Origin of the sequence: Chryseobacterium sp. Leaf404 (genome assembly GCF_001424145.1) — a bacterium.
GTDB lineage: Bacteria > Bacteroidota > Bacteroidia > Flavobacteriales > Weeksellaceae > Chryseobacterium.
Genome location: NZ_LMQM01000001.1, coordinates 574633 through 632303, shown reverse-complemented (window position 1 = coordinate 632303; position 57671 = coordinate 574633). Strand labels below are relative to the sequence as shown.

Genomic DNA, 57671 nt, shown 5'->3' with positions numbered 1-57671 from the left:
TACAAAATCGGGCTGTGTTTTAAGGCGCAGAAACAGCTTTTTGTAGCACTTACGTATTTCCAGAAATCACTCAGAGAAGATCCTCAGTTTTATCTTTCGATGATGGAGCAGTCTTACCTTTACGAAGAAATGGGTGCCATGGCAGAATCACTTCATTTTGCTAAAGAGGCAACGCATTTGAATGACAGCAATCTTGATTATCAGAAAAGACTGGCTTTCCTCTTTATAGAATCAGGAAGATTTGAAGAAAGTTTGGAATGCCTGAAAAAACTTGTTGATACAGAACCCTCCCGTTTTTACAACTGGTACGCGTATGGCGAAGTTCTGATGCTTGTAGGTGAATATGAAGAAGCGGTGACCGTTTTGCAGAACGCTTTAAAATATCATGAACGAGCAGAATTATATTATCAGCTCAGCAACTGCTGGTTTAACCTCAGAAGTCAGGAAAAAGGTGCGGAATCTCTGCAGAAAGCTTTAGAATTAGACCCCAGTTTGGTTTCGGATATGCAGAAAAAATATCCATTCCTCAAAGACGAGGTTAAAAGTGCAAGGTCTAAAGTAAAAAAGAAAAATTAAACAATTTCAATACATTAAAACGGATTTATTTTGCACTAAATAAATCCGTTTTTTTTCAATCCATATACCATAATTCTGTGGCGGTTTAAAGTCTTTTCATATATTTGTTTCACTTATGTTTAATCAGGAACCCTTTACAGATAAAAACTTCAGCCAGGAATTAATCATACAGGCTCTGGCGTCTTCACCCGCTCCTACCGCTATTTATTCTGGTGAGGATATGGTGATTCGGTTTGCCAATTCCGGGATGCTGGAAGTTTGGGGCAAAGATTCTTCTGTAATTGGAAAAACCTTGATGGAAGCCATTCCCGAATTGGAAGGACAGCCTTTTTTGGATCTTTTGAGGGAAGTATGGCGTTCGGGAATATCTTACTCGGTACATGAAGCTCCGGCTAAACTGATTAAAAACGGAGTCGAAAAACTCGATTATTTCGATTACGAATATAAAGCACTTACAGATGACAGAAATAAAACTTGGTGCATCCTGAACACGGCACTGGAAGTTACTTCACGCCGCGAATTTCTTCAGCAGATCAAAGAAAAAGAAGAGAGAGAACATGCCCTGAACGAAGAAATGGCCGCAACGCTTGAAGAGCTTACCTCAACCAATGAAGAACTCAGCCATTCAATCAGTCAGCTGGCTGAAAGCAGAGAGTACATCCGTACGATTATTGAGCAGGCTCCCGTAGGAATTGCAATGCTGAAGGGACCTGACCACGTAATCGAAATCGCAAACCCGGCAATTCTTACTATTTGGGGACGTTCAGAAACGGAAGTGATTGGCCGCGCTCATTCAACGGCACGTCCGGAAATTCGTGACCAACTGGTAAATGAATGGCTCAGCGAAGTTTATTACAGCGGGAAACCCCGTATCAACACTGAGTTTGCCGTTAAATTATATCAAAAAAATGGTGATTTAAGAGACGCTATCGTTAATTCAGTTTATCAGCCCATTTTTTCTAATCGCGGTGAAGTTTCAGGAGTTTTGGTTATTCTTGAAGACATAACACGCCAGTTTCTGGAAAGACGGAAAAACGAAAACAATCAGCAAATGCTGGCTCTTGCGATAGATGCAGGAGAGCTTGCAACATTTTACTATCAGCCATCAACAAATCTTTTTTCAGGAAACAATTTGCTTAAGACCTGGTTTGGCTTAACTTCAGATGAAAATATAGATTTATCTTTAGCAATCGAAGTCATTGTTCCCGAAGACCGTGACAGAGTAACGCAGGCCATTGCAAAATCACTCAGTAAAGATTCAGACGGGTATTACTTCGCAGAATATAAAATTCAAAATAATACAGATAAAAAAATACGTCTTTTACAGGCAAACGGCAGAGTGTTTTTTGACAACTACGGTAATGCGTTAAGCTTAAACGGAACTTTACGGGACATCACTGAGCAGAAAAAGGAGGAACAGCGGAAGGATGATTTTATGGGTATGGTGAGCCACGAACTTAAAACTCCGCTCACATCACTCAAAGCCTATCTACAGATGATGCAGAGAAAAGAAACAGATTCTGAAAACTCCAGACAGCAGAATATGCTTGAGAAATCTCTGAAGCAGGTAGATTACATGAATGGGATGATTAATGGTTTTCTGAACGTTTCAAGGCTGGATTCCGGGCAGATGCATATTGAAAAATCGGTCTTTGATTTTCAATTATTATTTACAGAAATTGAAGATGAAGTACTCTCAACCACACAAAACAGAACTTTTATTTTTAAATCTGCCGGTAAAAAATCAATCTCTGCAGACCGCGGTAAAATATCGCAGGTGCTTCACAACCTTATCGGAAACGCAGTAAAATATTCTCCCACCCACTCTTCTATAACCGTAGAATATACTTTTACCATAGATAACGAGCTAAAAGTGAGCGTAACAGATCAGGGAACAGGAATTCCTCAAGAGGACCAGGAACGCATATTTGACCGTTATTACCGTGTGAAAGATGCCAACAGCAGATCTGTCGCAGGATTTGGTATTGGTCTTTATCTTTCTAAAGAAATTATTGAGCTTCATGATGGGAAGGTTCTAGTTCAAAGCGTTAAAGACAGCGGTACCACTTTCACCATTATTTTACCTGCTGGTGATCATTCCTGATTTGGGAACAGCTTTTTTTCTAATTTGAGGCAGCGATTTTCAACTACTTCATTGATTTAATTTTAAAATTTGACTTCTCTCATCAATCAGTTTTTGAATATATTTTGAAGCCCACTCCTTCCTTTCGTTCCAACTCCCGGAAATTTCTCTAAACTCAATTCCATTTTCTTTTAAAACTTTCCGGTGGCTATCATCCAACTGATTTCTTTCATCGATTTCAAGCCTCGTTCCATCCTGAATGTACTCTGCATCTTTGGTTAAATAAAGATATAAATCTGCTTTGTTTATATCTAAAATTTCGTCAGGAACAACGAGTTTTTTATTAAAAATAAATTCAGAATACGATTTTGTAATGTGGCAATCCGTATCAATCAAGGTTAAACAACTTTTTGAAATATCCACATTTTCAATCCGATTGGCATGTTCAGAAAGCACTTTTTCCAGATTTTCAAATTGAAATTGTTTGGAATTGTGAATTAAATCTCGCCCCGCTTCCGAAACTTTATTTGATTTAAAAATTTCGGATAATGCATTGGTCAAAAAAGTTTTTCCTGTAGATTCTGTTCCCAGAAACACAACTTTTAAAGCAAAATATTTCTGAACGGATAACGGCAGATAATTCCAGTTCGCATATAGATTTTCTCTTATTTTTGATGCTGAAATCTGAACAGTTTCCCGCTCTTCATCAAACATAAAATGATTGATGTCCATAATTTCAGAAAGCATTTCGCCGTATTCTTCAGACGTTACCAGAAAATTTTCATCCTTAAAATACTCATTAAAAACCTCACTCCATTTCTTTGAAATTTCCCAGTCTGAAACAGAAGAATTCGGAAAATCATTTTCATTATAACTGAAAACTTTTACTTTGAGATTTTTATTGTTTTTAAAAGTCTCTTTTATCCAGTTCTGACGGGTTTTTCCATCAATTTTCTCTTTGGTTTCTGCACACACCAACACCGTGACACTTCCTTTGGTCAGGGCAAATTCAATCATTTTCTGATGACCGAGATGAAACGGATAAAACTTTCCAAATACAAAACCTTTCATAGAATCACTTTAAACGTCAAAAGAAACCATAAAATCTATTAAAAATTGCAAGAGACTTAAAAATATAAAAGTCCCTTGTAAATCATTTCATTTTCATCATCGAAGCATACAAAATTTACCTTTTCAATAATTTCATTGTTGAAGTTTTGAACTTCCTGAATGGCAATTTTAGCAGCCAGTTCTTTTGGAAATCTGTAAACGCCCGTGCTGATATTTGGGAATGAAATCGTCTTTACACCTAAACTTTCAGCTAATTTTAAAGAACTTTTATAACAATCTGCCAAAAGCTGTGAACATTTTTCTTCATCTTTATTCCAAATCGGCCCGACAGTATGGATAACGTATTTTGCCGGAAGATTTCCGGCGGTTGTTACTACTGCCTGTCCCGTTCTACATTTTCCCTGCCTGTTTCTGATTTCAATACATTCCTCCAAAATCTGTTTTCCTCCTGCCCTGTGAATAGCTCCATCCACGCCACCGCCGCCCATTAATGATGAATTGGCTGCGTTGACAATTGCATCGGCTTTGATTTTTGTGATGTCAGCTTTGATTAATTCAATTTTTGGCTTCAAAATTTGTTTTTTTTAATTAAGTTTTCAATATCAGCATTTTTAGACTTTTTAAAATTCTCTCCGACAAAAATTATTAAAACTTCAATATTTCCTAAGATAGCATCATTGAAATTTTCTAAGTCTTCTGACGGAACCCACAATTCATTATGGTTTTTTGCGCCGACATTCTGTGTGGGATATTTGCTAACAAGCTCCTGTGATACTTCAAATTTTGTCACAAAACCCAAATAATTTCCAGCCTCATCTCTGGTATTCCATTTCTCTGCAATTTCAGAAGCATAATATTCATCTAAAACAGGATAAAAAATCGGTTGCCATTCTAATCTTGGCGGAAACTTTTTAAAATTGCTTTCGATAATTAAAATCATTTCTTTTTCTCCAACCGGTCGGTATAGTGTTTTTGTTTTCATCTTTCTAAATTCTCATTTTATCTAAGTTTAAACAATATTCTACAGTCTTTAAACTTCCACTTTTTCTATTTTCATTTGAATTGAAATCAATAGTTAAAAAATGAGTGCAATTTTGTATTGCATAAGTATCTCGCTCTAAATCAGACTTAAAATCTCCTATCACTCTCCATTTATCTGCATTAGTTTTAAACTTATTGACAAAATATCTTGGTCTGGCTCCAACATGAAGAATCGTCACGTTTTCAGATTTATCTTTTAAAAATTCCATCATTAATGTATCTGTTCCTGAAAAATCTCCAATAATGAATTCGTATTCTAAAAGATTTAATTTCTTTAATGGTTAAGTATAAAACTGATGAAAATTTTCCCAAAATAAATTTCCATTTCCTAATCTATATCTTTTTCATTTTATTTGTGTTGAGTTATTTCGTTTACCTTTTCAATTCATCCCTCATCAAAGCAATCCCAAAAGATTTTCGCCTTTCCGAAATAGTAGATTAGGAACACCGAAGTCTGATTCCAGCATTTCAACTCTGAAATTTTTCAATGGTATTTTGTAATGAATATTTCATAATTGCGTTATTATTACACAAATTTAAAAGAACAAAACAGATTGACAAAATTATTTTGCGTTAATTTTACACTATGTGTTTAAAACAATTATTTTCAATAACTAAATTTTAATTCAGCTTTATTCTAAAACTGATGACTCATGCTAACGTGGCGAAAAAGATCATTTAATCTCAAAATAAAAACCTTCCTCCTCGAGTTCTTTATACTTTTCCTGATTAAAAATAAACAGCTTCCCAGGTCTTCCACTTCCCTCTTTTTTAAAGTTATTGGTTTCATTAAGAAGACCGTAGCTCATGATTTTTTTCCTGAAATTCCGTCTGTCGATTTCTTTTCCGATGATGGTTGTGTATAGATTTTCAAGTTCAGAAAAAACAAATTCATCATTCAGAAGATTAAAACCAATGGGCTGATATTGAATTTTTGTGCGAAGTCTTTTTAAGGCGATATCAATAATGATCTGATGGTCGAAAGCCAGTTTCGGAAGCTGATTGACACTGAACCATTGTGCATCATCTGCATCAGAATCTGCAAACAACTCGTGATAAGAAGGATTGACCAAACCTAAATAAGCCACTGAGACCACGCGGTTTCTCGGATCGCGACCCACATTCCCAAAAGTGTAGAGTTGCTCCAGAAAATCCGGTTTAATGCCTGCTTCTTCCTGTAGTTCTCTTTTTACAGCATCATCAAGATTTTCATCATCCAACACCAAACCGCCAGGCAAAGCCCAGCCACCTTTGAAAGGTTCAATATTTCTTTTAATTAAGAGAATCTGTAAATCTTTTTTATCAAAATATCCGAAAATAACGGCATCGACGGCAACTTTTATATTTTGCATAACGGGTTTGCGTTTTGAATACACAAAATTATAAAGAATATTTATTAATTTAGAAAAAACATTTGAATGAATAAGTTTCTTTTTGTTTTAGCTCTAATGTTAATGAGTTGCAAAGAAGAAAAATCTTTTGCAGATGATATTGTTTTGAGTTTTCCGACGGATGAGGAATTAACAATTCAAAAATTTAATGAAGATGGAAATGAAGCTGGGACAAATCTGTTTTACAAAGGCTCCGATTCCGGAAAAGTTGAGATAAAGTACTTTAAAAATATTATACCCGAACCTCCGCCTCCGCCAGGTATTGATGAAAACGAAAATAAATTATCTGATAGAATAAATACTTTTAGAGATTCTTTAAAAAATGTTCAAAGCCTATATTTCAGAAATGAAGAAATTGAAATTTTCGAAACTAAAGAAGATTTATATGATTCTATAAACAATGAAACTGCTCAGATTATTGTCAAAGAAAAAGATACGATCCCGCTTTATAAAAGAGATTACGGAACCGACAAAATAAAAAAACATAAAGCCTTTCCTGTTTTCATTAAAAATATTTCGACTAAGACTCTAAGAATTCCGATTGATGGTCCTGCTGTAGCTTTGTATGTTTCTAATAATTCTCAGTTTCAATTTATCAGAAATAGCAATTACACAATAATGAATTGTTTAGAACTACCAGAGAATCCCTATTTTGAATTAAAACCTAATGAAATTTTGATTTATTCTTTTCCACATCTCAAAAAAGGAACTAAAAGAAAGTCCAAAATTGTATTTTTCAAAGCCTCATCTAAAGAATTTGATATTTCTATTGACGAACAAATAATCAAAAATCAAAGATCTATTCACCATCAACGATAAGAAAATCCGCAGAAAAAATCTGCGGATTTTACATTTATCTTTTGCCTTTTTACTTGGCTCTTCTCTTAATCATTCAGCTTCAAAACAGCCATAAACGCCGATTGCGGCACTTCTACCCTTCCGATCTGCTTCATCTTCTTCTTACCTTCCTTCTGCTTTTCAAGTAGCTTTCTCTTTCTCGAAATATCACCGCCATAACATTTTGCGGTAACGTCTTTTCTTAAAGCTTTAATCGTTTCTCTGGCAATAACTTTCGCTCCCAAAGCTGCCTGAACAGCGATATCAAACTGTTGTCTCGGGATTAGTTCGCGCAGTTTCTCACACATCTTTTTACCGATATAGTAAGCATTTGAATCGTGAATCAATGAAGATAGAGCATCTACCATATCTCCGTTGATCAGAATATCCATTTTTACCAGTTTTGAAGAACGCATTCCGATTGGCGAATAATCGAATGAAGCATATCCTTTGGAAATAGATTTCAAACGGTCATAAAAATCGAAAACCACTTCAGCCAAAGGCATATTGAAAGTCAGTTCCACTCGGTCTGCAGTCAGATAACTTTGGTTTACGATTTCACCTCTTTTCTCGATACAAAGCGTCATTACAGGACCTACAAAATCAGATTTTGTAATGATTGAAGCCTTGATATACGGCTCTTCCACTCTGTCCAAAAGATTGGGATCAATCATTTCAGACGGGTTGTTGATTAAAATGGTTGTTTCAGGATCTCTCTTGGAATATCCGTGGTAAGACACGTTGGGAACCGTCGTGATCACGTTCATATCAAACTCTCTCTCAAGTCTTTCCTGAACAATTTCCATGTGAAGCATTCCTAAGAATCCGCAACGAAATCCAAAACCAAGAGCCGCAGAACTTTCAGGTTCGAAAACCAGAGAAGCATCATTCAGTCTTAATTTTTCAAGTGAAAATCTCAATTCCTCAAAATCTTCGGACTCAATCGGGTAAATTCCGGCAAAAACCATTGGCTTTACTTCCTCAAAACCGTCAATCGGAGCATCTGCAGGATTCACAAAAGAAGTAATCGTATCACCCACTTTCACCTCACGGGCATCTTTGATTCCCGAAATAATGTAACCTACATCACCACATTCAATCGTTTTTTTCGGAACCTGTTTCAGTTTCAAAGTTCCAACCTCATCAGCACCATATTCCTTTCCTGTAGCGAAAAATTTGATCTTCTCGTTTTTGGAAATACTTCCGTTCACTACTTTAAAATACGCCTCAATTCCTCTGAACGGATTGTACACAGAGTCAAAAATCAAGGCCTGAAGCGGCGCTTTCGGATCTCCAACAGGAGCAGGAATTCTTGCAACAATCTGCTCCAACAGATCATGAACCCCTTCACCGGTTTTCCCCGAAACACGAAGAACATCTTCGTATTTACAGCCGATCAGACCCATAATCTCATCGGTAACTTCTTCGGGATTGGCTGATGGAAGGTCAATTTTATTCAGAATCGGAATAATTTCCAGATCATTTTCCAAAGCGAGATACAGGTTACTAATCGTCTGTGCCTGAATACTTTGCGCAGCATCCACAATCAGAAGTGCACCTTCGCAAGCAGCAATCGAACGGGAAACTTCGTAGGAAAAATCCACGTGTCCCGGAGTATCAATAAGGTTTAAAATATATTTTTCGCCATTAAGCTCATAATCCATCTGGATGGCGTGAGATTTTATCGTGATCCCACGTTCTTTCTCCAGATCCATATCATCCAGCGTCTGAGACTGCAATTCTCTCTGTGTCACCGTGTTGGTGTACTCCAAAAGACGGTCTGCTAGGGTAGATTTACCGTGGTCAATATGGGCAATTATGCAAAAATTTCGTATGTTTTTCATTTAAGAACTATGTAATTTGCAAAGATAACAAAATGCAGGATAATTCCTCAGTCTTAATGATGTAGAGCAGAAATTAATTTTGAAACAGAACAATTTTCAGGAGCTCGATCCCGCTGTCCACTGTATCTTTTTTGCGGCGGTCTCCACTTCGTTCCGTCCGCCACAAAAAAGGATGCCGTTTCCATCGGGGCTAGGGTATTGTTTTTTGTTTTCACTATTTTTTAAAAAAAGAAAAAAAGATATAGATCCGAAATTCTCCATATAAAATGTCTAATACTACAGTTAGATCCATACGGGATGACAAACAGAGTGCAGAATGCAAAAATCAAAAAATGTTTATAGGAGGAACATTGTTGAACGAAAAAACTAGTTTTAACCAAACAAAGTTTCAAAATATTCTTTGAATCATTTAACATAAAATCTTTACCTTTTCAATCCAAAAACCACACTTCAAGTTTAAACTTATTTTTAAATGAAAAAAGCGATCCTACTTCTTTTAATTATACCTTTTACACAAATCAAATCGCAGTGGATTGAGAAAGCTCCCGAAAATCCTGAAGAATTTGTCAATCCTCTTATAGGAACACTTTCCAAACCTTCCCTTTCAAACGGAAACACTTATCCTGCTGTCGCTGTACCGCACGGAATGAATCTCTGGACAGCCCAAACCGGAAAAAACGGAAACGGTTGGCAATACACTTACGATGCCGACAAAATCAGAGGAATCAAGCAGACTCACCAACCTTCCCCATGGATGAACGATTACGGAATGTTTTCAATCATGCCTGTGACAGGAAAGATGCGCTTCACTGAAGAAGAAAGAGCAAGTTGGTTCTCCCATAAATCTGAAGTTTCAAAACCGTATTATTACAGTGTTTATCTTGCCGATCACAACGTCACTGCCGAACTCACGCCAACAGAAAGAGCCGCCCAGATGCGCCTTACATACCCCGAATCAGGAGAATCATGGTTTGTTGTAGATGCTTTTGACAAAGGTTCAGGCATTACCATTATTCCCTCCGAAAATAAAATTGTTGGATATTCCACAAAATATTCACGTGGAAAACTGGTCGGTTTTAAAAATTATTTTGTCATTTATGCCGATAAACCTTTCACAAAATATTCAACATGGAAAGACAGAGATTTTGTAAAAGATGCGCTTGACATTACCGGAGATCACTGTGGTGCCGTCGTAGGTTTTGCCACAAAAAAGGGCGAGAAAGTGAATCTGAGAATTGCTTCATCTTTCATCAGTTTAGAGCAGGCAGAATTAAATTTGGAAAGAGAACTCAGTAAAGATTCATTTGATCAAACCTTAAACAAAGCCAAAACAGCCTGGAATCAGAAATTAAAAAGAGTGGAAGTTGCGGGCGGAACAGTCGATCAGATGCGGACTTTTTATTCTTGTCTGTACCGAATGCTTTGCTTTCCGCACAAAATGTATGAGGTAAATAAAGCTGGCGAAATTGTGCATTACAGTCCATATTCCGGAAAAACGGAAGCCGGATATCGCTTTGCAGGTACAGGTTTCTGGGACACTTTCAGAGCGCTCTACCCTTTTCTAAACTTGGTTTATCCCGACATCAATGTTGAAATGCAGAAAGGTTTAATCAACGATTACAAAGAAGGTGGCTGGCTTCCGGAATGGTCGAGTCCCTCCTATTCTGATATTATGATCGGGAATAATTCTGCATCCGTGGTGGCTGATGCTTACATCAAAGGTCTAAGGGGTTATGATATCGAAACACTGTATCAGGCTTTGCTTCACGGTGCAAATAATGAAGGACCACAAGCAACAGGAAGGCTTGGAATTGAATATTACAAAAAATTGGGTTATGTTCCCTATGATGTAAAAATCAACGAAAACGCTGCACGAACTTTAGAATACGCATACGATGATTTTGCCATCGCTCAACTCGGAAAAGCCTTGGGAAAACCGGAATCTGAATGGAAAGAATACTACAGACGTTCGCAGAATTTCCGGAAAGTAATCGATCCCGAAACAAAACTGGCGCGCGGTAGAAATCAGGACGGAAGTTTTCAGACACCTTTCAATCCTTTTAAATGGGGAGACGCTTTTACAGAAGGGAATTCCTGGCATTACACGTGGTCGGTATTTCAGGATATTTACGGGCTGGCAAAGCTGATGGGTGGAAGGAAAGAATTTTCGAAAAATTTAGATAAAATATTTGAGCTTCCTCCGGTTTTTGATAATACCTATTATGGCTCCACCATTCACGAGATTCAGGAAATGGTAAATGCCAATATGGGACAATACGCCCACGGAAATCAGCCTGCACAGCACATTATTTACTTGTACAACTATTCTGGTGAGCCATGGAAAACGCAATATTGGGTACGCGAAACGATGAACCGACTTTATCAGCCAACTCCGGACGGATATTGCGGTGATGAAGACAACGGACAGACCTCAGCTTGGTATATTTTCTCAGCACTGGGTTTTTATCCTGTAACTCCTGCGACAGATCAGTATGTTTTGGGAGCGCCACTTTTTAAAAATGCAAAAATTCATTTAGAAAACGGAAAAACCATTGAAATAAAAGCGGATAAGAACAGCGAAGAAAACCGCTATGTCAATTCATTAAAGTATAACGGAAAAAAATATTCAAAAAACTGGCTCAGCCATCAGGAACTTATGGAAGGTGCGACTTTGAAATTTGAAATGACTTCTCAACCGAATAAAGAACGAGGAACCGACGAAAAAGATTTTCCTTACTCCTATTATTCTAAAAAACAAAAACAATAAAACTAAAAATTGCCTCAGAAACGAGGCAATTATTTTATTCTGTGAAGACAAAATCTCCTGTGAGCGGATCGATGTATATTTTTGTTATCGTTCCGTTTTTAAAACCATATCCTTTATTCACTTTTCTGCCGGAGCCGGAATCGATTGCCACACCAATAGCTGCGCCAACCATACCTCCGGCCATTGCTCCTACCAACGCACCTGTCCCCATTTTTTCCGGAAACATCTGAGCTCTCGAAGCCATTATATAGCTTCCGGACTGATCCCTTTTTACTTCTTTAAAGCCCGCGGCCGTACCTATATACTGAATTCCGTTATCTACATAACAGAAAACTTCAGCCATAGAAATACTAAGATCCTGCCTGTTGTTTATCTTTTTTACTTCACCTTTTTTGTTTTTTACCAAACTATAATTCTGATCGGGGGTCTGTTCAAAAAAAGTTTTAAAATTAAAGTAAACTCCGTCCCTTAAAATATTTCCATTCAGTGCTTTATTATTTTTTGAGAGGTAGGCATTGTAATTCTCCAATTCATTTTCCGGAATATAGTAGCTCAAGATGGGACTTGCGTAGCAGTTTTTTATAAATTCTGTGATGATTTCAGAAGTAGTCTGAGCCAGATTTTTTGCCACTTTGGAATCTGAATTTAATTCTACAAAAACATTGTTAAAACGGTTTATGAAGTAATACTTATCATTCCTTTTCAGAAACCCTGAGATTTTTATCTTTGCTTTTGCATAATTCATATTATCATTGGGAGCCTGCTCATTGTAGATTTTTACATCCTCGAGAAGTATTACAATATCATTATTACCTTTGGTTTTATTATCTTCTGAAAATCTTTTCGAGAAAAAATCGGTTACATTCTCATCTGCGGGTTTTACATCAACAGTCCCCCGCTTATTGGTGATAGAGCCTACATTTTTGTCCTGACGGATATCTTTTACAGTGAGTGATTTTGTACGTGAGTTCTTATCTTTTAAACTCTGTTTAAAATCGATTTTAACTGTTTCCTGCGCAGATAAAAGTATCGTAGAAAAGAGGAATAAAAGTATTTTCTTCATCTTAAATGTGATTAAATTTCCAATAAAAATTGATCTATTTTTTCATAAACCCTTCAGGCAAAATATAATTTCCAGTCATAGGATCAAGAATTACTTCTGATCCAGCCAGGGCACTCCTTTTTTTTGCAGCTTTGGCATCAATTGCTGTAATGGCAACATTGGCAACTACACTACCGATGATACCCGCCACACCGCCACCAAGCATAATCATTGGAGAACTTGATTCGGGGTAAAGTTCCTCTTTTTTAGCTTCAATAAATAATCCCTGTTCATCTCTGAAAATCTCAACATAGCCTACGGGAATTACTTTAAACGGAACTCCATTATGAACAAATGCATAAAAATTTCTGATGGGCTCTTTCTTATCTCCGTTAACGGCTTTTGTAACCACGCCTTTTTTGTCGGTTTCGATTGTAAAACCCGGCTCCGGATTATGGGTAAAAAAGCTGTAATAATCTTTGTAAACACCTTCTTTAAGTTCGTCTGTCTTTAAAATTTCCAGTTTATTTTTCAAAACTGTGCTATAATCTGGAAGTTCATTTTCTGAGACTGCAAAATCCCATTGTTTAGCTTCGTATGATTTTTTCATCAGTTCTGTGAAAGTCAGCGTCAGTTTTTTAGAAAGACTTTGCGCCAGATAAGGCGTTGTACGCGATGAAACCGTGGTTACAGTATCTTTACGGTAAAGAAAATGATATCCATCTTCTTTTCTGATGAACGTACTCGCCCGGATTTCAAGTTTTCCGATGGAAAATTTTTCCTGTCTGTCATCAGTAAGTGCAATATTTTCTAGAAGCAGAACCAGCTCATCGTTTCCTCGCACAGGATTGTATTTATAAAACCAGTTCTTAAAATCTGTCTCAGCGTTATTTTCAAAAACCATATAGACCTGGTCTTTATGATACATCACCGAGCCGATCTCCGGATTTGATCTTTTGTCCAGTACCGTGAAGCTTTTATAATTTGCTTTGTTACCTTTAATTGATTTTGACAGATCGATGATTTCGGTTTTCTGTGAAAATGCCAGGAAAGGCAGTAGTAGAAAGATAAATTTTGTCATCTCTAAATTTTATCTCAAAAGTATGAATTTTAATCAAACGACCCTCACAAAATAAATTGCGAGGGTCGTTCAAACATTAAAAAAATAAACTATTATGGAGACTGCCTAGGATTTGAACCTTTGCTGCTGCCGTGAGGCTTTCTTTCATTCATCTTATCCCGCATCATGCCTTCACTCTGAAACAGCTTCAAAACCTTTTGGCAAGGTATTACTTTCTGCATTTTATCTGCATATTCTTTTCTGTTGTCTAATAATCTCTGGCCTACTTCAAAACTTTGCTGAAGCTTCACTTTTGCATCATCTTCAGAGAGAGTTTCCGGATTAAAATCTGAATTAAACTGTGATTTTATCGTTTTCTGTCTGTCCAGATATTCGTTATAAAGCTGAGTAAATTCTTCTTTATCCTCAGCATCAATATTTAGTTGATCTGTAATCATTTTGTTGCGGAATTCTGTAAGCAGAGCTTTTCTTTCTTCCGGCGACATTTTATTGATAATTTCTTTGCGCTGCTTAGGATCCATCTTCTTCCAGTCATATTCCTTCTGGGCAAAAAGTCCCAAACTGCAGAATGCAAATACTATTAAAAAAAGTTTCTTCATCGTTTGTTTAGTTATAAAGATCCAGATAAACATCCTGGTTAGAATTGCTTGCCAGATCAGCTATTTCTGAGCTTGAAAAGGCGTCCAGATATTCGTTCATCTGTTTTTCTGTTTGTTTTGCAGAGGCGGTTACTGTTTTCACTTTTTTCTCTGTCTGCACATTCTGTACCGCATTGCGCACCACTGGTTCTGTATTTTGGTTCTCAGGTATTTGATTGCTGCTTTCTACCGAAGTTAAATCTGCCTGCAAAGTTTCATAAGCAATCTGGCTTTCCTTTTTAGGCGTTTCAGCGGCTAAAGCGTTTGTTGTGGTTTTTGGTGAGTCTTCAGAATAGCTGTTGTATAAAAAAGTTCCGCCAAAAAACAATACTACGGAAGCAGCAGCAGCGTAAGCCCAGTTTAATCTGATAACCGGAGTTTTCTGATCTGCCTGCACCTCTGCCAGTACTCTGATCTGAACCGTTTCGAATACATTTTCAGAAACAGAATAAATATTTTTTCTGTCAAGTTTTTCAATATCAAAACCTTCCACCTTCGCCATCACAGAATTCTGGATATTTTCAAATAAATTTTCCGGTACTGCGTAGATGTTTGTGCGCTCTAATTCTTCAAGATCGAAATCTTTCACTTCGCCCAACACTCTGTTTTGGATATTCTGAAACAGGTTATCCTCCATTTTAAAAATGTTTTTGCGCTCTAATTTGTCTAGATCGAAATCTTTCATTTTGTTTTTCTCAAAAATTATTTTCGTAATTCTCTTTGATGTACTCTTCTATTTTCTGCTTGGCATAATGATAATTTGTTTTTAAAGTACCTACAGACATATCTACAATTTTAGATATTTCTTCATAAGGCAAATCATCATAATACCGCATGGTAAAAACCAGTTTCTGCTTTTCGGGCAGGCTCTGTATTGCTTTCTGCAGAAGAATCTGTATTTCTTCCGCATCTCCTCCCGCGTTATCTGCAACCAAATTCTGCATGTGATACTCAGGGTCTTCGTCTGTCTTCTGCATTCTTTTCAGTTTATTAATCTGCTGCAGGGCTTCATTGGTTGCAATTCTGTAAAGCCAGGTGTATAGCTGACTGTCGTTTTTGAACTGATGAAAATTCTGATAAGCTTTAATAAACGTTTCCTGCAAAGTATCCTGAGCCAAATCTCCGTCTACAATAATCCTTCTGATATGCCAGTATAACCTACTTTGATAAGCATCCATCATAGCACGGACTCCCTTGTTCTGAGTCTGCGGGTTTTGCATCAACGAAATTATTTCCGCGTCTTTATTCTTCATAGGATGCTTCATTGTTTTGGATTACAAAAATAGCTGAAAGTTAAATTCATATTCAATTTTGAGTCCAATAAATTGATTTAAAGATAAAAATGAATCGTGTTTTCTACAGATATTTATCGGTTTAAACGTGATTCCAATTGTTAAAGGTGAATTTATGACTTTTAATTTTAATATCACCTTACTTTTTGTCTGGGTATATTTTTAAAGTGTAAAAGTAGAATAATCCTGACAGATTATATTGTCTGCGGTTTTCAGCGTCTGAAAATGAAATGCATTGAACTGTATTCACAGGCAAAATTTTTATCTTTGTTGTATGCGAACAGTTATTATCGGGTCAGGGAATGTAGCCTGGCATCTTGCGAAAGCTTTTGTTTCAAATCAAATTCCGGTAGCTCAGATATTCGGCAGGAATGAAGAGGAACTTCAGAAGATCTCTTCAGAATTAAATATTCCTTTTTCCACAGAAAACCTTTCTGATGCAGATGTATATCTCATTTGTGTAAGCGATAATTCTGTGGAAGACGTTTCCCGACTGATTACTAATAAAGACTGTCTGGTAGCGCATACTTCAGGCTCGCTTACGAAAGAAATTTTAAGAGGTGAGTACCGAAAATCAAGCTTTTATCCTTTACAGACCTTTTCGAAAACTAAAAATTTAGATTACACTAAAATTCCCTTCTTCATTGAAACCGAAAATCCTGAAGATTATAAAACTCTTACAGATCTGGCGTCAAAAATCTCAGAAAATGTAATGGAAAGTACGCATGAGAAGAGAAAATACATACATCTTACCGCAGTTTTTGCATGTAATTTTGTAAATCACCTTTTTGCAAAGGCCAAAGAAATTTCGGATGAGCAGGAAATTCCGTTTGATTATTTTTTACCGTTAATTGATGAGACAGTTCAGAAAATTCATGAAATTGATCCCAGATCAGCACAAACAGGTCCGGCCATAAGAAATGATCAGCGTGTTTTGGAACTTCATGAGCAGTTACTGAAAGATGAAAGTCTTGAAATCTATAAAACGATGAATCTTTCCATCAAAAAAATGTATCATTTGCCATAAAGTTTTAACTTTGATGGAAAACCAAATAATATGAATACCAACATCATCCGTTCTCTCATCATCAGCGCAGCGATTGTTTTAACTGCATTTATCTTAGGTTCAAGTTTTAAAAACCGGAATTTAAAACAAGACACCATTTCGGTTACCGGTTTAGGTTCGAAAGATTTTACCTCAGACGAAATCAACTGGAGCGGAAGTTTTGACGCCACCGCAATGGATGCGAAAGAAGCTTATAACCTCATCACTCAGGACAAAGAAAAAGTGAAAAACTTCTTTTACAGTAAGGGTTTTAAAGCTGGAGAATTTGCGTTTGGAGGAGTTAATTTTTCACGTTCCTACCGCACAGTTACCACAAAAGAAGCAGACGGTTCAGAAAAATCTGAAGATGTTTTCGATGGTTATAAAGCTACACAGACGGTTTTTTTCAGAGCAAAAAAAGATCCTGATCTGATGAAGAAAATCGAAAGTGTAATTGATAAAACTGCAGAACTGATCAACAGTGGAGTACAGTTTGAACCGTCTGCAGCTCAATACACCTATTCTGATCTTGCATCATTAAAGCACAGTTTAATAGAAGCCGGATCTAAAGATGCCAAGCAGAGAGCAGAAAAAATTGTGGAAAGCGCAGACGGAGACTTGGGAAAACTGAAAGATGCATCGATGGGTGTTTTTCAGATCACAGGCAAAGGTTCTACTGACGAAGACAGCTACGGCGGCAATTTTGACACTTCTAGCAAGGAAAAATCAGCAAGAATTACAGTAAGACTGACGTATAATCTTGATTAAAATAATTTAAAAACAAATAAAAAAGATAAGTGAATGCAGTTGATCTGAATCTTTTATCATTCATCAATTATCATTTATCAATCATCAACTGAAATGAGTTATAAAGAAAAACTAAAAGATATAAAAGCCTTTGTTTTTGATGTAGACGGCGTCTTCACAGACGGAAGCGTTTATCTGATGCCCGGCGGAAATATGTCACGGGTTATGAATGTTTTAGACGGTTACGCCGTGGTAAAAGCTTTGAAAAACGAATATTTAATCGGAGTAATCACAGGTGGAAATGACGAGATGGTGAAACACAGAATCAACTATCTTGGTATTGAAGATTATTATCCCAAATCTCACAACAAAATGGTTGAATATGAAGACTTTAAAAAGAAATACAAGCTTAAAGACGAAAATATTTTAACAATGGGAGACGATCTTCCGGATATTCACATGATGAAAAATTCGGCCATCGCTACCTGCCCCGATAATGCAGTTCCTGAGGTGAAGGCTGTAGCAGATTATATTTCAGCGGTAAAAGGGGGGAGTGGAGCTGTACGCGACGTGATTGAGCAGGTAATGAAAGTTCAGGGAAACTGGCATGACGACAACACACAGTCGGTTTAGCTTAAGCTAAAAATCATTTACAAATCAACATAGATCAATGAAAATATTACTTGCATCGCAGTCACCGAGAAGAAAAGAACTTTTATCAAGCTTAGGTTTTGATTTTGAAGTGGTAAAAATTGACTGCGAAGAAATTGTTCCTGAAAATATAAAAGTAGGAGAGTCTGCCGCCTATTTATCTGATTTAAAAGCCAATGCATACCAAAATCTTGCAGGTGACGAAGTATTAATTACAGCAGATACCGTTGTAGCTGCCGAAAACCGGTTTCTTGGAAAGCCTTTGGATGAAAATGATGCCCGAAAAATGCTGAGACTTTTATCGGGACAAGTACATCAGGTCTACACAGCCATTACGGTTAAAACTTTAGATAAAACCATCACCGAGACGGATGTTGCCGATGTAGAATTTGATGAAATCTCCGACGAAGAAATTGATTTTTACATTCAAAATTACAAACCTTTCGATAAGGCAGGCAGTTACGGAATTCAGGAATGGCTGGGAATGGCAAAAATAAAAAACATAAAAGGAAGTTTTTATACCATTATGGGTCTTCCTACACATCTTGTATATCAAATTTTAAAAAATATTTAAAAAATTCCAAATAAAAATTTGTTATTTTTACAAAATCATCATTCTGCGATAATAAAAAGCAGATTAGAGAGTTATATTAAATAATGAAAAAGAATATCATATTCCTTTTAACGGCGATTATAGTTGTTTCCTGCAGCACGAGAGTGAAAAAACCGGAAGCGAGATCGAAGTTTATCAAAGGATTTTCAACATATTACAACACGCTCTTCAACGCAAAAGATGCACTGAATACGGAGTTTGAAAACAGAGATAAAGCCCACAAAGATAATTTTTATGCGCCTTATATTCCTATTTTGACCTACGATGAGCAGCCGTTGGGCAGTGATTTGGGGCAGTCTTCTGCCTTTGCAGAAAATTCTATGAAAATGGCAGAAGTAAATCGTCCGCAACAGCAGGGAAGAGGTGGACCACCGTCTATGCCGGGTGCGCCAGGTAGCGCCAGCCAAATGATGGGAGGGCAGGGGCCACAAAATCCCACCGACCCCGCCAACAAAGGAGCCACCATTCTGGAAATTGCGGAGGCAAAAGCCTTAAAAGCCATCAATAAATATTCTGTAATCAGGAAAAATGAAGAGGTTAACAAAACTATTTTTGATGCGTACATCATTTTGGTTCAGTCCAGAATTTATCAGGGGAAAAATCTTCAGGCCTTAGACGCGCTCAACTACGTTTATACCCACATGAAGGAAGATAAAAGACTTCCCCTTGCCAAAGTTTATGAAGGTCTTGCGTATGCTAAAATGAATAATTTTTTTAAATCTGAACAGATCTGGGGGCAGATTAAAAGTGAGGGTTTAAAAAAAGATTATGACAAACTTTTAAGCATATACCGTTCAGAAGCATTGCTGGACAATGGTAAGAAAGCTGAAGCTCTGGAAGAGCTTAACCGTGCCTATGCTTTAAACGGCAACAGACAGCTCAAAAGCCGGATTTCTTTTCTTAAAGGCCAGGTGGAGCAGGAATTAGGCAGAAATGAAGAGGCGAGAGAAAGCTTTATGGCAGCTTACAAATATGCCAATGATTTTGAATTTGAAGTAAAATCACAGATTCAGATTGCAAAAACTTATAATGGTAAAGGAAATTACGAAGGAGCTAGAGAATATCTTGAGAAAATAAGTAAAAAGGGAACTTATGGCTCAAGAAAAAATGAATTTTACTATGCTTTAGGTTTGATGGCAAACAACGCCGGAAAAAAGGATGAAGGTCAGGAATTTTTCAGAAAATCATTGAAGGAAGAAGTTTCAGACAGCCAGGTGCGGGGGCTTGCTTACTACGAAATCGGGAAAAATTATTTAGATAAAAACGATTATATCGGGGCGGGAGCTTACTATGATTCTGCTTTGGCTGTGATGACGTATGAGCCTTCAAAAATACTGTTGAAAGACCAGAGTGCGTACATCAAAAAAATATCTGTCAATTATTATCTTATCAAGAAAAATGACAGTATACTTTCTCTGGCAAAACTCAGCCCGGAACAGAAAACTGAGTACTTTAACAGACACATCGCAAAACTGAAGTTAAAAGAAGAAAAAGAAGAGCTTGAAAGAAGAAGAGCAGAGCGGAGTAAAGGCTTTGACACGGGAGATTACAGTGCTAATTCTATGTTTGCCAACTCCGGAAACACGTTTGAAGATTTCGGGGTCAGCAATAAGGGATTTTATTTCGGCAACACCGGAACAGTAAGTAAGGGAACTTCTACCTTTAAGCAGGTTTGGGGCGACAGAGCACTCTCAGACAACTGGCGTTTTTCGAAAAAAATGTCTACAATAGAAGATATGAAAAATGAGGCGTTGGGAGTAAGTACAGCTCCTAACCCAAGACGTTTTGAGCCAGCTTATTATATTGAGCAGATTCCCAGTGATGCCGGGCTTTTAGGACAGCTTAAAAAAGACAGAGACACGGCATCATTAGGCTTGGGAGTGATGTATCAGAATTACTTTACAAACACGCCTTTAGCTACAAAAACACTTTATGATCTGGTAGATGTAAAACCTGAAGAAAAAGTGATGCTGCAGGCTCTGTACGAGATCTTCGCTATGAATTATGAAAAAAATCCTCAGATTGCTGAACGTGCCAAACAGATTCTTTTAAAAGACTATCCGTATACATCATACGCAGAATTTACAAGAAATCCTAAAAATAATACATTTGTAAAATCTTCTGCAGATACTGAAAATGAATATAAAATGGCGTTTGCGCTGTATGAATCTGAGAAATTTTCAGAAAGTATGACGATGATAGAAAATGCAATCAAAAAAAATCCTAAGGATGCTTTGGTTCCGAAACTGTCTCTCTTAAACGCCTTTAATTCCGGGAAAGCGAATGGTAAAGAGGTGATGATTCTGCAGCTGGAACAGATTGTTCTGAACTACGGAAAAACGCCGGAAGGCGAAAAGGCCAAGCAGATGCTCAATTATCTTAAAAGTGATCTTGCTTTTCAGACTACAGATAACAAAGGAAATTCCATCCCATCCGGGCAGGCTCAGCCACCGGGAAATTTTCAGAATCAACAGCAGCAGGCGGGTGGTCAGCAACCACCTTTGATGGGTGCACCGGGAATACCCATGGGAAATATTCCTGATTCTGCAACACCTGTTCAGAACACGATTCAGGTGAAACCAACGGATAAAAAACCACAGGGAAACAATCCGAATTTTAATATTACAAACCCGAATGCAGTTCCTGTAAAACCACAATAACTAAAAAAAAAGCGAAGATTAATCTTCGCTTTTTTTCTTTTTTACTCCGTGAAAATCTTTCAGATAAAAAGGTTCGAAATAAGCAATGTCTTCAAAGTCTTCCTTCTTTATTTTCTCTAAAGTTTTCCTCACTAAATATTGTGCAGAAGGATAGATTTCATTATTAAATTGAGCATTTGGAAGCTGTGTAATCTCTCGCGTTTTAGCTGAACCGTCACCCACGAAAAGAACTTTCTTATCTTTAAATTCCTGAAAAGAGTTTTCATCCAGAATTTTTGCCTCGGTAGGCCTGATCTCTGCTCCTATATTTCCGTCATAAACGGCTGTATATACTTCCATTCGCCTTGCGTCGACCAAAGTGATGATGTAATCGTAGTTCTTGTTTAAAAACGGCTCAATCATGCTTTCCATGGAATTTACGGCAATCAGCGGAATTTTGAGACCATAACAGAAACCTTTTGCCGAAGCTGCTCCAATTCTCAGACCTGTGTAAGAGCCGGGACCTTTGCCCAGGCAAACTGCATCAATTTCTTTTATAGTAATTTCAGCACCTTCCAAAGCCCATTCTACAAAAGTGTGTAGCGACTCGCTCTGTTTATAATTTTCTGAAACTTCTTCCGCCACGCAGAGAAGCTTTTCACTGTCTGAAATGGCTACCGAGCAGTTTTTTGAGGAAGTTTCGAGGTATAGGATTTTCATTTATTTAAATTTAAAATAAGACTCAGGAAATGGGTTTTTTCCACCGCAAAAGTACCAAAAGAAATAATGGAATGAAAGACTTTCAAAAGTTTACAAAATGTAAAAATTTAAGCTTAAAGATTTTTACCTAATTTTTTAATTTCCTTATCAAAATCAGAAACTATTTTTTGGGTTTTATTGAAAGTATGATACTCAAATTCTGCTTTTGTATCAGCAGCAGTTTTTAAGATTTTGCCGTTTCCTTCCAGAATTTTGTATTCATTAAAGTTTAAAAACTTATTCACGCTTTCTGCAAGAGCTTCCATGGTGAAGGTATTTTCTCTTTCTATCAAACCTTCAATGTAATTGAAATATCCTGTAACTGTTCGCTCCAGCTGCTGAATTTCTTCTTCTGAGAGATAGTTTTTGGCCACGGTCACATCAGATTTTAAAATTCTTCCATCCGGAGAGTGCTTCCAGGTTGTTAAACCCCCATTTTCCTTTTTGCTGCCGGCATTTTATAAATAATTTCAGCTGCCGTTTTCCCTGTAATGGCAAAATGAAATTTATTCTGCACCGTTGCGTAGAAATTTTTAGTTACAGTTGCATTTCTGTCGTAATCAATACTGCATTCTGCAAAAATATCAGTGACTTGTTGGTAAATGCATCTTGCACTTGCACGAATCGACCGGATTCTCTGCAGTAATTCTTTAAAATAATCTGTTCCGAAAACCGTTTGCCCCTGCTTCAAACGTTCATCATCCATCACAAAACCTTTGATGATAAATTCCTTCAAAGTCTTTGTTGCCCAGATTCTGAATTGCGTCGCTTTTGCAGAATTTACCCGGTAACCAACGGAAATTATGGCATCGAGATTATAATATTCAATGTTTCTGGTAACGTTTCTTTCATCTTGCATTTGAACCTGTACAATTTTTGCACTAGTTGCTTCTCTATCCAATTCTCCTTCCGATAAATATTTTGAAGATGCTTTGTTATCACAGTTCTGTCAACATCAAAAAATGCCGCCATAGAATTCTGAGTATGCCATGCGGTCTCATTATGAAGAAAACATCTACCCGAACTTCATTGTTGGGCGCCTGATAAATTAAAAATTACTGAAAATCTCCGTTCATTATTTGTATGGTTTTACAACAAACTTATCACTTTATTTCCACACTTTGACGGCTCCACAATTTCCATCCAGATTTCATTTTAATCCAGATTTCGAGTACTCCGAGCTTCATTTCAAAATCCTGATTTTTATATAAACCTTTCACTTTGACTTTTCTCCTGAGACTGACAATATTTTTATATTTTTTGATTTCGGAAACTTCTGTCTGAGCAATTTCTTTGTACGTCACTTTCTTCGAGCCGAAATCTTTTTTAAAATCATCCAGATTCTGAATCCACCCGTTTGAATGACCGAAAGAAACATCTTTGAAGAATAAATTTACAATCTCAGAATCGTTGTTTTTCATCAGAGAATCCAATTTCCTGGCCTGAATCAAAACATCTTTTTCAGCTTTTGAATATTGCTGAGAAAATCCTGAAACAGAGAAGAATAAAAAAATTCCACACAAAAATTTCATTTTGAAATTTTCAAATTGACCCATTTTCAAATTGAAATTATCTTTTTCTATAAATCGTTCTCGGTTCGCTCTGAGCGCTCGGATAAATCGTCATATCTGAAACTGTCACGTGTTGTGGGGCATTCACACAATAAGCAATCGCATCGGCAATATCTTCCGCTTTTAAGGCTTCGTAGCCGGCATAAACTGTTGCAGCTCTTTCCTGATCACCTTTAAATCTCACCAAAGAAAAGTCTGTTTCCACAGCTCCCGGCTGGATATTGGTAACCCGGATTCCGAATTCTGTTAATTCAATCCTCATACCTTCGGAAATCACATCAACTGCTTTTTTCGTTGCACAGTACACAACGCCGTTTGCATACGTCTGCCTTGCTGCAACGGAACTGATATTAATAATCTGCCCGGAACTTCTCTCTTTCATCATTGGAATAAGAGTTTTAGAAACGTATAGCAATCCTTTTACATTTCCGTCAATCATAGAATCCCAATCGTTTGTATTTCCAGCTGAGAGGGGCTCTAAACCGTGTGCATTTCCGGCATTGTTGATGAGGACGTCTACATTTTTCCATTCTTCGGGAAGTGAAGCAATTGCTTTATCAACTTCTTCTAAATTCCTGACGTCGAAATTTAAACTAAAAATTTCGGCTAAAACTGATAATTCTGTCTTTATCTTTTCCAAAACTTCAGATCTTCTTCCGCAGATGATGATTCTGTTTCCCTGTTTTGCCAAGAGTTCCGCCGTGGCTTTTCCTATTCCGGAAGTCGCTCCGGTGATGAGTATTGTCTTCATTTTCTTGTAAAAATGTATGATTGTACGTTGTACAAAGTACGATAATACTTTATACCTTAATTTTAATTTGCATCGAATGCCTGAAAAGCATCCGGAATATGTTCTATTTCGAGGTTTCCTTTTTGGTCTGGAAGAACGGAAATAATGTCAAATCTAACTTCCTGATTTTTATTAAATTCTTCCATAAAATGATTCGCCGCCAAAACAATTGATTTAATTTTTCCTTTTGTCACAGCTTCCTGAGGCAGAATAAAGAAATCCGTTGAACGGGCTTTCACTTCAACTACAACAATCAGATTATCTTTTTCGGCAATGATATCTACTTCATTTTTCTTGAAACGGAAATTTCTCACGAGAATTTTATATTCATTTTTAAGTAAATATTCTGCTGCAAGATTTTCTGCTTCTTTTCCTAAGTCGTTGTGATCTGCCATTGGTGGGTAGGAGAATTGTAGGTTTGGAGTGTCTGAGAGTTTTGTTTCTTTATTTTCTGAACTGATACGCCCACCAGATCAAAACAATCTGCAATGGAAGTCTTAAAACAGTCAGCCAAAAATATTTGTGATGGATTTCGTAAAACTTTCTTGCCATTTCAATATTGGCGGGAAAAACTGCTATAAATAAAGCAATGGAAAGGCATGCTCCCCACTTTTGAGTTTCGGGGAAAAGTAGGAGAGTGCCACACAAAATTTCTACGATGCCACTGATATAAACCATCTGCAGATGCAGCGGAATGTAATCAGGCATAATTTTCATGAAAAACTGAGGTTTTATGAAATGAAAAATCCCAGCTGTAATAAGAAGAGAGGCAAGTATAAATTTTGAGTAATACATTTTAGTGACTGAAGGTTAACGAAACATTCTTTCCCACTTTTAATGCAACTTCGGAACCAATAATGAGGGGAATATTGTTATGTATATGCCCATTCGGGAAACCGAAAACTGCAGGAAAATCATATTTTGAAATCCTGTCTGAAATCAATTGGTAGGCAAACCCGTCAAAGCTTTCGCCGTACTGTTTATTTTCTTTTTCGTCTCCCATATTAGTCATTCCTCCTATGATTAAGCCTTTAATTTTGCTAAAAACCCCTGCAAGTTCAAGACTCATTATCATTCGGTCTAAGGCATAGAAGTTTTCGCCAATATCTTCGATGAAGAGAATTTTATCTTTAAAATCAAAAGAATATTTTGTTCCTAAAAGTGCGTAAACGAGGGCTAAATTTCCTCCGACCAGTTCACCATCCACATTCCCATCTCTGTTAAGCTGACTGGCTTTTAAAGTATATTTTAGAGCTTTTCCTTTCAAAATATTGAATGTGAGATCATAACTTTCATCGGTAACGCCAAAGCTTGAAGTTTTGATGGTTTGCCCGTGAATGGAGGCAAAACCTTTTTTCAGCAGATAGCTTTGGATTACGGTGTTATCAGAATACCCGATATACCATTTCGGATCTTTGCCAAAACCTTTTAAGTTTAAATGTTCCAGCAGGTGCTGGCAACCGTAACCGCCTCTGGAGGCCCAGACTGCAGAAATTTCGGGATCATTTAACGCCCAGTTTATATCTTTTATTCTCTGCTCTTCGGTTCCGGCGTAGCTGTACCCGTTTGAGAATTTTGTGTAGAGATTTTCACCTAATACAGGTTCAAAACCTTTGGATTTTATCATTTGAATTCCCTTTTCCAACTGGGAAGGCTCTACAGATCCTGCCGGAGAAATGATGGCTATTTTATCGTGTTTTTTGAGTGGCTTTGGAAATATTTTCATGGATCAGTTGATGTTTTCTTTAACTAAAAATTATCTGTCTTTTTTATATTTTAATTCTTTTTTTTCGGCTTCCTCCAGACGTTTGTCAAACTGATTAAACATTTTAAAACTTTGCAGGAAAATGAAAAAACTGAAGATAATCAAAACAATTCCTACTCCTTTTCTGATGTTGTTTGCCAGTTTCTGGTTGAGTCTGTCGTGAAATTGTTTTGAAAGGAAAATTTTAGCAAAATCTATTACAAGATAGGTTGCAATCACGATTGTAAGATATAGAATCAGCGTTTCTGTGTCTGGATACTGGTTTCTCACACCAATTACCGTAACGAGCCAGAAAAGAATGACGCCCACGTTCAGAATATTGAGTAAAAATCCGTTTAGAAATGTTTTAAAATAATTCTGGCTGATGAGTTTTTCTTCTCCGGGCATGTGCATTTTGGTCTTGGTAACGATCATAATAATTCCGTAGGCAAGAATTAATATTGACGTAATTCTGTAGAAACCGGGATGCTTGTCTATGAGCTGCACAATGTCTGCGCTTGCGTAATATGCTGCAATGATGCAGAGCAGATCTGCCGTAATCACCCCAAAATCTAATGCCAAAGCATGCTTAGGACCTCTTGTAAAGCTGGTTTCTATCAGGAGGAAAAAAATAGGACCAATAAAAACGAGGCTCAGCATAAAGCCTAAACCTATGGCAGAAAATATGAGTTCAAACATTCAGAATTGTTTCAAATTCAAATTTAAAGATTATATTTTTATTTGAGTTTAAAAAGAGGGTTGTTTTATTTTATATTTTAAAACAAAAAAAAGAGACCGTCACTTTCGTACAAGTCTCTTTAGTATTTAAAATTCTTTTTCGGCTACATCTAATTCTCAGGACAATTTTCATTATACACAAATTGAAAATTTTTTCTGGCTTTCAAACCAAAAATACCTCTTTCAAAAGTATATATTATTTGATTATTACCCCACATTCTTTTGTAATCGATAAGAAAACTTCTTGTCATATATGAGTACGGATAGGCATTCTCACTGAGATAAATATAAGTAGTTTTTCCTTTTTGATGACTATTTCGACCACCAACTTCAGAAATCATATTTTTAAAGCAATACGTTTCTTTTTGGGGATTCATCCCTGTGAAATAATTTATTAGAAAAAAACAATTAACTGTAAGAGGAAAAGTAACGGAGAAAAAATATTTTTTATCTCCGTTTTTAATTTTGATGAGCTTTTTATTGATTAACTTATTAATGAAAAAACAGATCAAGCTAATAATGATAATAAACAGATAAAAATTGACAACAGTTTTAAACATTACAGTAATAAGTAAAATAACATTTAAGATACTGAAAAGAATATATTTATCCGTTTTAGTCATTATTCAACAATCTTAAAATCAAGCTGTTTTGCAATTAAATTGGCTTTTATTACTTTAATTTGTAACTCATCTCCCAGCTGATATCTGTTTCCTGTACGGGAACCATAGACTGCATGTGTTGCTTTGTCGTAGGTGTAGGAATCATCCATCAAATCGCGGAGTTTAATTAAACCTTCTGCACCGTTTTCAGGAATCTGTACCCAAAAACCGAATTCTGCAACTCCGGAAATCACACCAGTGAAGGTTTCTCCCAAATGTTTTTCCATGAATTTTACCTGCATGAATTTGATGGAATCTCTCTCTGCATCGGCAGCCAGACGTTCTCTTGCGCTGCAGTGTTTTGCTTTTTCTTCCAGTTCGTTTCTGTCCGGAGATTTACCGCCATCCAGATAATGCTGAAGCAATCTGTGGGCAAGCAAGTCCGGATAACGACGGATAGGAGATGTGAAGTGCGAATAATAATCAAACCCCAGACCGTAGTGACCAATCGGCTCTGTAGAGTAGACCGCTTTGCTCATGCTTCGCATTGCCAAAGTTTCAATCATATTTTCTTCGCCTTTCCCTTTGACGTCTTTAAGCAAAGTATTCAAAGATTCAGCAACTTTTTTGGTATTCGCCAAATCTATCTTGTATCCGAAAGTGGAAACAAAATCTCTCAACGCCTCTAATTTAGCAGGATCCGGATCGTCGTGAACCCTGTAAATAAATGTATTTTGATTAGGTCTTCCTTTTTTAAGTGAAACAAATTCCGATACTTTTTTATTCGCCAAAAGCATAAATTCTTCAATCAAATGATTCGAATCTTTACTGATTTTGAAGTAAACGCCAATCGGCTGGTTGTTTTCATCTAAATTGAAACGCACTTCGCTTCTGTCAAAGGTAATTGCACCGTTTCTGATACGTTCTGCACGCATGATTTTAGCCAAACCATCCAAAGTGTTGATTTCCTCCTGCAAATCGCCTTCTTTGGTCTCAATTCTTTCCTGAGCTTCTTCGTAAGTAAACCTTCTGTCGGAGTGAATAACGGTTCTTCCAAACCATTCTTTCTGGATTTCGGCTTTGTCATTCAATTCAAAAACGGCAGAGAATGTATATTTATCTTCATTCGGACGGAGCGAACAAACATCGTTACTCAAAACCTCCGGAAGCATCGGTACAACGCGGTCTACAAGATAAACTGATGTCGCTCTTTCATAAGCCTCATCATCCAGAATAGTTCCCGGAATCACGTAATGAGAAACGTCTGCAATGTGAACACCTACTTCCCAATTTCCATTGTCCAGTTTTCTCATTGATAAGGCATCATCGAAATCTTTGGCATCTTTCGGGTCAATCGTAAAGGTCAAAACATCGCGCATATCCCAGCGTTTTGCAGCTTCCTCATCTGTAATCCGGCGGTCAATTTTGTCGGCATCACTTTCTACTTCTTCAGGAAATTCGTATGGTAAACCATATTCTGCGAGAATAGAGTGGATTTCGGTTTCATGATCGCCGGGATTACCCAAAACCTGCAGAATTTCGCCTTCAGGATTTTTGTCTCCGGGCTTCCATTCGGTCATTTTTACTACGACTTTATTGCCGTTTTCCGCACCATTTATTTTTCCTTTCGGAATAAAAATGTCTGTGTTGATCGTTTTTTTATCGCAAACAACAAATCCAAATTCCTTGTGAGGAACGAGTTGGAAAGTTCCCACAAATTCAGATCTTTTTCTCTCCAGAACTTCCAAAACGGAACCTTCGAGTTTTTTTCCTTTGAAATTGTAGGTGACAATTAAAACTTTATCGCCCTGCAAAGCATCTTTCACGTTTTTCGCATGCACGAAAATATCGTCTTTCATGTTTTCCACAGTGACGTAGGCATTTCCGCTTTGGTTAAAATCGATGGTTCCCGTTAAAGTACCTTCAATATTAAGATTGATGCTGTACTTACCTTTATCGGTTTCTTTAATTCTCTGGCTCGACAATAATTTGTGCAAAGCCTGAATCACCATCTCCCGCTGTCTCGGGTTTTTGTGATCAATCCCGTCTGAGATCTGTTTGTAATTATAAACTTTTGTTTGGTTCTGATTCATGAAACGGAGAATCAATCTCCCAATTTCCACGAGCTTTGAGTCATTTTTCTGACTTATGTATTTATTTTTTTTTTGCATTTTATTCTTTTAAATTTTTAATATAATTATCAAACTTCTCTGATAATTCTTTTGTATTTGGCAATAATTCCTGATAATTTTTTGGAAGTTTTTCTGAAGTGGAGTAGGTTGCAACTCCTATTGGTAAATTACTTGATTTTAATGAGTATTCGACAATAGTGCGGTCTTTACTTTTACAAATGATGATTCCTATGGCTTCATTTTCGTGTGGCAATTTTATTTTATCATTCAGAAGATTCAAATAGAATTCCATTTTGCCTTTATATTCAGGTAAAAATTCTCCTATTTTCAATTCTACTGCGACAAGGCTTTGCAACTTTCGATGAAATAGCAGCAGATCAATGAAGTATTCCTTTTGAGAAACTTCAACTTTAAACTGATTTCCAATGAATGAAAAATCACTGCCCAGTTCAAGCAGAAATCCTCTTATATTTTGAATCAATTTTAATTCTAAATCTTTCTCAGAATGCTCTTCCTCAATTCCTAAAAAATCAAAAATATACTCATCCTTGACTGCTAAAATAGCTTGATTTCTAATTTTTTCCGGTAATGTTTCATCAAAATTGGTTTGATTGACAAGATACTTTTGGAAGGTTTGATTTTCTATTTGATGAATGAGAACATTCTTTGTCCAACCATATTTTTTGGTTGAAAGAATATAAAATTCTCTCTCTTTTGGATCTTTACATTTGTTTAAAATAACAATATGTTTAGACCAGCTAATTTCTCCAACCAATGGATGGAGATTTTCAACAGATTGATATTCAGTATAAAACTGAGTCATCAACCATAAATTTGTTGTCGAAAATCCACCAACTCCAGGAAACTCGCTTTGAAGTTCCTTTGACAGCGTCGGAACAATCGATTTACCCCAGTTTTCGACTTGATTTTCAGAGATAGATTTTCCAATTTCCCAATACAGATTAATCAAAGCAACATTTACTGCCTTCATCGCTTCATACTGGGCATTTCTTACTTTGCTTTTGATTTCAGAAATAAATACTATTTGAGAATTTTCTAACATTAATGAGTATAGACTTTGAGTGCATGATTTTTAATATTAATCAATTTTACAGCTCAGACTTAGTTTTGTATAAATTTAAAACAAATATGGAGAAGAGTGGGGAAATATTTCTGATAATCTTTTTTAAAATATCTGAAATTTTTGGAGGAATCAACAGTTGAGTAATGACCGTTGGACTCTGCAAATATATAAAATAAAAAATAAATAAGGCTTGCAAACTGAATTACAAGCCTTTATGTTTTTTAGCAAACTGCTATTTTATCTACTCTGTTCTGGTGTCTTCCACCTTCGAAAGGAGTATTTAGAAACTTATTTGCAATTTCTATCGCTACTTCTTTTGCAATAAATCTCGCAGGAATCGAAATCATATTTGCATCATTGTGCTGTCTTGCCAACTCAGCAATTTCAGGCATCCAGCAAAGTGCACAACGGATTTTCTGATGTTTGTTTGCTGTGATCTGCACACCGTTTCCGCTTCCGCAGATCAGGATTCCCAATTCGTTTTCGCCGTTTTCAACTGAGGTCGCTGCAGGATGTACAAAGTCCGGATAATCCACAGAATCGGTAGAAAAAGTTCCGAAATCCTGAACTTCAAACTGTTCTTCAAGATGTTTTTTCAGAATTTCCTTGTACTCAAAACCGGCGTGGTCTCCGGCAATTGCGATTTTTCTTTTCATTTTACTTTTATATTAGATTTTAAATTTATTTCTGATTTACAAACCTCTCAAATCACTGCTTTTTAGTGAATTAACTTTATATGAGAAATTGATTTTCTGCGTTTCATTAGCATTCAGAGAAACATTCCAAGTTAGAATTCCTGTCTTTTCATCGTATTCTGCATTTCCTTTATCAACCATCGAGATGATAATCTGCTTGTCTGTAGTGATCGGAATCTGGTCTTTCAGCTTGATTTTTATTTTCTCACTTTTGTTGTTTCTCACTGTAATTTCAAAAGCAAACTGCTGTTCTTTATTCGTGGAAGAAATGCTTTTTGTAAAGGTTTTATCTTTCACAGGCTGCCTTTTGATGCTGATCCTCCGGTCTTCTCCCAAGGTCAGAATCATCTTGCTGTCGGTAGTTTCAGGATTGATCACAGTTTTGCCAACGTTGGTATCTTCAAACACAATATTTGCTTCGGCAGGAATCAAATTGTATTTGTCTAAATTTTCAATTTCAGCTACCAAAAATGCAGAATTGGAGTACTTTGGAACCGCAGAATAAACAAAGTTTGCAGGAATATCTGTGGAATTCAGATTAATGCTGTTGTCTTTATTATTTGATAAAATCGTGAATTTATCTTCCAGTTCGTAGCTTAAATTTAACTGATTTTGAGAAACCACATTTCTCGGTCCGGTAATAGCTACGTCAGAAACTGCTGATACCGATGCCGTAGAATTTCCTCTTACAGAAACGCCGGAAGCTTTTCCCTGAATAGAAGAAACCGCAGCCTGCATGTCTTCCTGAGGTTGATAATATAGTTGCCAAACACCCAACTGTGGAATTATTCTTTGCTGATTCGGATATCCCGAAATCAAGTTCATCTTCACGTTTTTCCAGTCTAAACCGGAATTCTGCCGAACCATCGCTTTGTAACCCAGATTGATTTTATTTCCCAAACCATTGGCAATTACATCATAATAAGGTCTCCATGAGGCATTGTTGACGTTATATTTAATATCAAGATTTACATTTTCATTGGCTTCAGCAGAAACCTGAAGGATGAGTTTACCTTTCGGATAATTTTCTCTTTCCTGATTATTCAAATTAAATTTCGTCTCCAGACGGCTGAGTTTTTCCTGCCATGTATTGATAATTTCCTGATTTTTTACCAACTCTGTGCCCAGTTCCAGCCTTTTCTTCTGATTGTATTTCAACAATTTTGAAACCTCGGAAGCGTAAGATGTCGAGCCCGCATTAATGGTTTGGTTTCGATCTAAAATTTCAAGACTTTTTGAAAGTGTATTTCTCTCTAAATTTAGAATTTCTAACTTATTATTAGCCAGATCAATACTGTCTAAAACAATTTTATGCTGCGGATTTTTCTTATCTAAAGCTACCGCATACATCTCTACGTCATTTGAAAAACGATATGTGAGAATAGAAATTTTATTCTTACTTCCCAGTTTGATCGAATTCTGATCAATGTTTTCAGCAATATTGGTGATGATGATTTCAGAACTTCCTTTCGGAATTTTAAAAGAGGTCGTAGAAAAAAGCTCTCCCGATTGCTCATACACTGTCGCAGTTTTCAGCTCAGCTTCAGCAAAGACGGGCTTCTGACAGTAGATTGAAATGGAAAATAATGAAAGACCAAACAGATAGAATTTACTCATCATCTCAGTTTTTTTGAATGTTCAAATTTAAGTATTAAATCTCAATTGTTAGTTTCCCGTCGAATAAGTGTTAACATCATTGTGAATAACTGTGGAAAACTTTGTTGAAATTAAACTTTTTTTCTGAGCAAAAAATAACTAATGAAAGTCGCCTCCAAATTTTCGGACACAAATTTTAAAAAACTTTCCTCAGACATTTCTTGACTTTCTCCATAGACCGATTATTCATAAAGGGTATCGTGGAAAAGTTATCCATATTTGTTGGTAAGTGATAGAAAAATCAGGATTTCAGCATTTTACTTTGTGAATTAAATATGAATTAAAGTAAAACTGAGTGTTATGAAGTATTTGCTTTAAAGTTATCCCCGAAACTCACAACACTCAACAACAGTATTCATTCTTTCTTTATTAAAAAAAAGAAAATAGTGTTGATTAATGAGTGGGGCTTTGTTTGGAAAATTTTGAAAACTTTTAAAAGTTTCAATTTTTTGCGAGACTTTAAAATCTTACATTTGTGAAACAGAAATTTAAAGAAAACAGTGAAAACGGCATGAGTTTGATGATTCATTTCAGCTTACCGAAACGGGGTCATTGCGTAAACAGTCTGAGCAGAAAAACTGGGTGAAATGCGCCGGAGCTTTTATAAAACGAATGACTGACGACGACAGAAAAATATTAAATATACATATGAAAACAATCAACGATTTCAATTTTAAAGACAAGAAGGCTCTGGTAAGAGTAGATTTTAACGTTCCCCAAGACGACCAGCTGAAAGTGACAGACAATACAAGAATTGTAGCTGTAAAACCTACTGTTGACAAGATTCTTCAGGATGGCGGCTCTGTAATTTTGATGGCTCACTTAGGCAGACCGAAAGGTGAGGCTAAAGATGAGTTTTCTTTAAAACACATTGTGAACGAAGTCTCTCAGGTTCTTGGAAAGGAAGTGAAATTCGTGGATGAGTGTGTAGGTGAAAAAGCTCAACAGGCAGCTTCTGAACTGAAAGCCGGAGAAATCCTTTTATTGGAAAATTTACGTTTCCACAGTGAAGAAGAAGAAGGGGATGAGGCGTTTGCTGAAAAACTTTCGAAATTAGGTGATGCCTATGTGAATGATGCATTTGGTACCGCTCACAGAGCACACGCATCTACAGCTGTGATAGCTAAATTTTTTGATTCAACTAAATTTTTCGGTTTATTGATGGCTGACGAACTAAAAGCGATTGATAAAGTTTTAAAAAGTGGAGAAAAGCCTGTAACAGCGATACTGGGAGGGTCTAAAGTTTCAACTAAAATTACCATTATAGAAAATATTTTGCCTGCAGTTGACAATTTAATTATTGGTGGAGGTATGGCATTTACCTTCATTAAAGCTTTAGGTGGTAAAATCGGAACTTCATTGGTTGAAGAAGATAAACTCTCTCTCGCACTTGAAATTTTAGGTAAAGCCAAAGAACATAATGTAAAAGTTTACCTTCCTTCCGATACGATTATTGCTGAAAGTTTCAGCAATGATGCAGATACACAGGAAGTCAACATTTATGAAATTCCTGAAGGATGGATGGGATTGGATGCAGGTCCAAAATCAAGAGATCAGTTCAACGATGTTCTGTTAAATTCAAGAACGATTCTTTGGAATGGGCCAATTGGAGTTTTCGAAATGTCAAATTTCTCTGCGGGAACTGTAGCTTTGGGCGACAGTATTGCAGAAGCTACAAAATTGGGAGCTTTCTCATTAGTTGGGGGAGGTGACAGTGTAGCTTTTGTTAAGCAATTTGGTTATGGTGAAAAAGTAAGTTATGTTTCTACAGGTGGCGGTGCCATGCTTGAAAGTTTGGAAGGTTTGGAACTTCCGGGAGTTGCTGCTATCAATAACTAAGAAATTTTAATTTTTACATAATTTGAGTCTGTTGGAATTTCTGACAGACTTTTTTATTTTAATAATTTTTACGATTGAATATTAATTTCAAAAAATTTGTTTCTCAATTTAAGTTTTGCAATTGTTTAAAATTTTATTTAATCCAAATTATTTTTCGCTGAAAGAATTTTCGAAATTTATTTTTGACATAATAGTCAAAATTGGAAATTTTAAGAAAAATGTTGAAAAATTGGCTTTCAGAATAAGGTTTTAAAACAAAAAAAAGAAATTCCTAAAGTGTTTGGACATAATTTTTATTTTAGGCTTAAAATGATATGTTTTTGTAAAAATTCATTTTTTAAATCTCATATTTTCCTTTTTTCTTATTTTTTCATATGATTTGTAATTCACAAAAAAGTCTAAATATTTTTTTGTTATTTCAAATATATTTTGTTCTAATCTATATTTTAAATTTTAAGTTAATCAAAAAATTAAATGATGAGTGAATTCTTACTTTTAGAACATTTCAAATTTAATTTTAATAAATTTTTAAAAAACAAAAACTCAGGAAAAAACCATGATTTTTTTAAATTCATGACAAAAATGCTAAAAATTGACCTGTAGAAATAGCTTAAAAATCGATTTTCTACTTTTTTTCGATAATGTATATCAGACTTGAAAATTCGTTGGAAAATAATGCTTTTACGTTAGAAATCGTTCCGTGAATCAGTGCTTTGATCCAAAATAGGGGTGATTTTTTGTATTTTTCGCTCAACATGGAGATGTAGTAAGAATCTAAGACCAATGGTTTAATTTTTCTCATTTTCCAGTTAGGTTTTCTTGAAATCAGATTTTCCATTCCATTTTTCGAAAAATGGTAAACATGTCTCGGTACATCATAAGCTGCCCAATATTCTTTATAATGTTGTGCATCGTATGAAGTAGGGTTGGGAACAGCAATTATAAGCAATCCTTTTTCTTTTAATTTTTTATTAAAAATTTCGAGCATTTCATCCTGATTTTCGATGTGTTCAAATACATGCCAAAGCGTAATCGCATTCAGACTGTAATCTTCAATCGTATCGATGTTATCTAAAATTGTCGCTTTAGATATCTTGCGATTTGCAGCATTTCTTGCATCAGAATCGGGTTCAAATCCAAATGCTGTAAAGTCATTTTCGATATATTTTACAAATTCTCCTGCGCCACAGCCGTAATCCAAAACTCTTGAACCTTTATTGATTCTGTCTAAAAGAATCGTTTTCTTGTACTGTAAATTGAAAGATTGTAAAAATTTATACAGTTTTTCCTTGAATGTTCCGGAATCCTGATGATGCGAAATATAGTCTTCACTTTCATAATATTTAGAAATATTTGATGGAATAGGGGAGGTTTTAAACACACCCTTTGTTTCGGTTTCTATGATTTCAAATATTTCCTGAGAAAGAAAATGATCTTTAATTTTCATTTTTTTTTAAATTGGATTTTAAAAATAAAGGTATTCAGAAAAGTGTTTTAAGCCTCTAAATACCTTTGTTTATTATAAATGTTTCACGTGAAACATATCTAATTTATCTACCTAAGTACACCATTAAAACGTTGATGTCTGCAGGTGAAACGCCGCTTATTCTTCCCGCTTGAGCCAAAGTTTTAGGTCTTACTTTATTCATTTTTTGCTTAGCTTCTGAAGAAAGGCTTGATATTTTAATATAGTCAAAATCTTCAGGAATCTTTACATTTTCCAATCTGTTTAGCTTTGCAACATTCTCTTTCTCCTTTTCTATATAGCCTTTATACTTAATATTTACCTCGGCTTGCTCTCTTACTTCATCGCTGTATTGAGAAGTAAAATCCTTAATAGATTCGATTTCATCCAGTTTATCTATGGTAATATTGGGTCTTGTAAGAAATTGGGAAGCTCTGTAAGCCTGATCAACAGGATTACTTTCAATGCTTTCCAGAATAGGATTGATAATTCCTGGTTTTAAAGAAGTTTCTCTCAAAAAGGTTTCAAGTTCCTGACTTTTAGCGATTTTTTCTTCTACTTTTCTCAGTCTGTCTTCCTTTGCTAATCCTAATTCAAATGCTTTTTCTGTCAATCTGATATCTGCATTATCCTGTCTTAAAAGCAATCTGTACTCAGCTCTTGAAGTAAACATTCTGTAAGGTTCTTCAGTACCTTTTGTGATGAGATCGTCTATTAAAACACCGATATATGCTTCATCCCTGTTCAGGATAAATTCATCCTTTTCATGAACTTTATTATGGGCATTAATACCTGCCATTAAGCCCTGTCCGCCTGCCTCTTCATATCCGGTTGTACCATTGATTTGACCCGCAAAATATAAGTTGTCAACCAATTTTGTTTCTAATGTATGCTTTAACTGAGTAGGAGGGAAGTAGTCGTATTCAATAGCATAGCCAGGTCTGAAAACTTTTACATTTTCAAATCCTGGGATATGCTTCATAGCTTTAATCTGAACATCTTCAGGTAATGAAGAACTGAAACCATTTACATAAATTTCAACGGTTCTCCATCCTTCCGGTTCCACGAAAAGCTGATGTCTTGTACGCTCCGCAAAACGGTTAATCTTATCTTCAATACTTGGGCAATATCTTGGACCTAAACTTTGAATAGTACCGTTAAACATTGGGCTTCTATCGAAACCTTCACGCAAAATATCGTGTACCGTTTCATTGGTGTAAACAATGTGACAACTTAATTGTTTGGTTAATTTAGGGCTGTCTAAATAGCTGAATTTTTGAGGATTTTCATCTCCTTTCTGTTCTTCCATTTTGGAGTAGTCAAGGCTTCTGCCGTCCACTCTTGGTGGAGTACCGGTTTTCATTCTTCCTGCCTCAAAACCTACAGAAACTAATTGTTCTGTTATTCCGAATGCTCTTGGTTCGCCCATTCTTCCGCCTCCTAACTGTTTATCTCCAACGTGGATTAAACCATTTAGGAAAGTACCGTTAGTAAGTACAACCGATTTGGATCTGATATCAATTCCTAAAGAAGTTACTACACCAACAGCCTTATTATTTTCAATAATTAAACTCTTCACCATATCCTGGAAGAAGTCAAGATTAGGCGTATTTTCCAGTGCTAAACGCCATTCTTCAGCGAAAAGCATCCTGTCGTTCTGTGTTCTTGGAGACCACATTGCCGGTCCTTTGGAAAGGTTAAGCATTTTAAATTGTATTGCAGATTTGTCTGCAATAATCCCTGAGTAACCACCCATCGCGTCGATTTCTCTTACAATCTGTCCCTTTGCAATTCCTCCCATTGCAGGGTTGCAACTCATCTGTCCGATAGTCTGCATATTCATTGTGACGAGCAATGTTTTGGAACCTAAGTTTGCTGCAGCAGCTGCGGCTTCACATCCTGCGTGGCCGGCACCTACTACAATTACATCATATATTTCTGATATCATTTTTTTATTGCTTATTTTAAGCTTTAAATTTTTATCTTTTCTGTAAATGTTTCACGTGAAACATTATTTTGATTTAAAGGCTACAATCGCCTGTATATCGATATTTAGCCCCGATCCAAGCATTTTTTTTAACTCATTTTTTGAAAAAATAGCGAGTGCGGAGAGCGGTATTAAGATGCTAAAAAACATTAAGAGTATTTTGCTAAATAAAAATCTTCTCTGCTTCGCATCAGTTTTTCTTCTTCTTCTGTTTTATCTTTATAACCGGAAAGGTGTAAAATGCCATGAGCTAAAACCCGACGTAATTCTTCCTCAAAGTTTTTGGATAGAGTAGAAGCATTGTCTGAAATGCGTTGCAAAGATACGAAAATCTCTCCGCTTATTGTTTTGCCTTTTACGTAATCAAAAGTGATGATGTCTGTATAGTAATCGTGTTGAAGATAGTCCTGGTTTACTTTTAGTAAATATTCGTCATCACAGAAGATATAATTGATTTCTCCAAGTTTTTTGCCTTCAGAGAAAATGATTTCTTCAAGCCATTTTGTATATTCCGTATCTACAGATTCGGGTATATTTTCGTAAAAGAATTGTATCATAATTTTTAAAACCAGTGTCCTAAAATAACGCTGAATATGCCTTTTTGATTGTTTTTAAGTGAATGACCAAAATTAAATCTAATCTGTCCAAACGGAGATTTATATCCAATACTTGCTCCGACTGAACTGTAATTTACTTTTACCGCATCTTCGAATGTAATATCATCTGAGAGGTTGGCAAAAGAAAAGTTTCCGCTTAGAAAAAAGTTTTTCTTAAAGTTATATTGAACGTCATTTGAAATTAGAGCAACGTTGTTACTGTTGAGTTGAGCAAAATAAAAACCGTTGAAAGTTTTGAAATTGACCATATTCTGCTCAAAAATTCCTCCTAACCTATATTGATAAAATTGTGGAAGATTGTCGCCGATGGTAATTCCACCATAAAGATTCAGATGATAACTGAACTGTTTAGACAACGGAATGTTGATTCTGATATCTGCTTTTACCTGAACGACTCTTTTTTCAACTTCAGATTTGAGCAAATCAATGACTTTACCTTCGGCATTCAGATAAAATCCTTTGGTAGGAAAATCGCGGTCATTTTGCGTATCACTTTTCAAAAATACGTAAGGATTGAGAAAGCGGTTGTATCTTTTGTTTGTGCCGTTCATTTCAGCTTCAAAATAATCATGGCTGATTCCTGCACCAACAGCGAATTTATCCTTCCAGACAGATTGAATATAAGCTTCATTTCTCAGCCATTCCCATTTGTCGATGTTGATATTGTTGTTTCCTTTGATATCGAAACTCATTCCCGAAGAATATATTCCGAATCCTGGAATGTACCCGTTGTCGATAAAATAGTTTAAATAGTAACGTGGCTTATCTCCGACAATAACGTCAAGGGACAGATTTGAATTTTTAAATAAAAGTCTCTTTGCGGAATAATTTACCAGTAATCCGGTTTTAAAAATTTCATCATAATGAAGTCCGAATTTTAGAAAATGTCTTGCATCATCTTCAGTCACGTATAATTTAAGATAATTGAAATTATTTTCTGTAACGATATCATAATTGATAAAACGGTAGTTATTTGTTGCCACAAGTTTGTCTAGACCACGGTTGATGCTTCCATACGTTTGCAAAGACGGCAGACGGAGTCCCATTTTACCGAGAACATAGTTTTTACCGTAGATTCTGCCGCCTTCAATCGAAATGCTGTCAATCTTATAGACATTGGAATAAATTGGATTTACAGCCTGTCTGAGGCGGTCAAATTCTCTCTTTGGAAGTTGATCCAGGATGGCTGCATATTTCTGACCTTCCACATAACCACTGTCAAGAATTTTCTTCTTGTCATCGTAGCTCGTAGCCGTCATTCCCGTAAGGTTCGGTTTGATGTTGATGTCTGTGTATTTGTACTGTCTTCTGGTGTCTTTTTGAATACCGAAGTCGATAACCTGATTTAAAATGGAAATAATATTGTTTAAATCTTCTCTACTTGAAAGATCTTGATTTAAATCAACTCCGATTACAATGTCAATTCCCTTATCCTTTAGAGGCTTTGAGGGATAGTTTACGGTCATAGCGCCGTCAATGTAAATGCTGTCACCAATTTTTACGGGATCCATCAGGGATGGAAATGCTGAGCTTGCCATAATCGACTGTACCAGATCTCCTTTCTCAAAAATTTCCATGTTGCCGCTTTCAAGATTGGTTGCGACGCACATGAAGGGGATTGGGAGTTTTGAGAAATCATTTACATTCGACACATTTTTAAATAATTCTTTAAGAAGATAAACATTTTTCTGTCCGGAACTGATGGAAGAGGGAAGGGTGATTTTTCCGTTTTGAAGTGGAATTGAAAATAAATATTTGTCTACAGCCTTGTTAAAAAATGTACTCTCTTTTCTTGACTTCGGATCACGGATTAATGAGTAGAAATCGGTATCCATCACAATTTTTTCAATTTCCTTTCCGGAATAGCCTGATGCGTACAAACCTCCCACGATCGCACCCATGCTCGTTCCGGATATGTAATCTAATTTCACGCCTAAAGAATCCAGAACTTTAAGAACTCCAACGTGAGAAAACCCTTTTGCGCCGCCACCTGCAAGAGAAAGTCCTATTTTAGGATTCTTAGGAATTTTCAGATTTTCCTTTACCTGAGAATGAATCAAAAGTAATTGAAATGCAAACAAAAGAATCAGGAGTTTTCTCATAGTTAATCTTTTACATAAATCCGCTTTACACGAGGTGAAATGGAGGTTAATACTTCGTAAGTGATGGTTTTGCAGTATTCTGCGAACTCTTTGAGGCTTGGTTTGGCATTGAAAACAGTTACGGTATCGCCTTCTTTGACGTTGGGAATATGATCTACATTAATCATCATCATATCCATACAGATACTGCCAACTATTGGGGCTAAAGTCTTGTTGATGCCTACATTTCCGATCTGATTTCCTATTAATCTGGGAATTCCGTCTGCATATCCAACGGGGATGGTGGCTATTTTTGTGGGTTTATCGGCTTTAAATCTTCTGCTGTAACCTACTGATTCTCCTGTTTCAATTAATGAAATCTGGGAAATTACCGTTTTGAAACTGACTACGGACTGCAGCTGTTTCTGTATTTCACTATTTTGTGACTCTCCCAGCATTCCTATGCCGATTCTTACCATGTCATAGTGATGACTGGTATAATTAGTAATTCCCGATGAATTTAAAATATGCCGCATAGGTGTGTAGCCCAGCTTTTCCATCAAATAACCTGAGTTTTCTTTAAATGTATCTAACTGATTCAACGTAAAATCTTTCTCAGTTGGTATATCTGAAGACGAAAGATGGCTGAAAATACTTTGAACTTTGACATTCATTGTGTGTAAAGTTTCGCTCAGCTGATCCAGTTCAAAACCTTTAAAACCAAGTCTGTGCATACCTGTTTCCAGCTTGATGTGGATGGGATAATGTCTGTCGTATCCCGATTTCTGGACTGCGGCGTAAAAAAGTTCCAAAACACGGAAACTGTAGATTTCAGGCTCCAAATTGTATTGAATTACTGCATCATAACTGTGCTGTTCAGGATTCATCACGACGATCGGCACGGTGATTCCCTTTTTCCGGAGTTCTACACCTTCATCTACAAATGCAACTCCTAAATAATCAATGTGGTGATGCTGAAGATATTCTGAAATCTCATAACTTCCTAAACCATAGGAATTTGCCTTAACCATTGCCATCATTTTCGTAGCAGGTTTCAGCAGAGATTTATGATAATTGATATTATGAAGAAGTGCATTTAAGTTAATTTCTAAAACCGTGTCGTGCTTTCTGAGTTCAAGAATGTCTTTCACCTTTTCAATCTCAAATTTCCTTGCACCTTTTAATAAAATAATTTGATTTTGAAGTTCGGTAAGGTGTTTACTGTCAATTAATTCCTGAGTATTAACAAAAGTATAGGTTTCAGCGTTAAATGAATCACTAAATTTTGATATTTCATCACCGATTAAGAAAACCGACTGAAATTTCTGTTCATTTACAAGATCAGAAACTTCCTCGTATAGTTGTTCAGAATTAGAATTTACGTCGAAAATATCCGTTAAAACCAGAGATTTTCTGGGTTTTTTATATTCATTCAAAAACTGGAGAGCTGTTTTCAGTGAATCTAAATCCAAATTAAATGAATCGTTGATGATTATGTTATTTTTCACCCCTTCAATGGCTTCCAGACGCATCTCCACAGCCTTTAAAGCGTTAATTTTTTCAACAATCTTCTGATTAGATATTCCGAGTTCCTTCAAAACGGTTACGAGTGCCAAAGCATTGGTTAACGTCGCCTCGTCTCTCTGGTGAACAGGAAAAGTAATTTCACCGTCAAAATAGTTTACAACAAGATTTTCGTCTTTAGTATTCAAATTTTTAAAATAAACATGATTACTCTCCTTGATTCCGTAGGTAATTAATTTTTTGCTTGAATAGAGTGTGTTTATTTTGTTTAAAACCAATTCATTATCTCCATTAAAAATAATGACCTCAGAATTTTTAAAAAGTTTTATTTTTTCATCAATTAGTTCTTCTTCCGATTGAAAATTGGCAAGATGCGCAGTTCCGATGTGTGTCAATAAACCAATCTGAGGCTGGAATATCTGCTCCAGTTTTTCCATTTCGTGAGGTTTGGATATTCCGACTTCAAAGATTCCTAATTCGTGAGAATCGTTGATTTGAAGCAAAGAAAGTGGCAAACCGATCTGGGAATTGAAACTTTTCGGACTTTTTACCGTCGGAAATTCATTCCAAAGACATTGATAAAGCCATTCTTTCAAAATTGTTTTGCCATTGCTTCCGGTAATTCCGATAGATTTTAAATGAGAATTTTCAAAGTAATATTTGGTTAATTTTTGAAGAAATTCCACAGAATTTTCAACAATAATCCAGTTTATATTTTCAAACTGAGGAAAATAGTGTTCAGAAATAATGATGTTAATGCCTCTGTCAATCGCAGACTCAATAAATTTCTCGCCAGAATTTTTCTGAGTATTAATTGCAATAAACGCAGAATTTTTGGTGGAATAAATAATTCTACTGTCGAAAGCAATGTTTTTGATCAGCAATTCTCCATTTCCAATAATTTTTGAAAGGGTGATTTCCGCGATTTGATTGAGTGTGTAATTCATTGGTGCCTTTTCTGCATTTAATTTTGGAAATTTGTTGTTCGAGGGAGCTCCGGTATAATTTTTAAAACTCAAATGAGTCTGAATTAACTTTTTTATTTAAAACTTCATCTACAAAAACTCTGCGGCTTACAGCGTCATACGCTTCGGTTTCACCCAGTTCTACCAAATTTTTACCTGCAGAAGTTCTCATTGAATAATTCGCAAGATTTCCGGTTTTTCTGCAAATGGCGTGAACTTTTGTTACGTATTCTGCAGTCGCCATCAAATTAGGCATTGGCCCAAAAGGACGGCCTAAAAAATCCATATCTAAGCCGGCAATTACTACGCGTATTCCATTGTTTGCCAGTTGATTAGCTATCTCTACAATGCTTTCATCAAAAAACTGAGCTTCATCAATTCCCACCACGTCACAATTGGATCCTAAAAGAATGATTTCATTGGGATTTTCCACTGCTGTACTGCGGATTTTATTTTTGTTGTGCGAAACAACGTCTACATCAGAATATCTGGTATCGGTTTTAGGTTTAAAAATTTCCACATTTTGCCCCGCCATTTCTGCTCTCCGTAATCTGCGGATCAACTCTTCGGTCTTTCCGGAAAACATTGAGCCACAAATAACTTCCATCCAACCGCTCTGTTTGGAATGATTAATTGTATTTTCTAAAAACATTTGTTAAATTAGCCGTAATATTTTAACATCAAAAGTAAGCAATTTTAATAAGAATCTACGATGCAGAACATTCAAGATTTAAAGGATAAGATTTTTTTTGAATCCAGAAATATCATTGATATTTTGGGCAAAACAAACAACGTTGACGAACTGATTTCTAAGCACGGTCTACTCGATGATCTCGCCGAAAAAATTGCTTTTTTGAAATTGTTAGACAGAAATCTTCAAAAGTATAGCGAGGGAAATACTGATTATCAGCAAAAAGAAAATCATAATTCAGAAAGTTTGGTAACGGAAGAAGAGGCGATTTTCAATAATGAATTCAACGAAATTGGTTCCGATCCTTTTGAGAATTCAGATAATAATATTTTGGTTGAAGAAGAGGAAGCTATTTTCAATAATCAGGTTAATGAGATTATTGAAAGCGATTTCCACGAAAATATTGTTCATTTAAAAGAAGAAAATCAGCCTGAAGCAAACGAAAATTTTGTTTCAGATGAGATTTCTGATCATTTGGAACTGGAAGAGGAAGCTGTTTTTAATAACCAACTGAATGAAATAGATGAAGAGCCGGAAAATACTAATCCAGTTTTAAATTTTGTAGACGAAGACCGGATTCTGGAAAATTCTCAGCCTGAAAGTGAGGATGATTTCAATGAAGAAAATTTCAATGAAAAGGAAACTGATGAAGAAAAAATTTTCAATGACGAGCTGAATGAATTCAATAGGAATGAAGCTCATCTTAAGACAGAGACTGCTCATCTTTCCGATATTTTTGCCACTGAACAGAATGAAGATGAAATTCTGATTGAAGAAACTGAAAATGAGTATGTTTCACTTTCAGGTCGTCAGGAGGCTGAAATACGTACAGAAAGTTCAGATGTAGAATCGGTTTTCAGTGAAACAGAAATAGATGAGGAGCTTTCCGGAGAATCAGCGGAAATGAAAGCAGAAAATCCATACCGCAGAAAAATTGTAGATATTGATCAACCTTCATCAGAATCTAAACCCGAGAATCTGAAGTCAGACGAAAGTTTTGAAAATCTGGAGGCTTACCGCCAGGAAAAAAAGATTAAACTTGCGAGTATAAGAGGATTAAAAAATATTCAGACTTTGTTTGATGATGATCCTTTAGAAAGAGAAACGCCGCTGGAAAAAGTGGAAATACCCGTGGTAAAAGAGGATAGAGGCAGTTTGATCAAAACCAATATTCCCACAGATTTTATGGAAGCTGAGAAGGCAAAACCGGAGTTTAAACTGGATCTCAATGACAGAATGGCGTTTACAAAAATGCTTTTCGGGGGCAGCCAGTCTGAACTGAATGAGGTGGTGAATAATCTGAATTCCTTTAAAAATGTGGAAGACGCCAAAGAATACTTGAGCGACCTCTACTACTCTCACAAATGGGAAAAAGTAGACGAATATGCGCAGAGGCTCTGGATTTTGGTAGAAAATAAATTCTTGTAATTTTGAGCGGAATATTATATTTTGTTCCCACACCGGTTGGGAATTTGGAAGATATGACTTTCAGAGCAGTTAAAATGCTGAAAGAAGTTGATTATATTTTGTGTGAAGACACGCGAACTTCTGGTGTGCTTCTAAAACACTACGAAATTTCAAAGCCTTTAAAATCATATCATCTGCATAACGAGCATACTGCAACGGAAAAAGTGATTTCAGATTTGAAGAACGGGCAGAATATTGCGATCATTACCGATGCGGGAACACCGGGGATTTCAGATCCCGGATATTTGCTGGCAAAGGCATGTTCTGATCATCATTTAGAAATGATCTGTCTGCCTGGTGCCACAGCTTTAATTCCGGCATTGGTAGTGTCTGGTCTTCCGAATAATGAGTTTTTATTTGCAGGATTTTTGCCTCCCAAAAAAGGCAGACAGACGAAGTTAAAGCAGCTTGCAGAAGAGAAAAAGACGATTGTTTTTTACGAAAGTCCGCACAAAATCAATACTACTTTAGAGCAGATTAAAGAATTTTTTGGTGATGAAACGAGAGCAAGCTTGAGCAGAGAGATTTCAAAAAAATTCGAGGAAACAAAAAGAGGAAGCATTGATGAACTGATTGAGTTTTCTAAAAGCAAAACTTTAAAAGGTGAAATTGTGCTGATTGTAAATAATGCTTTAAAATAGAAGAAATTTTAAAATGTATATTTAACACACCCAACAAATAATAATATCTTTGCAAACCGGATAATTTACACCCAACGAATTATTAAGGTTCAAAAAAATTAATCATATATGAAACTATTAGAAGGAAAAGTAGCGCTAATTACCGGAGCTACAAGAGGAATCGGGAAGGGAATTGCAGAAATTTTTGCTCAGCAGGGAGCAAAAGTGGCATTTACTTACGCCGGTTCTGTAGAAAAAGCAAAAGAATTGGAAACTGCTTTAAGTTCTGTTACTCAAATTAAAGGTTATCAGTCTGATGCCTCGGATTACGATGCTGCACAAAAACTGGTAGATGATGTGATGGCTGAGTTTGGCAAAATAGATATTTTGGTGAACAATGCAGGAATTACAAAAGATAATCTTCTGATGAGAATGTCTAAAGATGATTGGGACACTATAATCAAAGTGAATTTAGATTCTGTTTTTAACCTTACAAAAGCGGTAATTAAGCCGATGATGAAGGCAAAATCCGGTTCTATCATCAATATGACTTCTGTAGTTGGGGTAAAAGGTAACGCGGGACAGGCAAATTACGCAGCTTCAAAGGCGGGAGTGATTGGTTTCACAAAATCTATTGCTTTAGAATTGGGTTCAAGAAATATCCGGTGCAACGCAATCGCACCAGGATTTATAGAAACTGAAATGACGGCAGCTTTAGACGAAAAAACAGTTCAGGGCTGGAGAGACGGAATTCCTTTGAAAAGAGGCGGGCAGCCGGAAGATGTAGCCAATGCGTGCGTTTTCTTCGGTAGTGAAATGTCTTCTTATATTTCCGGTCAGGTTCTGAACGTTGATGGAGGAATGTTGACGTAAAATATTTTTACTCTAAAATACTATTAAAATACTACCCCAAGGTGGTATTTTTTTTTGTGGTATGCTTATTTATTTTTGTTTGATAAAATTAATACCATGAAAAATTTAATTAAAATTATTATTATTTTATTTGGGTTTCACGCTTTTAGTCAAACAACTTCTTCTTTGTTTGACATTAACAAAATTGAATATAAAGGCTCTACTCTAGTCAATCCAAAAGGCTTATAAATATCTTCGGGACGTTTCGTGACATCTTTGTATATAGTGCGCAGAAGTACCAGTTTAGAAATTGTTTCTGCAGTGTAACCTTTTGGTCTGCCACCAATTCTAACTCTTGCTCGGGCTGATTGCAATCCTGCATTGGTTCTTTCTCTTATTAATTCTCTTTCATATTCAGCTAAAGAAGCCATGAGATTCAAAAATAGTCGTCCATTTATAGTTGAAGTATCTACTCCATCTACAAGCGTAATGTCATATCCTATTGATATCAACAGGAAAGAGATAACTTACGATGATATGAAGAAGAAAATAATTGAAATACTTACGGTTAAGAAAAAACCTGTAATGTTTTCTTCTGCAACAATGATACAATTGAACGGTGAACCTGCTGAAGGTATGAGTCACGTTGCAGTAATCTGTGGTTACAAAAAAGTAAAAAGTTTAAAAAACGGTGAATTGTTAGAATTATTTAAAGTTCACAATTCTTATGGAGAAAAATGGCAGAAAGAAAATAATGATGGATGGTGCAGTGCCTACAATCTAGTACACAGCGCCTCATTATTTTGGACAGAAGAAGATGACAAACCTTATTTTGGTAGCACCGCAATTAAATATTTGGACTATTGATCTATGAGTTGGTCAGAAATCACCTGCCGAAAAACGTAACGTACGGAAATACAAGAGGGTGGTGGTAAATTGCATAATGAATAACAATAAAGCGACGGAAAATTTTTCGTCGCTTTAATTTTAATTTCCTTTAATCATCAGAAATAAACCGAACTCTCATTTTGCAAAAATACTGAAGATTTTGAGCATGCAAAAAATCTGCGGCTAAAGGTTCCCGGCACGCAGTCAGTTCGTAAGAAACAGAGGCTGCTTTCAGTTGTCTGGTAATGCTGCCGCCGTTCAGTTTATTTTAATAAGCAATCAAATTCAATCATTAAAAACCTGATTCTCCTGCTCCTGAACTCTGATAAAAGTTGTTCTTTTTGACAGCTCCTTCAGCGTTGAAGCTCCAACGTAAGTACATGTTGAGCGTACGCCACCCAAAATATCTTTCACCGTTTCAGAAACTGCTCCTTTATAAGAAACCTTCACTGTTTTACCTTCAGAAGCTCTGTATTCTGCAACACCTCCGGCGTGTTTATCCATCGCAGTTTTGGAACTCATACCGTAGAAAAGTTTATATTTTTTTCCGTTTTCTTCCACCATTTCGCCGCCACTTTCGTCGTGTCCGGCAAACATTCCGCCGAGCATTACAAAATCCGCTCCGCCGCCGAAAGCTTTGGCAACATCTCCCGGAACTTTGCAGCCGCCGTCTGCGATGATATGGCCTTTTAAACCGTGTGCAGCGTCAGAACATTCGATAATGGCTGAAAGTTGGGGATATCCTACTCCCGTTTTCACTCTTGTCGTACAAACCGAACCGGGGCCAATTCCCACTTTGATGATGTCTGCACCTACCAAAAGCAGTTCTTCAACCATTTCGCCTGTTACGACGTTGCCGGCAATGATGATTTTATCAGGGAAATCCTGTCTTGCCTTTTTGACAAACTGCACAAAGTGTTCTGAATAACCGTTCGCCACATCAATGCACAGAAACTCGATCTGAGGATGCTTATCAAGAATTAATTTAATTTTTTCCTCATCCGCTTTCCCGGTTCCGGTACTTACGGCAATGTACTGATGAATTCTTGTATCTTGATTTTCAAGGAATTCTGACCACTCTTCGACGGTGTAATGTTTGTGTACAGCAGTGATAATTTTATCTTTTGCCAACTCCACAGCCATTTCAAAAGTTCCCACCGTATCCATATTCGCAGCGATAATTGGGGTTCCTTTCCATTTTTTCTGGGTGTGAAGGAAGGTAAATTCTCTTTCAAGATTGACTTCAGAACGGGATTTTAAGGTGGAACGTTTTGGTCTGAACATGACGTCCTTAAAACCTAGTTTTATATCGTTTTCTATTCGCATTTTGGTGAAATTTATTTTATTTAAATATTAAAATTAATAATTTACCTTAAATATACTACTTTTGAAAAGATGGATTTCCCTGTTACTTTTCAGATTTTTGGCAAAACAATTCTTGCACATCCCGTGTTTGAAACGCTGGGAATTTTCCTTGGAATGCGTTTTTATTTTTATCTTAAAAGAAAATCTCCCGAAAAACTGTCTTTCAACACATCAGCTGCGGTTCTGATTGGTGCAACGGCAGGTGCTTTGATTGGCTCAAAACTGATCGGAAATCTTGAAAATCCGGCTGCTTTCTTTAATGATTTTAACTTTAAAAGATTCTGGACCAATAACACCATTGTCGGTGGTTTAGCTTTTGGACTGATTGGAGTTGAACTCGCAAAAAAGATGGTCAGGCATAAAGAAAGTACAGGAGATTTGATAGTTTATCCTTTAATTTTAGCGATGATCATCGGCAGAATCGGCTGTTTTCTGACGGGCGTTCATGAAGAAACGTATGGCTTACCCACAACATCAATCTTCGGAATGCATCTCGGTGATGAATATCTAAGGCATCCCGTTGCGTTGTATGAAATTGCTTTTCTACTTTTCATGTGGTTCGAATTAAAAATGATTCAGAGGAAAAATAAATATGTTTCGGGATTTCTGTTTAAACTTTTCATGCTGAGTTACTTTTCATTCAGATTCCTTTTAGATTTTATTAAACCTAAAATTGATATTATCGGAAATCTGGGAACAATTCAACTGGTCTGTCTTTCCATGATTATTTATTATATTTATGTATTAAAAACGGAGAGAAATTTAATAAAACCTAAAAACACAATTACATTATGAAAATGCTGACACTCTTGGAAGTTGGTGGTTTAGAAGGGTTGGTCGCAATGATCATTCTGATAATTCTTGTGGTGGCTTTCGTTGTATCATTGATCGTTGCTCTTTTTGCAAAACTTATTTACGAAAGTAAAGACGGACGAAAATTTTCTAAAAGTAAATTTTGGACAACCGTTCTTATATCAATGTTGATTTGTGGACTGATAAGTGGAGTTGTCTGCGGAGGAATGTAAAAAATTGAAATGGAAATCATTTTTGGAATTTTGATGCTTCTTTTAATGGGAGGAGCCATCGTTTTTTTCATATCTTTTGTGATTGCAAAAATTACAGAAGGTATTTTTCATTGGAGAAAGCAGGAATTTTCTTCAAAACAGTTTTGGCAGACTATTGCAATAGCAGCCCTTCTTATTCTGATTATAAGCGGGATGGTCTGCGGCGGAATACTTTAAAAAAAAAATTATGCCGGTTAGAAATTATACATATTACGATTACACAATAAGCCTTTGTCCCGAATGTCTGAAAAGGGTAGGAGCAAAGATCATCATTGAAGATGAAGCGGTTTTTATGACCAAAAGATGTCCCGATCACGGCTTTTTCAAAACAATGATTGCTTCGGATGTTGAGTATTACAAAAATATCAGAAACTACAATAAAGCCTCGGAAATGCCCGTTCATTTCGGAACCGATGTGGAATACGGCTGCCCGTACGACTGCGGTTTGTGTGTAGATCATGAGCAGCACAGCTGTCTGTCGATTGTTGAGGTTACTGACCGCTGTAATCTGACGTGTCCGACCTGTTATGCGATGTCTTCGCCGCACTATGGAAGTCACCGAAGTCTGGAGCAAATCGAAGCTATGTTTGACACGATTGTGAGGAATGAGGGCGAACCCGATGTCGTGCAAATCAGTGGTGGAGAGCCAACGATTCATCCGGAATTTTTTAAAATAATGGATATCGCCAAGACGAAACCGATCAAACATTTAATGCTGAATACCAACGGAATACGTATCGCGAATGATCCCGGTTTTGCAGAAAAACTGGCGACTTATGCTCCGGAATTTGAGATTTATCTTCAGTTTGACTCTTTTAAACCTGAAGTTCTGGAAGATTTCAGAGGAAAAGATCTTACGGATATACGCATGAAAGCTTTGGCGAAATTAAATGAGTTAAATCTTTCCACAACGCTCGTAATTGTTCTGCAAAAAGACAAAAATATCGATGAAATCGGGAAGCTGATTGATTTTGCTTTAAAACAGAAGTGCGTCCGCGGAATTACCTTTCAGCCCGTTGAGGTTGCAGGAAGAAACAGAGAAGATTCTGCGCACGAAAAAATCACGCTGACGGAAGTTCGTCAGGAAATATTAAATCAATTTCCGCTGTTAAATGGAGATGATATTATTCCTGTTCCGTGTAATCCTGATGCTTTGGCGATGGGGTATATTTTAAAGCTGGAAGGTGAAACCATTCCTTTAACGAGATACATCAATCCTGCTGATCTGCTGAATAATGAAACCAAAAATACGATTGTTTACGAACAGGATGAAGGTTTAAAAATGCAGCTTTTAGACATTTTCAGTACCGGAATTTCTGTAGATCAGGTTCAGCCTAAAGTAAATCAGTTATTATGTTGTCTCCCGGAAGTTTCGGCTCCGAATTTAGATTATGATAATCTTTTCAGAATCATCATTATGAATTTTATGGATGCCCATGATTTTGATGTTCGTGCCATCAAAAAATCCTGCGTTCACATTGTGAATAAAGATTTAAAAATGATTCCTTTTGAGACGATGAATCTGTTTTACCGTGATGATAAAATTAAATATTTGGAGGAACTGAGAAAGGAGGATCGGGTTTTGTTTTAAATTAATTTAGTACAGATCCCAGAGAGTGTTGTTTTCATACAAATCCGACCTAATATCTCTATTTGCTTCATTTAGAGCATCGAAAATTTTTAATTTTAAAATTTCGTCATAATCATCATCATAAATTAAAGATGTAATTATATCATGCAATAATTCTTTACTAATGATATTATCTGCTACAGCAACAGCAATATTTTCCATCTCACGAATAAATTTTGTGACAATGCCGGCTAAACCATTAGTTTGCAAGAAGAATGCTCCTAATGCAACAGATGTTCTTTTATTTCCATCATTAAAAGCATGAAATTTATTAAAACAAAATACCAAATGTGTAAGTTTATCCTCAATGAATGGATAATACAAATCATTTTGAATGTGATATAAAGGACTATCTATATTACCTAAATCTTTAATACCTCCATGTCCACCAGAAATATCTAAGATTTTATCATGAATTTTTATAGCAAATTCTTTTGGAAAGTATAGTAGGGTCATCATCTATCTTTTAACCTTTTAAAAACGTCTTTGTTTTCTTCTAAGCGTTGTTCAATCGTCATACTTTGCTCCCCTAAGAATTTTTCAAAATCCTCTTCAGAAACCTCTTTTATATAGTCTTCTAATTTTTCGTGTAGGGCATCTCTAAATACCAGGTCTCTACTAGCCATTTTACTTCTGGCGTCTTGTAAAGAAGCAGACATCATTCTCTCAGCTCTTTTGGCAAAATCACTGAATAAAGAATGTGCTTCCGTAAGATTTAATTTTTTTTCCTTCTTTTTGAAAGAATCTTCTAACTCCAAAGCAAAAGCATTCTCATAATCTGATATAATTCTTAAAATTTCAGTGTAAAAGGTTGATCGAACACTTTGTTTAGAGTTTAATCTAAGTATTTTTTTATATTCACTTGCGTTTTCTTTAAATATACTTTTGTATACCTTATCCGTAAGTTGAGAGTATTTAAAATTGTTCTTTTCAATATAACGGTCAATTGCATCTGTAAATTTTTTCCTATAATCAAATTCATCCATAGCTACAAAGAGATATTGTTCTTCTCTTTGGTTAATGTATTTAGTATGACCTTGAGCTCTTTCATTTAATACATCTATAACAATGTCTAGAATTAGAGAACGAATTTGTCTAGCTCGTTCCGAATCAGTTAATAACATTCCAAAATTTAGCAATGCCTTAAATGTAAAAACACCTAAAGATGGAGCTTTGCTTAATTCTTCTTTATAAGTTGGATTTATTACTTTAATAAATTCTTCTTTAAAAACTCTAAGGCGGCTACCAGACAAAACTTCATATCCATTTGAAATAATCTCAATTTCATTATTTTCTAAAACCCTTTCAATTGTTCTTACGTCAACTTCAAAGAATTCAGAAAGTTGCTGTTTTGTATAACGATATTTTTTATCAAGAAGAACTCCAGTAAAACTTACTGCCTTATATATTTCAGAGATTGCTAAATTATTATTAAGTACATTTTTCCTCTCAACAGGAGAGTTTGTTAAGTCTCTTTTCATATTATCTATTTTTATGTCTCCGACATCAATGTCGGAGACATAGTAGTTTTTAAGTGTAACTAATTGGTAATCAGTTATTTAATTAGAGTGAATTTTTTAATTTAAAATGATCAAAAATATAATAGCTAATCTATTGATAATTAGTGTTTTAATTCTAAAACTTCATCACTTCATTCAGCGTATTCATATATTCGTATGCCGTCATATCAAATTTAACGGGAACAATCGAGATATATCCGTTTGCCAAGGCAGTTTCGTCAGCATCTTCAGACTCATCCATATTGTTGAAATATCCGGTTAACCAGTAATATTTTTTACCGTGCGGATTGATTCTTTCGTCAAAACTTTCTTCCCATTTTGCGTTGGCCTGTTTGCAGATTTTTACCCCTTTAATTTCTTCTTTCGATAGTTTAGGGATGTTCACATTCAACACAACACCTTTAGGCATAGGGTTTTCCAAAGTTTTTCTTACAATATTCTGAATATATTCTTTAGCCTGCGTAAAATCTGCTTCCCAACTGAAATCTAAAAGTGAAAATCCAATCGATGGTAATCCTTCTACACCACCTTCCACAGCTGCAGACATCGTTCCGGAATAAATTACGTTGATTGAAGAATTGGCACCGTGATTAATCCCTGAAACCACAATATCAGGTCTTCTCGGAAGAATTTTATCTAAAGCCATCTTCACACAGTCAACAGGAGTTCCGCTGCATGAATAATCTTTCTGAGGCCCTTCAAGATGTACTTCCTCATAGCTTAGAGTTGAATTTATAGTAATGGCGTGACCTTTTCCGCTTTGGGGAGAATTGGGAGCTACCACAATTACTTCCCCGATTTCGTTCATAAATTCTACAAGATTTCTGATACCCGGAGCCGTGATCCCGTCGTCATTTGTTACCAGAATAAGTGGTTTTTCCATATATATTTTTTTATTTTAACAAAGATACTAATTAAGGTTTCTTCAGAATAAATTTTGATTTAAGGATTGTTTAATAAATTGAAGTGCTAAATATTCATATTTTTTAAATTAAAAATCGCTTAAAACTGCTTGATATTTCTAAATAAGGTATTACTTTTGATAGTTTGTAACAGCTCAGCGGTTTTTATAGACTAATCGGCAAACAATTTTTAAAAAATAATAATATACCTTAAAGATTTATGTGGAAAAATTTTAAACTGAATAAATTTTTACTCCTCATTCCATTAACAAGCTTGATGTTTTGTTTCAATTCACCGAAAAATGATGACGAAAAGATGCAGACGATAATGGTGAGTGTAAAAAACACACTTTCTTATCTTCATTACAGCCCGAAACCTATCAACGATGCCTACTCAAAAGATGTTTACAAACATTATTTTGAAATGGTTGATCCCGGAAAAAGATATTTCCTGCAATCTGATATGACAGAATTTGCAAAGCATGAAACCAAACTTGATGACTATCTCAATCAGGGAGATTTGCAGTTTTATAAACTTACAATCGACAGACTTTATCAGAGAGTAGACGAAATCGATAAAATTACCCAGGACATCTTCAGCAAACCTATTAATCTTGAAGAAGATGAAACACTGGTTTTAGAATCGAAAAATAAAGTTGTGCCTGCCAACAAGCAGGAGCAGTACAATGAATGGCGAAAGTACATCAAATACAATATTCTTCAGGAAGTAGAATCTATGAACAGCAAGTATGATGCGCAGAAAGAAAAGAAAGACTCTGTACAGAAATACAATCTTAAAGATACCATTAAACTTGAAATTTTAACGCCACAGCAAAAAATTTCTAAGGCAACTGATGAAGTTAAAGATTTGGTGAAAGAAACCTTTACGAGATTCAAAAAGAGAAAGAAGATGGATTGGTTTTCTGTTTACATGAATTCTTACACAGAAGTTTTTGATCCGCACACAAACTATTATTCGCCGAAAGATAAAGAAGATTTTGATACTCAGTTCACCGGAAAAGTAATTGGTATCGGAGCAATTATTCAGGAGAAAAAAGGAAATTTATATTTGGGCGCACTTACAATTGGAGCTCCGGCATGGAAATCAAAACAGCTTTCTGAAGGTGATAAAATTTTAAAAGTAAAATCTAAACCGAAAGAAGATCACGTAAATGTCGTAGGAATGCTTTCTGACGAAGCTGTACGTTTGATAAGAGGTGAAAAAGGTACGCCTGTAACACTAACGGTTCAGAAAAAAGACGGTACGGTAAAAGAGGTAACGATGATTCGCGAAGAAGTAGCTATTGAAGACACTTTTGCGAAAAGCATTATCGTAAATTCTCCAAACGGAAAAAAATACGGATTCATCAATCTGCCAAGCTTTAATGCTGATTTTGAAGATGCCAAAGGAAGAAACGCTTCTGATGACATCAAAAATGAAATTGTAAAACTGAAAGCTCAGAATATCGAAGGAATTGTTCTCGACCTTAGAAATAACGGCGGCGGTTCGCTGACGGAAGTGGGTGACATCATGGGACTCTTTATGAATGCCGGTCCTTATGTTCAGGTGAAAGACAGCAACGGAAAAATTCAGACGCTTAAAAACAAACAGGAATCTCCAATCTGGACTGGTCCTTTGGTGATTATGCAAAATGAACTTTCGGCTTCAGCATCAGAAATTCTCGCAGGAGCTATGCAGGATTATGGCAGAGCAGTAATTGTGGGTTCTCCCCAGTCTTTTGGTAAAGGTACTGTACAGACTTTTGTAGATTTAAACAGATTTTTAAATACCGAAGATGATTTTGGATCTTTAAAACTGACCATTCAGAAGTTCTACAGAATCACGGGAGAATCAAATCAGAGAAAAGGAATCGTTTCTGATATTAAAATGAATGATTTCTTCAGTTATGCAGAAATAGGTGAGCGATATGACGACTTTGCTCTGGCCTGGGACAAAATTCCTTCCACAAAGTATGAAAAACTGAGTTATTTCGATGTTAAAGCCCTGGAAGCTGCAAGCAATGCAAGAATGGCTAAAAATGCCAATTATCAGCTTCTTATGGAGTCTGCACAGTGGAGAGAAAAATTAGACAAAGAAGAAACCATTACTCTGAACATGACAAAATTCAACGATTTGATGAAACAGAGAAAAGCACAGATCGAAAAATTCAAAGTTCTTACTAAATTTGATAACGGTTTGAAATTCAATATGTATCCAGCCGAAATCGAAAGAGAGAAAAAAGATGAAGTCTTCAAAAAGAAGTCTGAAATCTGGGTAAAGAATCTCCGAAAAGACACTTACCTTCAGGAAGCAATGAACATCATTGCAGATATGAGTAAGAAAGTATAAAATGTAGAAAGCCAGCTGATGAGCTGGCTTTTTAGTTTAGTGCGTAGGTTGATTTTCTTTTTTAAATATTGTCTCGGGATTTTTAACCACATCTTTAATAAATTGTTCATCGTGAGCTCCAAATTTAAAAAAATTGTTTCTGCCTTCTTTTAGCGTCATCACATTAGGATTACTTATCACATCTAAATCAGTTTCTCCGTCATCTTACCAAAAACAGACGGGGCAAATTTCAGCGGTTCCTTTTTCTTTCAAAGAAAAATATCCGCAACAACAGCATTGAACATTTAAATCATTATTATTTTCATCCATAAACTTAAAATTAACAAAAAAACCACTACAAAAAATGCAGTGGCTTCACAATATTTAAAATTAAATTCTAATCATTCTGCTGGTTGCCCAAAAAAGCATCCCAACCCTGCGCCGTTAAAGCCACCATCTGGTTTGAACCTCTCGCCACCATAAAGTTTCCTTCCTCTTTTTCAACGGCATGACCGATAATAGTGAAATCAGGATGGTTCTTCATTTTTTCAAAATCATTTGGAGAAATTGTGAACAATAATTCATAATCTTCGCCGCCGCTCAAAGCCGTCATTACAGGATTCAAATTAAATTCATCCGCCGTTGTAATTGTTAAATTATCCATCGGAATTTTCTCTTCATACAATCTGAAACCCACTTTAGACTGATCTGAAAGATGGAGAATTTCAGATGCCAA

At 36.0% G+C, this 57671-nt stretch carries 56 protein-coding genes and 1 pseudogene (2 of these 57 only partly in view); 19 read left to right on the top strand and 38 right to left on the bottom strand.

Annotated features, from left to right (window positions below):
• Both ASG31_RS02985 and ASG31_RS02980 read left to right on the top strand, forming a co-directional pair.
• Positions 1 to 576: the end of a tetratricopeptide repeat protein gene (locus ASG31_RS02985; RefSeq protein ID WP_056027736.1), read on the top strand. Its footprint begins 804 nt before the window's first position; only the last 576 of its 1380 coding nucleotides appear in the window; the start codon falls outside the window, past its left edge; it ends in the stop codon at positions 574 to 576.
• Between the two features lie 115 nt (positions 577 to 691).
• Positions 692 to 2680 carry an ATP-binding protein gene (locus ASG31_RS02980; protein WP_056027734.1) on the top strand — a complete coding sequence of 663 codons (1989 nt, stop codon included), beginning with the start codon at positions 692 to 694 and terminating at the stop codon, positions 2678 to 2680.
• 48 nt (positions 2681 to 2728) lie between these two features.
• Here the strand turns inward: ASG31_RS02980 and ASG31_RS02975 are convergent, their stop codons facing one another.
• The 5 genes from ASG31_RS02975 to ASG31_RS02955 all read right to left on the bottom strand — a co-directional run bounded on the left by ASG31_RS02975 (position 2729) and on the right by ASG31_RS02955 (position 6123).
• Positions 2729 to 3730 (bottom strand): AAA family ATPase, encoded by a 1002-nt coding sequence (locus ASG31_RS02975; protein WP_056027732.1) that lies wholly within the window; start codon positions 3728 to 3730, stop codon positions 2729 to 2731.
• A gap of 56 nt (positions 3731 to 3786) precedes the next feature.
• On the bottom strand, positions 3787 to 4302 hold the full coding sequence (locus ASG31_RS02970; RefSeq protein WP_056027730.1) for an O-acetyl-ADP-ribose deacetylase: 516 nt from the start codon (positions 4300 to 4302) through the stop codon (positions 3787 to 3789).
• Complete coding sequence (locus tag ASG31_RS02965; protein WP_056027728.1) at positions 4299 to 4712, bottom strand: hypothetical protein; 414 nt, start codon at positions 4710 to 4712, stop codon at positions 4299 to 4301. The genes ASG31_RS02970 and ASG31_RS02965 overlap by 4 nt, the downstream gene beginning before the upstream one ends.
• Before the next feature lie 4 nt (positions 4713 to 4716).
• Positions 4717 to 4983: a hypothetical protein gene (locus ASG31_RS02960; protein ID WP_082504423.1), complete on the bottom strand. Its 267-nt coding sequence runs from the start codon at positions 4981 to 4983 to the stop codon at positions 4717 to 4719.
• A 462-nt stretch (positions 4984 to 5445) separates the two neighbouring features.
• Positions 5446 to 6123, bottom strand: a complete 678-nt coding sequence (locus ASG31_RS02955) for an NUDIX hydrolase (RefSeq protein ID WP_056027726.1) — start codon at positions 6121 to 6123, stop codon at positions 5446 to 5448.
• 66 nt (positions 6124 to 6189) lie between these two features.
• Here ASG31_RS02955 and ASG31_RS02950 point away from each other — a divergent pair, with 66 nt between their 5' ends.
• Positions 6190 to 6981, top strand: a complete 792-nt coding sequence (locus ASG31_RS02950) for a hypothetical protein (RefSeq protein ID WP_131725486.1) — start codon at positions 6190 to 6192, stop codon at positions 6979 to 6981.
• A gap of 65 nt (positions 6982 to 7046) precedes the next feature.
• Here ASG31_RS02950 and lepA read toward each other — a convergent pair whose 3' ends face one another.
• Positions 7047 to 8843 carry a translation elongation factor 4 gene (gene lepA / locus ASG31_RS02945; protein WP_056027722.1) on the bottom strand — a complete coding sequence of 599 codons (1797 nt, stop codon included), beginning with the start codon at positions 8841 to 8843 and terminating at the stop codon, positions 7047 to 7049.
• Between the two features lie 472 nt (positions 8844 to 9315).
• Between lepA and ASG31_RS02940 the strand changes: the two genes are divergently transcribed.
• On the top strand, positions 9316 to 11610 hold the full coding sequence (locus ASG31_RS02940) for a GH92 family glycosyl hydrolase (protein ID WP_056027720.1): 2295 nt from the start codon (positions 9316 to 9318) through the stop codon (positions 11608 to 11610).
• Between the two features lie 34 nt (positions 11611 to 11644).
• Here the strand turns inward: ASG31_RS02940 and ASG31_RS02935 are convergent, their stop codons facing one another.
• The 5 genes from ASG31_RS02935 to ASG31_RS02915 all read right to left on the bottom strand — a co-directional run bounded on the left by ASG31_RS02935 (position 11645) and on the right by ASG31_RS02915 (position 15624).
• Positions 11645 to 12673 carry a hypothetical protein gene (locus ASG31_RS02935; protein ID WP_056027718.1) on the bottom strand — a complete coding sequence of 343 codons (1029 nt, stop codon included), beginning with the start codon at positions 12671 to 12673 and terminating at the stop codon, positions 11645 to 11647.
• A gap of 34 nt (positions 12674 to 12707) precedes the next feature.
• Positions 12708 to 13733 (bottom strand): hypothetical protein, encoded by a 1026-nt coding sequence (locus ASG31_RS02930; RefSeq protein WP_056027716.1) that lies wholly within the window; start codon positions 13731 to 13733, stop codon positions 12708 to 12710.
• A 92-nt stretch (positions 13734 to 13825) separates the two neighbouring features.
• Complete coding sequence (locus ASG31_RS02925) at positions 13826 to 14332, bottom strand: hypothetical protein (protein WP_056027714.1); 507 nt, start codon at positions 14330 to 14332, stop codon at positions 13826 to 13828.
• 7 nt (positions 14333 to 14339) lie between these two features.
• A complete protein-coding gene (locus ASG31_RS02920) occupies positions 14340 to 15008 on the bottom strand; it encodes a hypothetical protein (RefSeq protein ID WP_231433703.1) in 669 nt (222 codons plus the stop codon).
• Between the two features lie 58 nt (positions 15009 to 15066).
• A complete protein-coding gene (locus ASG31_RS02915; RefSeq protein ID WP_056027712.1) occupies positions 15067 to 15624 on the bottom strand; it encodes an RNA polymerase sigma factor in 558 nt (185 codons plus the stop codon).
• Positions 15625 to 15937: 313 nt separating this feature from the next.
• On the opposite strand from ASG31_RS02915, the gene ASG31_RS02910 reads away from it, so the two are divergent.
• The 5 genes from ASG31_RS02910 to ASG31_RS02890 all read left to right on the top strand — a co-directional run bounded on the left by ASG31_RS02910 (position 15938) and on the right by ASG31_RS02890 (position 21379).
• Positions 15938 to 16690: a Rossmann-like and DUF2520 domain-containing protein gene (locus tag ASG31_RS02910; RefSeq protein WP_056027710.1), complete on the top strand. Its 753-nt coding sequence runs from the start codon at positions 15938 to 15940 to the stop codon at positions 16688 to 16690.
• A gap of 30 nt (positions 16691 to 16720) precedes the next feature.
• The gene (locus tag ASG31_RS02905) at positions 16721 to 17476 is read left to right on the top strand and encodes an SIMPL domain-containing protein (protein WP_056027709.1); all 756 of its coding nucleotides are present in this window, start codon (positions 16721 to 16723) and stop codon (positions 17474 to 17476) included.
• Between the two features lie 93 nt (positions 17477 to 17569).
• Complete coding sequence (locus ASG31_RS02900; RefSeq protein ID WP_056027707.1) at positions 17570 to 18088, top strand: KdsC family phosphatase; 519 nt, start codon at positions 17570 to 17572, stop codon at positions 18086 to 18088.
• Between the two features lie 37 nt (positions 18089 to 18125).
• Entirely contained in the window at positions 18126 to 18680 is a 555-nt protein-coding gene (locus ASG31_RS02895; RefSeq protein ID WP_056027704.1) for a Maf family nucleotide pyrophosphatase, read from the top strand.
• Between the two features lie 83 nt (positions 18681 to 18763).
• On the top strand, positions 18764 to 21379 hold the full coding sequence (locus ASG31_RS02890; protein ID WP_117585807.1) for a tetratricopeptide repeat protein: 2616 nt from the start codon (positions 18764 to 18766) through the stop codon (positions 21377 to 21379).
• An 18-nt stretch (positions 21380 to 21397) separates the two neighbouring features.
• Here ASG31_RS02890 and tsaB read toward each other — a convergent pair whose 3' ends face one another.
• The 14 genes from tsaB to ASG31_RS02825 form a co-directional block, all read right to left on the bottom strand.
• On the bottom strand, positions 21398 to 22078 hold the full coding sequence (tsaB, locus tag ASG31_RS02885; RefSeq protein ID WP_056027702.1) for a tRNA (adenosine(37)-N6)-threonylcarbamoyltransferase complex dimerization subunit type 1 TsaB: 681 nt from the start codon (positions 22076 to 22078) through the stop codon (positions 21398 to 21400).
• Positions 22079 to 22191: 113 nt separating this feature from the next.
• Entirely contained in the window at positions 22192 to 22512 is a 321-nt protein-coding gene (gene rhuM, locus ASG31_RS19030) for a RhuM family protein (RefSeq protein ID WP_231433718.1), read from the bottom strand.
• A 29-nt stretch (positions 22513 to 22541) separates the two neighbouring features.
• Entirely contained in the window at positions 22542 to 22976 is a 435-nt protein-coding gene (rhuM, locus tag ASG31_RS19025) for a RhuM family protein (RefSeq protein ID WP_231433704.1), read from the bottom strand.
• 244 nt (positions 22977 to 23220) lie between these two features.
• Positions 23221 to 23649 carry a hypothetical protein gene (locus tag ASG31_RS02875; protein ID WP_131725485.1) on the bottom strand — a complete coding sequence of 143 codons (429 nt, stop codon included), beginning with the start codon at positions 23647 to 23649 and terminating at the stop codon, positions 23221 to 23223.
• Positions 23650 to 23686: 37 nt separating this feature from the next.
• A complete protein-coding gene (locus tag ASG31_RS02870) occupies positions 23687 to 24439 on the bottom strand; it encodes an SDR family NAD(P)-dependent oxidoreductase (RefSeq protein WP_056027699.1) in 753 nt (250 codons plus the stop codon).
• 62 nt (positions 24440 to 24501) lie between these two features.
• Positions 24502 to 24873 (bottom strand): YraN family protein, encoded by a 372-nt coding sequence (locus tag ASG31_RS02865; RefSeq protein ID WP_056027697.1) that lies wholly within the window; start codon positions 24871 to 24873, stop codon positions 24502 to 24504.
• Between the two features lie 49 nt (positions 24874 to 24922).
• Positions 24923 to 25273 carry a MauE/DoxX family redox-associated membrane protein gene (locus ASG31_RS02860; protein WP_056027695.1) on the bottom strand — a complete coding sequence of 117 codons (351 nt, stop codon included), beginning with the start codon at positions 25271 to 25273 and terminating at the stop codon, positions 24923 to 24925.
• Position 25274: 1 nt separating this feature from the next.
• Positions 25275 to 26204 (bottom strand): LD-carboxypeptidase, encoded by a 930-nt coding sequence (locus tag ASG31_RS02855; protein WP_056027693.1) that lies wholly within the window; start codon positions 26202 to 26204, stop codon positions 25275 to 25277.
• 30 nt (positions 26205 to 26234) lie between these two features.
• The gene (locus ASG31_RS02850) at positions 26235 to 26921 is read right to left on the bottom strand and encodes a LysE family translocator (protein ID WP_056027691.1); all 687 of its coding nucleotides are present in this window, start codon (positions 26919 to 26921) and stop codon (positions 26235 to 26237) included.
• Between the two features lie 149 nt (positions 26922 to 27070).
• Entirely contained in the window at positions 27071 to 27583 is a 513-nt protein-coding gene (locus ASG31_RS02845; protein ID WP_056027688.1) for a hypothetical protein, read from the bottom strand.
• Entirely contained in the window at positions 27583 to 29733 is a 2151-nt protein-coding gene (gene rnr, locus ASG31_RS02840; RefSeq protein WP_056027686.1) for a ribonuclease R, read from the bottom strand. The genes ASG31_RS02845 and rnr overlap by 1 nt, the downstream gene beginning before the upstream one ends.
• A 1-nt stretch (position 29734) precedes the next feature.
• Entirely contained in the window at positions 29735 to 30757 is a 1023-nt protein-coding gene (locus ASG31_RS02835) for a YhcG family protein (protein ID WP_056027683.1), read from the bottom strand.
• A 242-nt stretch (positions 30758 to 30999) separates the two neighbouring features.
• Positions 31000 to 31434 (bottom strand): ribose 5-phosphate isomerase B, encoded by a 435-nt coding sequence (gene rpiB / locus ASG31_RS02830; RefSeq protein ID WP_056027681.1) that lies wholly within the window; start codon positions 31432 to 31434, stop codon positions 31000 to 31002.
• Between the two features lie 36 nt (positions 31435 to 31470).
• A complete protein-coding gene (locus tag ASG31_RS02825; protein ID WP_082504421.1) occupies positions 31471 to 33093 on the bottom strand; it encodes a DUF4139 domain-containing protein in 1623 nt (540 codons plus the stop codon).
• 684 nt (positions 33094 to 33777) lie between these two features.
• Between ASG31_RS02825 and ASG31_RS02820 the strand changes: the two genes are divergently transcribed.
• Positions 33778 to 34968 (top strand): phosphoglycerate kinase, encoded by a 1191-nt coding sequence (locus ASG31_RS02820; RefSeq protein ID WP_056028062.1) that lies wholly within the window; start codon positions 33778 to 33780, stop codon positions 34966 to 34968.
• Between the two features lie 625 nt (positions 34969 to 35593).
• Here the strand turns inward: ASG31_RS02820 and ASG31_RS02815 are convergent.
• The 6 genes from ASG31_RS02815 to ASG31_RS02790 all read right to left on the bottom strand — a co-directional run bounded on the left by ASG31_RS02815 (position 35594) and on the right by ASG31_RS02790 (position 44259).
• On the bottom strand, positions 35594 to 36415 hold the full coding sequence (locus tag ASG31_RS02815) for a class I SAM-dependent methyltransferase (RefSeq protein WP_056027676.1): 822 nt from the start codon (positions 36413 to 36415) through the stop codon (positions 35594 to 35596).
• 103 nt (positions 36416 to 36518) lie between these two features.
• Entirely contained in the window at positions 36519 to 38381 is a 1863-nt protein-coding gene (gene mnmG, locus ASG31_RS02810; protein WP_056027674.1) for a tRNA uridine-5-carboxymethylaminomethyl(34) synthesis enzyme MnmG, read from the bottom strand.
• Between the two features lie 188 nt (positions 38382 to 38569).
• A complete protein-coding gene (gene ybeY / locus ASG31_RS02805) occupies positions 38570 to 38977 on the bottom strand; it encodes an rRNA maturation RNase YbeY (protein WP_056027672.1) in 408 nt (135 codons plus the stop codon).
• Positions 38978 to 38982: 5 nt separating this feature from the next.
• Positions 38983 to 41139, bottom strand: a complete 2157-nt coding sequence (locus tag ASG31_RS02800; protein ID WP_056027670.1) for a patatin-like phospholipase family protein — start codon at positions 41137 to 41139, stop codon at positions 38983 to 38985.
• A gap of 2 nt (positions 41140 to 41141) precedes the next feature.
• Positions 41142 to 43589, bottom strand: coding sequence for a bifunctional UDP-N-acetylmuramoyl-tripeptide:D-alanyl-D-alanine ligase/alanine racemase (locus ASG31_RS02795; protein WP_056028059.1), 2448 nt, complete (start codon positions 43587 to 43589; stop codon positions 41142 to 41144).
• Between the two features lie 61 nt (positions 43590 to 43650).
• The gene (locus tag ASG31_RS02790) at positions 43651 to 44259 is read right to left on the bottom strand and encodes a thymidine kinase (RefSeq protein ID WP_056027668.1); all 609 of its coding nucleotides are present in this window, start codon (positions 44257 to 44259) and stop codon (positions 43651 to 43653) included.
• A 60-nt stretch (positions 44260 to 44319) separates the two neighbouring features.
• Here ASG31_RS02790 and ASG31_RS02785 point away from each other — a divergent pair, with 60 nt between their 5' ends.
• The 3 genes from ASG31_RS02785 to fabG all read left to right on the top strand — a co-directional run bounded on the left by ASG31_RS02785 (position 44320) and on the right by fabG (position 47258).
• Positions 44320 to 45726, top strand: a complete 1407-nt coding sequence (locus ASG31_RS02785) for a hypothetical protein (protein WP_056027666.1) — start codon at positions 44320 to 44322, stop codon at positions 45724 to 45726.
• Positions 45727 to 45728: 2 nt separating this feature from the next.
• Complete coding sequence (gene rsmI, locus ASG31_RS02780) at positions 45729 to 46406, top strand: 16S rRNA (cytidine(1402)-2'-O)-methyltransferase (protein WP_056027663.1); 678 nt, start codon at positions 45729 to 45731, stop codon at positions 46404 to 46406.
• 108 nt (positions 46407 to 46514) lie between these two features.
• A complete protein-coding gene (gene fabG, locus ASG31_RS02775; RefSeq protein WP_056027660.1) occupies positions 46515 to 47258 on the top strand; it encodes a 3-oxoacyl-[acyl-carrier-protein] reductase in 744 nt (247 codons plus the stop codon).
• Positions 47259 to 47407: 149 nt separating this feature from the next.
• On the opposite strand, the gene ASG31_RS19105 is transcribed toward fabG, so the two are convergent.
• Positions 47408 to 47677: a recombinase family protein gene (locus tag ASG31_RS19105; protein ID WP_410493179.1), complete on the bottom strand. Its 270-nt coding sequence runs from the start codon at positions 47675 to 47677 to the stop codon at positions 47408 to 47410.
• A gap of 49 nt (positions 47678 to 47726) precedes the next feature.
• Between ASG31_RS19105 and ASG31_RS02765 the strand changes: the two genes are divergently transcribed.
• Positions 47727 to 48104, top strand: a complete 378-nt coding sequence (locus ASG31_RS02765) for a hypothetical protein (protein WP_056027656.1) — start codon at positions 47727 to 47729, stop codon at positions 48102 to 48104.
• A gap of 306 nt (positions 48105 to 48410) precedes the next feature.
• Here ASG31_RS02765 and ASG31_RS02760 read toward each other — a convergent pair whose 3' ends face one another.
• Complete coding sequence (locus ASG31_RS02760) at positions 48411 to 49451, bottom strand: GMP reductase (protein WP_056027654.1); 1041 nt, start codon at positions 49449 to 49451, stop codon at positions 48411 to 48413.
• Positions 49452 to 49520: 69 nt separating this feature from the next.
• Between ASG31_RS02760 and ASG31_RS02755 the strand changes: the two genes are divergently transcribed.
• The 4 genes from ASG31_RS02755 to ASG31_RS02740 are packed head-to-tail and all read left to right on the top strand — an operon-like array spanning position 49521 to position 52145.
• Complete coding sequence (locus ASG31_RS02755; RefSeq protein ID WP_056027652.1) at positions 49521 to 50285, top strand: prolipoprotein diacylglyceryl transferase; 765 nt, start codon at positions 49521 to 49523, stop codon at positions 50283 to 50285.
• Positions 50282 to 50515 carry a hypothetical protein gene (locus ASG31_RS02750; protein ID WP_056027650.1) on the top strand — a complete coding sequence of 78 codons (234 nt, stop codon included), beginning with the start codon at positions 50282 to 50284 and terminating at the stop codon, positions 50513 to 50515. Before ASG31_RS02755 ends, ASG31_RS02750 begins: the two co-directional genes overlap by 4 nt.
• Before the next feature lie 9 nt (positions 50516 to 50524).
• Positions 50525 to 50731, top strand: a complete 207-nt coding sequence (locus ASG31_RS02745) for a hypothetical protein (RefSeq protein ID WP_056027648.1) — start codon at positions 50525 to 50527, stop codon at positions 50729 to 50731.
• 10 nt (positions 50732 to 50741) lie between these two features.
• Positions 50742 to 52145, top strand: a complete 1404-nt coding sequence (locus ASG31_RS02740; protein WP_056027646.1) for a radical SAM protein — start codon at positions 50742 to 50744, stop codon at positions 52143 to 52145.
• Between the two features lie 6 nt (positions 52146 to 52151).
• On the opposite strand, the gene ASG31_RS02735 is transcribed toward ASG31_RS02740, so the two are convergent.
• From ASG31_RS02735 to surE, 3 genes are all read right to left on the bottom strand, one after another.
• Positions 52152 to 52643, bottom strand: a complete 492-nt coding sequence (locus tag ASG31_RS02735) for a type II toxin-antitoxin system death-on-curing family toxin (protein WP_056027644.1) — start codon at positions 52641 to 52643, stop codon at positions 52152 to 52154.
• Complete coding sequence (locus ASG31_RS02730) at positions 52640 to 53665, bottom strand: hypothetical protein (RefSeq protein WP_056027643.1); 1026 nt, start codon at positions 53663 to 53665, stop codon at positions 52640 to 52642. Before ASG31_RS02730 ends, ASG31_RS02735 begins: the two co-directional genes overlap by 4 nt.
• A gap of 154 nt (positions 53666 to 53819) precedes the next feature.
• Positions 53820 to 54587: a 5'/3'-nucleotidase SurE gene (surE, locus tag ASG31_RS02725; RefSeq protein WP_056027641.1), complete on the bottom strand. Its 768-nt coding sequence runs from the start codon at positions 54585 to 54587 to the stop codon at positions 53820 to 53822.
• Between the two features lie 239 nt (positions 54588 to 54826).
• Here surE and ASG31_RS02720 point away from each other — a divergent pair, with 239 nt between their 5' ends.
• A complete protein-coding gene (locus tag ASG31_RS02720; protein ID WP_056027639.1) occupies positions 54827 to 56956 on the top strand; it encodes a carboxy terminal-processing peptidase in 2130 nt (709 codons plus the stop codon).
• A gap of 36 nt (positions 56957 to 56992) precedes the next feature.
• Here ASG31_RS02720 and ASG31_RS19145 read toward each other — a convergent pair.
• Both ASG31_RS19145 and thiL read right to left on the bottom strand, forming a co-directional pair.
• Positions 56993 to 57265 (bottom strand): annotated as a pseudogene (locus tag ASG31_RS19145) (CPCC family cysteine-rich protein).
• Between the two features lie 67 nt (positions 57266 to 57332).
• Positions 57333 to 57671: the 3' portion of a thiamine-phosphate kinase gene (thiL, locus tag ASG31_RS02715; protein WP_056027636.1), read on the bottom strand. The gene runs 726 nt beyond the window's last position; only the last 339 of its 1065 coding nucleotides appear in the window; its start codon lies beyond the right edge, outside the window; its stop codon occupies positions 57333 to 57335.

Coding starts and splice junctions, on each gene's coding strand:
- ASG31_RS02905 (WP_056027709.1), top strand. CDS start 16,721: ATGAATACCAACATCATCCGTTCTCTCATCATCAGCGCAGCGATTGTT.
- ASG31_RS02795 (WP_056028059.1), bottom strand. CDS start 43,589: ATGAATTACACACTCAATCAAATCGCGGAAATCACCCTTTCAAAAATT.
- ASG31_RS02800 (WP_056027670.1), bottom strand. CDS start 41,139: ATGAGAAAACTCCTGATTCTTTTGTTTGCATTTCAATTACTTTTGATT.
- ASG31_RS02915 (WP_056027712.1), bottom strand. CDS start 15,624: ATGAAGAATAAAGACGCGGAAATAATTTCGTTGATGCAAAACCCGCAG.
- ASG31_RS02760 (WP_056027654.1), bottom strand. CDS start 49,451: ATGCGAATAGAAAACGATATAAAACTAGGTTTTAAGGACGTCATGTTC.
- ASG31_RS02745 (WP_056027648.1), top strand. CDS start 50,525: ATGGAAATCATTTTTGGAATTTTGATGCTTCTTTTAATGGGAGGAGCC.
- ASG31_RS02940 (WP_056027720.1), top strand. CDS start 9,316: ATGAAAAAAGCGATCCTACTTCTTTTAATTATACCTTTTACACAAATC.
- ASG31_RS02750 (WP_056027650.1), top strand. CDS start 50,282: ATGAAAATGCTGACACTCTTGGAAGTTGGTGGTTTAGAAGGGTTGGTC.
- ASG31_RS02860 (WP_056027695.1), bottom strand. CDS start 25,273: ATGTATTACTCAAAATTTATACTTGCCTCTCTTCTTATTACAGCTGGG.
- rpiB (WP_056027681.1), bottom strand. CDS start 31,434: ATGAAAAGAAAAATCGCAATTGCCGGAGACCACGCCGGTTTTGAGTAC.
- rhuM (WP_231433704.1), bottom strand. CDS start 22,976: ATGCAAGATGAAAGAAACGTTACCAGAAACATTGAATATTATAATCTC.
- ASG31_RS02870 (WP_056027699.1), bottom strand. CDS start 24,439: ATGAAGACAATACTCATCACCGGAGCGACTTCCGGAATAGGAAAAGCC.
- ASG31_RS02825 (WP_082504421.1), bottom strand. CDS start 33,093: ATGATGAGTAAATTCTATCTGTTTGGTCTTTCATTATTTTCCATTTCA.
- ASG31_RS02835 (WP_056027683.1), bottom strand. CDS start 30,757: ATGTTAGAAAATTCTCAAATAGTATTTATTTCTGAAATCAAAAGCAAA.
- tsaB (WP_056027702.1), bottom strand. CDS start 22,078: ATGAAAATCCTATACCTCGAAACTTCCTCAAAAAACTGCTCGGTAGCC.
- lepA (WP_056027722.1), bottom strand. CDS start 8,843: ATGAAAAACATACGAAATTTTTGCATAATTGCCCATATTGACCACGGT.
- ASG31_RS02965 (WP_056027728.1), bottom strand. CDS start 4,712: ATGAAAACAAAAACACTATACCGACCGGTTGGAGAAAAAGAAATGATT.
- ASG31_RS02975 (WP_056027732.1), bottom strand. CDS start 3,730: ATGAAAGGTTTTGTATTTGGAAAGTTTTATCCGTTTCATCTCGGTCAT.
- ASG31_RS02950 (WP_131725486.1), top strand. CDS start 6,190: ATGAATAAGTTTCTTTTTGTTTTAGCTCTAATGTTAATGAGTTGCAAA.
- ASG31_RS02850 (WP_056027691.1), bottom strand. CDS start 26,921: ATGTTTGAACTCATATTTTCTGCCATAGGTTTAGGCTTTATGCTGAGC.
- fabG (WP_056027660.1), top strand. CDS start 46,515: ATGAAACTATTAGAAGGAAAAGTAGCGCTAATTACCGGAGCTACAAGA.
- ASG31_RS02740 (WP_056027646.1), top strand. CDS start 50,742: ATGCCGGTTAGAAATTATACATATTACGATTACACAATAAGCCTTTGT.
- ASG31_RS02785 (WP_056027666.1), top strand. CDS start 44,320: ATGCAGAACATTCAAGATTTAAAGGATAAGATTTTTTTTGAATCCAGA.
- ASG31_RS02920 (WP_231433703.1), bottom strand. CDS start 15,008: ATGGAGGATAACCTGTTTCAGAATATCCAAAACAGAGTGTTGGGCGAA.
- ASG31_RS02730 (WP_056027643.1), bottom strand. CDS start 53,665: ATGAAAAGAGACTTAACAAACTCTCCTGTTGAGAGGAAAAATGTACTT.
- ASG31_RS02815 (WP_056027676.1), bottom strand. CDS start 36,415: ATGAAAATTAAAGATCATTTTCTTTCTCAGGAAATATTTGAAATCATA.
- ASG31_RS02865 (WP_056027697.1), bottom strand. CDS start 24,873: ATGGCAGATCACAACGACTTAGGAAAAGAAGCAGAAAATCTTGCAGCA.
- ASG31_RS02890 (WP_117585807.1), top strand. CDS start 18,764: ATGAAAAAGAATATCATATTCCTTTTAACGGCGATTATAGTTGTTTCC.
- ASG31_RS02765 (WP_056027656.1), top strand. CDS start 47,727: ATGTCATATCCTATTGATATCAACAGGAAAGAGATAACTTACGATGAT.
- ASG31_RS02855 (WP_056027693.1), bottom strand. CDS start 26,204: ATGAAAATATTTCCAAAGCCACTCAAAAAACACGATAAAATAGCCATC.
- ASG31_RS02720 (WP_056027639.1), top strand. CDS start 54,827: ATGTGGAAAAATTTTAAACTGAATAAATTTTTACTCCTCATTCCATTA.
- ASG31_RS02925 (WP_056027714.1), bottom strand. CDS start 14,332: ATGAAGAAACTTTTTTTAATAGTATTTGCATTCTGCAGTTTGGGACTT.
- rnr (WP_056027686.1), bottom strand. CDS start 29,733: ATGCAAAAAAAAAATAAATACATAAGTCAGAAAAATGACTCAAAGCTC.
- ASG31_RS02755 (WP_056027652.1), top strand. CDS start 49,521: ATGGATTTCCCTGTTACTTTTCAGATTTTTGGCAAAACAATTCTTGCA.
- ASG31_RS02930 (WP_056027716.1), bottom strand. CDS start 13,733: ATGACAAAATTTATCTTTCTACTACTGCCTTTCCTGGCATTTTCACAG.
- ASG31_RS02900 (WP_056027707.1), top strand. CDS start 17,570: ATGAGTTATAAAGAAAAACTAAAAGATATAAAAGCCTTTGTTTTTGAT.
- mnmG (WP_056027674.1), bottom strand. CDS start 38,381: ATGATATCAGAAATATATGATGTAATTGTAGTAGGTGCCGGCCACGCA.
- ASG31_RS02955 (WP_056027726.1), bottom strand. CDS start 6,123: ATGCAAAATATAAAAGTTGCCGTCGATGCCGTTATTTTCGGATATTTT.
- ASG31_RS02790 (WP_056027668.1), bottom strand. CDS start 44,259: ATGTTTTTAGAAAATACAATTAATCATTCCAAACAGAGCGGTTGGATG.
- ASG31_RS02980 (WP_056027734.1), top strand. CDS start 692: ATGTTTAATCAGGAACCCTTTACAGATAAAAACTTCAGCCAGGAATTA.
- ASG31_RS02935 (WP_056027718.1), bottom strand. CDS start 12,673: ATGAAGAAAATACTTTTATTCCTCTTTTCTACGATACTTTTATCTGCG.
- ASG31_RS02820 (WP_056028062.1), top strand. CDS start 33,778: ATGAAAACAATCAACGATTTCAATTTTAAAGACAAGAAGGCTCTGGTA.
- ASG31_RS02895 (WP_056027704.1), top strand. CDS start 18,126: ATGAAAATATTACTTGCATCGCAGTCACCGAGAAGAAAAGAACTTTTA.
- ASG31_RS02910 (WP_056027710.1), top strand. CDS start 15,938: ATGCGAACAGTTATTATCGGGTCAGGGAATGTAGCCTGGCATCTTGCG.
- ASG31_RS02735 (WP_056027644.1), bottom strand. CDS start 52,643: ATGATGACCCTACTATACTTTCCAAAAGAATTTGCTATAAAAATTCAT.
- ASG31_RS02845 (WP_056027688.1), bottom strand. CDS start 27,583: ATGACTAAAACGGATAAATATATTCTTTTCAGTATCTTAAATGTTATT.
- ASG31_RS02875 (WP_131725485.1), bottom strand. CDS start 23,649: ATGAAATTTTTGTGTGGAATTTTTTTATTCTTCTCTGTTTCAGGATTT.
- ybeY (WP_056027672.1), bottom strand. CDS start 38,977: ATGATACAATTCTTTTACGAAAATATACCCGAATCTGTAGATACGGAA.
- ASG31_RS02960 (WP_082504423.1), bottom strand. CDS start 4,983: ATGATGGAATTTTTAAAAGATAAATCTGAAAACGTGACGATTCTTCAT.
- surE (WP_056027641.1), bottom strand. CDS start 54,587: ATGGAAAAACCACTTATTCTGGTAACAAATGACGACGGGATCACGGCT.